The sequence below is a fragment of the Paenibacillus uliginis N3/975 genome, from assembly GCF_900177425.1.
Classification (GTDB): domain Bacteria; phylum Bacillota; class Bacilli; order Paenibacillales; family Paenibacillaceae; genus Paenibacillus_AQ; species Paenibacillus_AQ uliginis.
In genome coordinates, this window is the sequence record NZ_LT840184.1 from 2,046,238 (window position 1) to 2,103,908 (window position 57,671).

Sequence of the window (57,671 nt, forward strand, 5' to 3'; positions counted from 1 at the left end):
GCAACAGGGGCAACAGGGGCAACAGGGGCAACAGGGGCAACAGGGGCAACAGGGGCAACAGGGGCTACAGGTGAAACAGGAGAAACTGGAGCTACAGGAGCGACCGGAGTAACGGGATCAACCGGAGCCACAGGCGAAACAGGAGGAACTGGTGCAACAGGAGCAACAGGGGCGACAGGAGCAACAGGGGGAACTGGAGTAACAGGTGAAACAGGAGCAACCGGATCAACAGGAGCAACAGGAGCAACAGGAGCAACCGGATCAACAGGAGCGACGGGAACCACGGGAGCAACGGGAGCAACAGGAGCAACAGGAGTAACAGGAGCGACAGGAACCACGGGAGCAACCGGAGAGACTGGTGGAACAGGGGCAACGGGAACCACGGGAGCAACAGGAGCAACCGGAGCAACGGGAGAAACAGGGGCAACCGGAGTAACAGGAGCCACGGGAATTACCGGAGTAACAGGGACAACCGGAGTAACAGGAGCCACGGGAGTTACCGGAGTAACGGGAGCAACGGGAACAACAGGGGCAACCGGAGTAACAGGAATAACCGGAATAACGGGGACAACTGGAGTAACAGGAGCTACAGGAGTAACAGGATCAACCGGAGTGACTGGGGCAACGGGTGCTACAGGAGTGACTGGAGCTACCGGCAATGCCACAACGATTGGAGGAAGTGTTTTCTACAACAGTAATGGAGTTGTAGAGACGATCCCTTCTAATTCTCCTCTCACATTTAACCAAAGTAGTTTGCAAGGGGTAACCTTTAATGGAACTACTACTATGACCATAGTTACTGCGGGTTATTATTATTTTGATTGGCAGGTTTCTTTGGATGTTGGGCAAACAGCACCTAATACTTTTGGCATCGTCATAAATGGTATTACAACAAACACAGCCAATACGAATTCCAACTCGACAAATGCTGGGTTTTCTGGGTCAGCCGTTATCAATTTAGCAGTTGGAAATACTGTTCAGTTATACAACCTGTCTCCGACTTCTAAAACAATTACAGCTCCTTCCATTGGAGCGAGAGTATCGATGTTCCGTATCGGGTCTTAACGTGAATTGAATTACGATCATACACTTACGTATGAGATGGATGAGTTCCCAACGGTTTGTGTATGATCGCAAATTTGATGCCAATCGTGAACTAAAATGCTTTTTATCTGATTCATAGTGGATACCATTATGTTGTTACGCAATTGTTATGAAACTTTTCGTCTAATTTAGTTCTGGATTCAACATGAGGTGCATAGGATACAAGATTGGGTAATAATAATTTGTAGCGAATGGTTATTGAACTTTTAGGAGGATTATGATCATGGCAGAAAACAATTATGTAGAACAATTTAAAAGCGAAAATGAACAGGATGATGATGTGCAATTTCATACAGTAGATGATATTTTGGCATATTACAACGACCGACATACATCTCATACAGACAAAACGGAAGATACCGTAAATTAAAAAATAAGTTACTTAGGGTTTGAACGTTACTTGTCAGTTTTATGTAAGAATAATCAACCACTCTTAAGGATCTGTTTTCCTCCAAGAGTGGTTTTTTTATTGTTCCCCCATTGCGACGGATAAATGATCGTAGAGTACAAAATACTTGCTTCTGCCCATGATTTATGTTAATATTTCTTTTGTTGTGAATACGGTGGTCCGCTGCGGATAATGATGGGGAACAAGAGGTTTTCCGGAAGAGGCAAGAACGCCTGTGTGAGAGGAGGGAGTCCTAGATGAATATCGTACAAGCGATTACTCAAGAGCAACTTCGCAAGGATATTCCGAGCTTTCGTCCTGGCGACACTTTAAAAGTGCACGTTAAGGTTATCGAGGGATCTCGTGAACGTATCCAGTTGTTCGAAGGTGTTGTAATTAAACGTCGCGGTGGCGGAATCAGTGAGACTTTTACAGTTCGTAAAATTTCTTACGGTGTTGGTGTGGAAAGAACTTTCCCAATCAACTCGCCTAAAATCGAGAAAATCGAAGTGGCTCGCCGTGGTAAAGTGCGTCGTGCGAAGCTTTATTATCTTCGTGAACTGCGCGGTAAAGCAGCGAGAATTAAAGAAATTCGTCGTTAATCAACTGACGGTAAAAGGGGCTTGTACGAATATACAAGCCCCTTTTGTATATCCAAAAATGATTATATGCTGTAGCTCATCAATACAGAGAGGACGGTGAATTATGCAGCAGGATACAAATCAAGAGACATTTGAAACGAACGAGGCAGAGAAACCGGTTAAGAAGAAAAAGAATGAAGTGGTGGAATGGCTTAAAGCTCTTCTTATTGCATTAGTTCTTGTGGTTCTCATTCGCTGGCTTCTCTTTAAACCATTCATTGTGCAAGGACCGTCAATGCAGCCTAACTTTGTAACGGGACAGAAGCTCATTGTCAATGAGATCCTGTACGATATCCGTAAACCGGAGCGTGGAGAAGTTGTCGTATTCCATGTGCCTTCTGAAGGAAGAGATTTCATTAAGCGGGTAATTGCAGTAGCCGGAGATACAGTTCAGGTTGAAGGAGACAAAGTACTCGTTAACGGAAAGCCTGTTAATGAAACCTACATACAAGAGGCTATCGATCAGGCACATGCAGATGACAGGCTCTATAACAGTACGGACTTCCCGAATGCGCATTTCTCGGATGGAACGGTACCTGAAGGTCATGTGTTTGTAATGGGTGATAATCGTTCCAATAGTACAGACAGCCGGATGATCGGTTATATTCCATTGGAAGATATCGTAGGCCGGGCTGACCTGATTTTTTGGCCGATAAAAGATATTGGTTTGATTAAGAACTAGCAGGGAATATAAAGAATAATGGATTTGGAATTTTTGTGAGGTGACGACGTTGACGATACAATGGTTTCCAGGACATATGACAAAAGCACGCCGTCAAATACAGGATAAACTGAAGTTGATTGATGCTGTTATTGAGCTGATCGACGCCAGACTGCCGTTATCTAGCCGCAATCCGATGATCGACGATATTTTGCAGGGAAAGCCGCGACTGATCATTATGAACAAGGCGGATCTGGCAGATCCTGAGGTGACTCGTCAGTGGCTGACGCATTTTAAAGAACAGGGCCATACGGCATTCCCGGTAGACGCTTCGACAGGCACGGGTGTTAAAGATATACCAGATCAGGTGAAACTGCTGCTTAAAGAGAAAATCGACAAACAGATAGCCAAAGGTATGAACCCTCGGGCCATGCGTGTTCTGATTGTAGGTATTCCGAATGTAGGTAAGTCCACCTTGATCAACCGATTGGCAGGGCGCAGTATTGCTGCTACAGGAGACCGTCCGGGTGTGACTAAGGGCCAGCAGTGGATTAAGGTTGCGGGTGGTGAAATGGAACTGCTCGATACGCCGGGTATTTTGTGGCCGAAGTTTGAGGATCAAAATGTTGGATACCGTCTCGCAGTGACTGGGGCCATCAAGGAAGAAATATTGAACGTCGAGGATATTGCCTTTTTTGCGGTTAAATACTTGTCTAAATATTACTGGGAACCCATGAGCGAGCGATTTGATCTGAAGCAGCGTCCAGAGGATTTTGAGAATCCGGATGAGATTGTGACAGTGATGGAGGACATTGGCCGTAAGCGCGGTTGTATCATGAGCGGTGGGCGAGTGGATTTGGAAAAAGCTTCGAGCGCCTTTTTACGTGAACTGCGGGCAGGAAAAATGGGTCGCTTCTCAATGGAATCACCCTATTAATTGAACATTGGAAACCACCGGTAATGAAGTGACCCCATAAAGTTAGACAGGTTATGTCATTAGGCGACTTGTTGGGCATGAATTCGGTACTGTACCGGACTCATGCCTTTTAGTTTTGCCTTAATACGCTTGTTGTTGTAATAATCGATGTATTTTGATAGCTCTTTTTTAAAATGTGCGATACTTTCAAATTCCTTTAAATACAGAAATTCAGATTTCATGATGCCAAAGAAGTTCTCGATGACAGCGTTGTCGTAGCAGTTACCTTTTCGGGACATACTTTGCTTGATACCGCATTCTTTGAGGGCATGACGATACTGTTTCATCTGATAGTGCCAACCTTGGTCAGAATGAATAAGGGGCTTATCTTCATCTGTTAATCGGCTACATGCTTGATCTAACATCGTTGAAACAAGCGAGTAGACCGGTCTTGAACCGATCGTATACGTAATAATTTCACCATTGTATAGATCTAGCATTGGAGATAAATACAGCTTTTCTCCAAATAATTTAAACTCTGTAATATCTGTAACCCACTTCTCATTTGGCTTTTCAGCGTAAAAGTTACGTTCTAATATGTTCGGTGCAATCTTGCCAACCGTCCCTTTGTACGAACGATATTTTTTCATGCGTACCAAGCATTTTAATCCCAATACTTTCATCAAACGTTGTACCTTTTTATGATTCACACGGTATCCACGATTCACTAACTCGTCACGAATACGACGATAACCATAGCGCCCCTCATGCTCCTCATAAATGGCTTGGATAATGTCTTTTAACTCCGTATCTCTATCTGGCATCCCAAACGTTTTTACCGCGTAATAATACGTGCTACGAGGGATATCTGCTAGCTGTAGAAGTGCTTTCACCGAAAATTCGTTCCTTAGTTCATAGACTACTTGAGCTTTGTCTTGTTTGGTGATTTTTCCTTGTTTTGAACTAAGGCATTCAACTTTTTTAAATATGCATTCTCCATTCGTAAACGCTCTACCTCTGCATGTAAAGCCTCTACAGATCCTTCTACTAACGTTTGATTCTTTTGTTTATTAGATTCTTTTTTCATGGGTGAACGCCCCTTTTTCTTTGGTTGTAGAGCGTCCATTCCATGTAATTCTAAGCTCCTTTGCCAGCTTAAAATGGTACTATGACTCGCAATATTAAATACCGCAGCCGTTTCTCTAACAGACGTCCCAAATTCGTTCATATAATTAAGTACGTCTAGTTTAAACTGTACAGGATATGATGTATAGCCCTTTTTAAAAGCTTCATCACCATGATGCTCATATTGTCTAATCCAGTTTAAAAAGACAGTATGGTGAATACCTATGGATTTTGCGATAGCTTTTAAGCTGTCGGATCCCTTTTGGTAACGCATAACTGCTTGTATTTTTTCATCTGTACTGAATCTGGTCATATAAAAACTGCACCTCCAATAGTTAGATGGTGTCTAACAATTGGGGTGCAGTTCATAACGGTGGTTTTTTTGTGATGTTTTTCCGTTAAGTGACGGATATACAATTATTGAAGAGCTTAAGGATGGGTGGTTGTCCACGGCTGCATATGATATGATTTATCTAATAGAGTTGTAGATTCGAAGTAATAGGTAGCGAGACAGAAGATTGAATCAGAAGCCTTACTTGCAAGGCATCGAGGAGTTATTATGATGAGTGATTTGTTGTTATATGAACGTGAGTACTGGACCCAGTATGTACATATTGCAGGAATTGATGAGGTAGGGCGAGGTTGTCTGTTTGGGGATGTTGTTGCGGCTGCGGTTATTCTGCCAGAAGGATTAGTTATTGAAGGAATTAATGATTCAAAGAAGTTGAGCGCTAAGAAGCGTGATACTTTGTATGATCTTATTATGGAGCAAGCGCTTGCTGTCGGCGTTGGGCAGGTGGATGCTGAAACAATCGATCGGATTAATATAAAACAGGCTGCCAGGTTGGCAATGAAAATGGCTTTGGAGCAGTTGGTGGTAACTCCACAATTTTTGCTAGTCGATGCGGAAAAGGTAGACTGTGACATACCGCAGCTTGCCATCATTAAAGGAGACGCCAACAGTCAATCCATTGCAGCAGCCTCTATTGTAGCGAAGGTAACACGCGATCGACTGTGTGAAGGATCTTGGAATACCGCTTATCCAGAGTACGGAATCGCCATACATAAGGGATATGCGACTAAACTGCATCGTGAGCAGATTTCCATTCACGGTCCAACACCGCTACATCGGCGGAGTTTTTTGAAAAATATTGAAGTTGAACAGTTGTCTCTATTTTAAAAATCCTGTGCAGCCCGCCTTGTAAAAAGGCGGGCTGCTGCCGATATATAAGAAAAATGGATGTTTGGGGAGGAACAAATCGTGAACATCGGATCGTTGATTCGCGGTCTTCTTGGAGAGCAAAAGGCAGGCGAAACTAAAACGTTAGAAATGAAACCGGGTCAAGTTGTTCGCGGTATCGTCATGAATGTATCGGAAGACGGACAGGAAGCGGTTGTACAGATTCAGGGAGTACAGGTGAAAGCCAAGCTTGAAACGCCGCTTCGGGCAGGGGAAGCAGCGCTACTTCAAGTCCAACCACCAGGTGAAGAAGGAGTAACGGTATTGAAACCGTTGAGTCAATCTCCAAACCAGACGCTTACACCGTCCTCAATGGTTGAGATACTTGAATTCGCGAGTCTGCCGGATACGAAGGAAAACCGGGAAATGATTCGTGGTATGCAGATGGTAGGAATTCCGTTAACGAAGGAAAATATAGCCCAGTTTAAAGAAATGCTTGCCATGAAGCCAGTCCAAGTACCTTTAACGGAGTGGATCGAGGCATCTGCTATTGCGTTTCACCGTGGGCTGCCTATAACACCAGAGAGCGTTAGAGGGCTGCATCAAGCCGTGTTTGGTCCTCAACTACACGAGCTGTTAAAATCTCTGGAGAATCAGCTTGCTGAAGTGCTGCGGGGTAGTCAATCGAATGAGCAGCATATTGGCAAAAATATTGGAACATCAAATACGGCAGCGCTGGCTGCGGAAACAGCTGGTGAGGCTGCACCTTCCATGGGCGCTGGCGACAGACCGCCCATTGCCGGTGAAGCGGCACGCGGGGGGCAGCAGGCCTTGCTGACGAAGCTGCAGGACTTGCTGCAGCAGCTGCGCGCGGGAACCGCGCAGCAAGGGCCTTTGGCCGGCGCTTCGCTTCAGCCGGCCAAAAGCGCTGCCGGAACGGCCATGCCGCCGGCAGCAGGGCAAGCCGCCGCGCCCACGGGGCCGGCGGCAGAGAGCGCGCCGCCGCCTTCGGCGCAAGCGGCGCAGCCTGGCGAAGGGGCCGCAGGCCCTTCGCCGAAGCCGCCCACCCACGGTGCGGAGCCGTGGGTGGGGCGGCTGCTCAAGCTGCTCGGTGCAGAGCACGAGCAGCAGGTGTTGCGCGGGGCGCAGCCACCCGCGCAGCAAGGCGGCGGGGCTAGTGGGAGCCCCGCTCAAGGATCGGCGGCAAGCACTGCGGCCGCCGGCCATACCGGGCCCCCGAACCCGACTAGCGGAGGTTCGGGGCCTGGTCCCAACATAGCTGCAGAAGGATTCCAGGGAGCTTCTGCAGCGTCAGCAGCTCAAGGAACAGCTGCTACTGCGAATGAACGGACGGGAGTCCCACAAGCTGCCCAGACAGCTCAACGTGGAACGCAAACCCAAGAGATAGGCCTCACTCAGGGAGCTAACAACACTACAACGCAGACGACACAGACTACGCAGACGACGCAGGCAGGGCAAACAGCACAAACAGCGGCAGCACAGGGGAACTCCGCTAATAATTTGCAGGGGCCTGCTGCGAACATAGCAGCTGCAGGTAACTTTGCAATGGAACAGACAATGGCGAGCCTTGGTTCCCAGATTCCCAATACAGCGTCTGCTGTAAACGGCAACAGTCCAGCAGATGGTCATGACACGTTGAAAGGACTGTTGCTTCAGCTTGCAGCGAGCAATGATATGTCACCTGCCCTTAAAGAGGCAGCCCAACAATTGATACAACATCTGACAGGACAGCAGCTTTTGCTTAATACGGATAGAACAGCACCGTTCGCCCAGGTTACGATGTTTATTCCGTTACATGGGTCCGATGGACAGCAAACAGCATCCGTACATATTCAGTCACGGAGAGGCAGAAAGGGCGAGCTCGACGCAAGAAATTGCCGCTTGTGGTTTGACCTGGATATGAAACATCTGGGGCCAACCGTCATTGATGTTCATGTAGTAGACAAAATTGTAAGTCTTCATCTACGGAATGACCAGCCTTGGGTCTCGGAACTGTTTGAATCCAGAAAAAGCGAGCTTGCGGCAGGAGTAGAGTCGATCGGTTATCAGCTGTTCAGTATGAAGACAAGCCCCTTTCCTGAGATCACCGAGCTTGGGGCTGACAGCTCTGTAGGAGGTACGGCAGCAGAGTATACACCGCAGGCCTATAAAGGGGTGGATTATAGGATATGAAGGGGAAAGAACCCATATTGGCTTTGAAAAAAGCGGTAGCCTTAAAATATACCCCCGGTGAGAGCGATGCACCGATCGTAACGGCCAAAGGCCAAGGTAAACTGGCAGAGACGATCCTGGAACGGGCAAAGGAACATGGTGTCCCGGTTCAAGAGGATGCTGCCCTGGTAGAAGTACTCTCAAAGCTCGATTTGGATCAGCAGATTCCTACAGAGCTATATCAGTTGGTGGCCGAAGTTCTAACCTATGTCTATCAGGCGGATGGATTGGCTAAGGAAGGGGGTCAACCTTCATGAGACCTATGTCAGAAGGAAGGAAAGATTCCCGTAAACAAAAGGGAGCAGCCGCAGAAGAAGCTGCAGCCTCTTTCCTGGTAGAACGTGGTTTCAGCATATTGGACCGTAACTGGCGTAATCGAACGGGAGAAATAGATATTATCGCGAACGACAGAGGGACGCTTGTGTTCGTTGAGGTACGGAGTCGAAGCGGTACGTCTACATATGGCACGCCATCCGAATCGGTTAACCATCGGAAAATCGCCCAAGTCCGCAGTATCGCCCAGCAGTATATTCATTACAAAAAAAGCTATGATATTCCGATTCGATTTGATGTGGTAGCTGTAATACTTAAGCCGGATATGAGCGTGGACTCCATTGAACTTATAGAGGCTGCCTTTTGAGCAGCCCTTGTCAACGATGGCAAGATAGAGAGGTAGCGGGCTAAGTTCGTTTCTAATCAAAAGAATGTCTCTAAAAAGCCGACATTTCATGGGTCGATTGAAAACCCGTGAAATGTCGGCTTTTATTGTTTTGTTTAAGATATTCTGGTCCATGAGAACCTTAACTTTCTCCATGATGCAGTTCCCCTTAAGAGCGGCGTCCTTCAAATTTCAGAATATTGCACTCTAAGGCCCGAAGCTCTCTGGTTCTATTGAATATTTTGATGTTCAACAGCAAAATAATCTAATACATTGCTTCATCCATCGATACAGTTTGTTTGTCGAGTTGGCGGTATTGAATCGCCTCAGCAATATGACCGGAATTTATGTCTGAAGATCCCTCAAGGTCCGCAATGGTTCGGGCTAGCTTTAATATGCGGTCATATGCACGCATGCTAAGTCCCAGCATATCGAGTGTGGAATGGAGAAGATCGGCAGAAGCACGATCCAGCTTGGTAAACCGCCGAAGGGCGCTGCCGGACAGCTCACTGTTCCAGTTGAAGGGAGTATTTCGGTAACGTGCCAGTTGAACACTCTGGGCTAGATTCACCTGGACACACATCTCCTCCGAGGACAGCGGATTTGCTGTTCCCGGCCACTCTTTGGGCCTGGGCACGTCTACCTGGAGATCAATACGGTCAAGTAGTGGACCGGATATTTTGGCTCTATACTGTGCAATCCTCTGCAGACTGCATGTACAGCGGTGATGTGGATGATCACTCCCATAGAATCCGCACGGACACGGATTCATAGAACAAGCGAGCATGAATCGGGCAGGGAAGGTAAACACAGCTCGGGCACGGCTAATCGTTACTTCACGATCCTCCAGCGGTTGCCTTAATACTTCCAACACACTTCGGGAGAATTCAGGCAGCTCATCGAGAAACAATATGCCTCTATGTGCCAGACTGACCTCGCCGGGCTTCGGAATCGTGCCGCCGCCGATAAGTCCGCCCGAGGATATCGTATGATGAGGTGAGCGGAATGGACGCTGCCGCAGGAGGCCTTCGCTTTGTTTCAGCTTGCCGGCTGCGCTGAAAATTTTGGTCGTTTCCAATGACTCTTGTTCACTCAACGCAGGGAGGATGGAAGGGAGACGTTTGATGAGCATCGTCTTACCAGTGCCTGGTGGTCCAATGAGCAGGATATTATGCATTCCAGCGGCCGCGATGGTTAAGGCTCGCTTAACATGCTGTTGTCCAAGCACATCGCTGTAATCTTCGAATGAAATCCCATCTGTATCCTTAATAAAACTCTTAGCATGGGTTGATTCCGGCCGATAACGTAAGTGGGATATTGAGACTACTATAGGCTCATTATCTTTTTTACGTGACGACTTCGTATTTCTATCTCCGGATTCCAATTCCTTGACCTCAGTTAGATCTGCTAGATGACTAATCCCATATATGTTCATTCCAGCGATTAATGCTGCTTCAGGAGCATTTTCCCGTGGGAGGAGAACCCCTTCAAAACCCTCGCGTTTGGCGCGTTCCACCATAGAAAGCACCCCTGTAACCGGCCTGAGACAGCCGTCCAGAGCGAGTTCCCCGATCATTAGCAACCGATCTGAGGAGGTCAACGTAAGCTGTCCGCTTGTCATCAAAATACCTAAAGCTATAGCCAGATCAAAGGATGAGCCTTCCTTTCGTAAATCAGCAGGAGCTAAATTCACAGTGACTCTTTGCATGGGATAGGTGAATCCGCAATTTTTAATAGCGGCTCTAACCCGTTCAACCGATTCACGGATGGATGAGTCGGGAAGACCGATGATGGAGGTTTGCGGCAGCCCATTAGCAAGGTCCACCTCCACTTGGATGATAACACCGTCAATGCCGTACAGGCATGCGCTGTGAAGTTTGCCATACATACCAAAAAACACCTGCTTTCTGATAGATCCCTGCCGCAGAGGCGGGGATGGTATCCGAAAAAAGGTGCTTCCTTATTTTCGCGCTATTTGTACCTATTTTATATAAAAGTGAGAGGGGAAGTCAATGAAGAACATTATTGTATGAATGACAGACAAAACGATCAGGAAATATGTCGGCATTTTAACAAAGAGTGAGTTAAATGGTAAAACTTTTTGTAATCCGTTCATTCTATTGGTAAAATATTCTTGTGCGAGAGGAAACGATGACAATCCTTTGGGAAAATATTGTGATAACATTGATTGCAGGTATTTTAATCATCGCAATAGGGATTTTCATAATCAAGATCATTATTAAAAGTTTTAGGAAATGACACTAAGAAAGTACTGAAATATCGTTAAATCAACACTTTTTTAACAAAATTTCCCAAGCATTCTCTAGTTGGAATCATATCCATATCAAAAAGCTGTGGATAAGTTGTGAACTTTTTAAGGTAAGCGTTTTAAAAACATGTTACAATAGCTTGGGTTTGTATATAGGTTTATAAGGCCTTGTTCCAGTCATGTTGATAGGAGGATTCCAGAATGAATATCCATGAATATCAAGGAAAACAAGTACTGAAGCAATATGGAGTGGTCGTTCCTAACGGCAAGGTAGCTTTTACGGTAGAGGAAGCTGTTGAGGCGGCACAATCGCTTGGCAGTCCCGTAACCGTTGTCAAAGCGCAAATCCATGCAGGCGGACGCGGTAAAGCTGGCGGCGTTAAAGTAGCCAAGAATCTCGATGAGGTTCGTGCTTATGCCGAAGAAATTTTGGGCAAGGTACTGGTAACACATCAGACCGGACCTGAAGGTAAAGAAGTTAAGCGCTTGCTTATTGAAGAAGGCTGCGATATTCGCAAGGAGTATTATATCGGCGTTGTTGTAGACCGGGGTACCGGCCGTGTCGTTATGATGGCTTCGGAAGAAGGCGGCACAGAAATCGAAGAGGTTGCAGAAGCAACTCCTGAGAAAATTTTCAAGGAAGTCATTGATCCAGCTGTCGGGATGCAGATGTTCCAAGCCCGCAAGCTGGCATACGCTATCAATATTCCTAATGAACTGGTAGGCAAGGCAGCGCAATTCATGCTCGCATTGTATACTGCTTTTGTCGAAAAAGACTGCTCGATTGCCGAGATCAATCCGTTGGTTGTAACCGGTGACGGCAACGTTATGGCTCTGGATGCTAAGCTGAACTTCGATTCCAATGCGCTGTACCGTCATAAGGATATTCAAGAGTTGCGTGATTTGGAAGAAGAAGACGAGAAGGAAATTGAAGCTTCCAAGTATGACTTAAGTTACATAGCATTAGATGGGAATATCGGCTGCATGGTAAACGGCGCAGGCCTTGCCATGGCTACGATGGACATTATTAAATACTATGGCGGAGACCCTGCTAACTTCCTTGATGTAGGAGGCGGCGCCACAACGGAGAAAGTAACAGAAGCATTCAAGATTATTTTGTCCGATCCGCAGGTTAAAGGTATTTTCGTAAACATTTTCGGTGGAATTATGCGCTGTGATGTCATCGCATCCGGTGTTGTGGAAGCGGCGAAACAGCTCGGACTTACTCGTCCGCTGGTCGTTCGTCTGGAAGGTACAAACGTTGATTTGGGTAAACAAATCTTGGCTGAATCCGGACTGAATATCGTTCCTGCTGATTCCATGGCTGATGGAGCACAGAAAATCGTTTCACTCGTTCAGTAATATTCATTCCTGAAGGGGCATGGCACGTAGGACGGTAAGTCCAGCCGTGCGGTTGCTTTCATTTTCAAATAACAATAGGGATGTGAATCAATCGTGAGTATTTTGGTCGATAAAAATACAAAAGTCATTACACAGGGGATTACAGGTAAAACTGCCCTCTTTCATGCGAAAGGTGCACTCGATTACGGTACGCAAATGGTCGGAGGAACTTCTCCCGGCAAAGGCGGCACCCAAGTTGATATTACGCTGGAGAATGGTGAGACAGTCAGTCTTCCGGTATTTAATACGGTAGAAGAAGCGAAAGCAAAAACCGGTGCCACGGCTAGTGTTATCTACGTTCCTCCTGCTTTTGCAGCAGATTCCATTATGGAAGCGGTAGACGCAGAAATGGAACTTGTCATCTGTATTACAGAAGGTATTCCGGTGCTGGATATGGTCAAAGTTGCCCGTTATTTGGAAGGCAAAAAAACCCGTCTGATCGGACCTAACTGTCCGGGCGTTATTACACCGGGTGAATGCAAGATCGGCATCATGCCGGGTTACATTCATATGCCAGGACATGTGGGCGTTGTATCCCGAAGCGGAACCCTTACGTATGAAGCGGTTCATCAGCTGACAACACGTGGTATTGGACAATCCGCTGCAGTGGGTATCGGGGGCGACCCTGTTAAAGGTTCTGAGTTCATTGATATTCTTAAACTTTTCAATGAAGATCCTCAGACCCATGCTGTCATCATGATTGGTGAGATCGGTGGTACAGCGGAAGAGGAAGCGGCAGAATGGATAGCTGCGAACATGACTAAGCCGGTTGTCGGCTTTATCGGTGGTGCTACGGCTCCTCCAGGAAAACGTATGGGGCATGCGGGTGCTATCATTTCGGGCGGTAAAGGAACAGCTAAGGAAAAGATGGCTGTCCTTGAAGCTTGCGGAATTAAAGTAGCTCCAACGCCATCCGAGATGGGTTCAACACTTGTGAGTGTACTTGAGGAAAAAGGCATTCTTAGCCTGTGCACAACACACTAAGCAAGATGAAATAATATAACGCTGTAGGTAAGCAACCTTTTATTTCCTTAACGGAAATGAAGGGTTGCTTTTTGTGTTTTTCTTAATATTATGCTTGGAGGTCATATAATGAAGCAATTGATTGAACGTGCGTTATTAATCGCCCTTCACGAGACAGAGGGAATAGGCTGGAAGACGATTCAACGCTTCATGGCGAATGGTGTTTTCGGTAATCATATGACGGATTTTGAAGAAAAAGATTGGATAGCCTGTGGAGTGCCTGTCGAAACGGCCCGCAGATTATCGGACAATCTTGATCATTCTGTAGAAGAGAAATGCCGAAAATTGACTCAAAACTCATGCCAGATTATAACTAAACTTGATGAAGGATACCCTGACATGTTAAAGTCATCTCCGCAGGCACCTTGGGTTTTATATCTGCTCGGTAATGTTCATTTGTTGACTGAACCGGGAATTGCTATGGTAGGGACACGAGTACCAACAGCCTACGGACGGAAGATTGGATCGATTTTGACAGAAGAATTAACTAGGTCCGGACTGACCGTCGTAAGCGGTATGGCTAGAGGCATTGACAGTGTTATTCATGAGACAGCTTTAAAATGTGGAGGTAACACAATCGCTGTTCTTGGAGCGGGAATTGATGTCATTTATCCACCGGAGAACCGCTCTTTATATGAAGAGATTTCTGTAAAAGGTCTCGTCCTATCCGAGTATCCACCAGGGACAAAGGCTCATCCCGGCTTCTTTCCACAGCGAAATCGCATCATTGCCGGAATGACACTCGGAACGTTGGTCGTTGAAGCCGACGCTAGAAGTGGATCTTTGATTACCGCAGATGCAGCCTTGGAGGCCGGGCGGGATGTGTTCGCTGTTCCTGGTCCTGTGACTTCTCCCAAAAGCAGAGGAACACTGGATTTAATCAAACAGGGTGCCAAGTTGGTCACCTGCGCTCAAGATGTTCTGGAGGAGTATGGATCATGGTTGCCAAGGGCGGAACAAAGCGCATCTTTCAAGGAGCAGCGGGGACTTTCGTCCAGGGATTACGATACTAGTGGGTTGACAAATGACGAAATGGAAATATACCATATGTTGCAACAGGGGCCCGGAACGTTGGATGAACTATTGGAGCGGTCCCGATGGGATTTTGGACATTTGCATTCAGTTCTGTTATCTTTAATCATAAAAAAGCAGATAACCCAATTACCCGGTGCAATATATAAGCTGATTTAATTGTAAGTTGAATGTTGGAGAGGAGGATGAACCTGTGGCGGATTCACTCGTCATCGTAGAGTCGCCGGCCAAGGCGAAGACGATTGGCAAATATCTCGGCAGTAAATACATCGTAAAAGCTTCGATGGGTCACATACGCGATTTGCCGAAAAGCCAAATCGGGGTTGAGGTCGAAAACGATTTCAATCCAAAATACATTACGATCCGCGGAAAAGGTTCTGTCTTGAAGGAACTGAAAGATGCCAGCAAAAAGGTGAAAAAAGTGTATCTGGCAGCTGACCCCGATCGTGAGGGGGAGGCCATCGCATGGCATTTGGCCCATGCTTTGGAGCTGGATGAATCTCAAAGCCTTCGGGTTGTATTTAATGAAATTACGAAAACGGCGGTAAAAGACGCCTTCAAAACGCCCCGCAAAATTAACATGGACTTGGTAAACGCACAGCAGGCAAGACGTATTCTGGATCGTCTTGTGGGGTACAAAATCAGTCCTTTATTATGGAAGAAAGTTAAAAAGGGACTATCGGCCGGACGTGTTCAATCCGTTGCGGTCAAGATTATTCTGGACCGCGAAAATGAAATCAGTGCTTTCGTTCCTGAAGAATACTGGACGATTACAGCTAAGCTTGCTGTGAAAGGCTCTGCGTTCGAAGCCAAGTTTTTGAAGCTGAATGGAGCCAAGAAAGAACTGACCAATCAGCAGGAAGTTAACGAAATTCTTTCTCTTATTAAAGACGCTCCGTTTGAAGTCGGAGATGTTAAGGAAAGAGAGCGCCAGCGTCATCCATCTGCACCATTTACGACGAGTTCACTTCAGCAGGAGGCTGCACGTAAGTTAGGTTTCCGGGCTGCGAAGACGATGTCTGTCGCTCAGCAGCTGTACGAAGGTGTAGAGCTCGGAAAAGAAGGTACAGTTGGTTTGATTACGTATATGCGTACTGACTCTACCCGTATCTCGGGAACTGCGCAGGAAGAAGGTAAAGAGTTTATTATGGGTAAATACGGTGAGAATTTCGTACCGGAAAGCCCAAGACAATATTCAAAAAAGGCAGCCAATGCCCAGGATGCGCACGAAGCGATTCGTCCAACTTCTGTCCTTCGTGATCCGGAAAGTATGAAACCGTTCTTGAGCAGGGATCAGCTTCGTCTTTATAAATTGATTTGGGAACGTTTTGTCGCAAGTCAAATGGCTTCAGCTGTACTGGATACACTTTCCGTAGATATTGCTGCAGGACCAACTGTGTTCCGTGCAACGGGTTCGAAGGTTCGTTTCCCCGGCTTCATGAAGGTTTATGTAGAAGGAAACGACGATGGTACAACAGAAGAGGAAAAGTTTTTGCCTGAGCTGCACACAGGTGATGTTCTGACTAAAGAAGATATCGAGCCGAAGCAGCACTTCACACAGCCGTCGCCGCGATACACAGAGGCGCGTCTGGTTCGTACCTTGGAGGAACTCGGTATTGGACGTCCTAGTACGTATGCTCCAACACTTGAAACGATCCAAAAACGTGGTTATGTTGCGATCGAGGAGAAAAAGTTCGTACCTACCGAACTTGGCGAGCTTGTTATCGAACAGATGGAACAGTTCTTCCCTGAAATTCTGAATGTTGAATTTACAGCTAACATGGAAGAAGATCTTGACCATGTCGAAGAAGGTTCTGAAGACTGGGTCAAGGTTCTCGGCGTGTTCTATGAATCCTTCGAGAAAAGGCTGGAAGTTGCCGAAGAAGAGATGAAAGAAATTGAGATCGAGGATGAGGTCTCAGATGAAATTTGCGAAAAGTGCGGCAAGCACCTCGTATACAAGCTTGGCAGATTTGGTAAGTTTCTGGCTTGCTCGGGTTTCCCGGATTGTAGGAATACAAAGCCGATTGTGAAAGACATCGGTGTAACTTGTCCGAAATGTAAAGAGGGACATGTGGTTGAACGGCGTAGCAAGAAGGGACGCGTCTTTTATGGATGTGACCGTTATCCGGAATGTGATTTTGTATCATGGGATAAGCCGTCACTCAAGCCATGTCCGAGTTGCAGCAGTCTGATGGTCGAGAAGAAGAGCAAGCAGGGCATCAAGTTGCAGTGCACGGCATGTGACCATACGGAAATGGTGGAAGAGCCGGACGAGACCGAGGATTTGTAAGGCATACAGGGGGTTATTAACGTGACAGACGACATACAAAGGGTTACTGTCATCGGTGCAGGACTCGCAGGAAGCGAGGCTGCTTGGCAGATCGCAAGCCGAGGGGTACCCGTAACATTATATGAAATGCGGCCAGTCGTAAAAACACCGGCTCACCATACGAATAAATTTGCTGAACTCGTCTGCAGTAATTCACTACGTGCGAACGGAATGAGTAATGCAGTTGGTGTACTTAAGGAAGAAATGCGGATGCTGAACTCCCTGGTCATCGGTTCCGCTGACAGGAATGCTGTTCCGGCAGGGGGAGCCCTTGCCGTAGACCGGGACGGCTTTTCTGGAGAAATCACGGATACACTTCATAATCACCCATTAATTGAGGTTGTAAATGAAGAAATTCAGCATATACCAGAAGAGGGAATCGTTGTTATTGCAACGGGACCTTTAACTTCACCGGCATTATCGTCAGAGATCCGGGGTATGATGGGCGAGGACTATTTTTATTTTTACGATGCAGCGGCTCCGATCATTGAGAAGGACTCCATTGATATGAGCAAGGTATATCTAGCGTCCCGTTATGACAAGGGAGAGGCAGCGTATCTGAACTGTCCGATGACTGAGGAAGAATTCGATGCGTTTTATGACGCGCTGATCAACGCTGAGGTAGCACAGCTGAAAGAATTCGAAAAGGAAATATACTTTGAAGGTTGCATGCCGATAGAGATCATGATGAAGCGGGGTAAGCAGACGGCTCTGTTTGGACCGATGAAGCCTGTTGGTCTGGTAAATCCCCATACCGGAAAACTGCCATACGCTGTCGTCCAGCTTCGCCAGGATAATGCAGCAGGGACGTTGTACAATCTGGTTGGATTCCAGACCCATCTGAAATGGGGAGAGCAGAAACGTGTGTTGTCGATGATACCGGGTCTTGAGAATGCGGAGATCGTCCGTTACGGTGTGATGCACCGTAATACTTTCGTGAATTCACCAAAACTTCTGGAACCGACTTATCAGGTGAAAACCCGTCCTAATTTGTACTTGGCGGGTCAGATGACCGGAGTGGAAGGCTATGTGGAGTCAGCTGCCTCGGGACTCATTGCAGGTATTAACGCTGCAAGAGCAGCCAAGGGGCAAGAAGGACTGGTATTCCCGCAGGAATCCACGATTGGAAGTATGGCATACTACATCACGAATGCAGACCCTGAACATTTTCAACCGATGAATGCTAATTTTGGTCTTCTGCCTAGTCTTGAAACTCGCATTCGTAAGAAGAAAGAGAAGAATGAAGCGCTTGCTAACCGGGCGCTGGATCAGGTTCGCGGATTTATTAGTTCAAATGATCTAAACACCATCCAATAATCCGTATTAAGGAGGTCCGCCATCATGGAAATGACTTTTCACGCGACGACCATCTGTGCAGTCCGGCATAACGGCAAAGCCGCTATTGCAGGCGATGGACAGGTAACCTTTGGGGAAAGTGTCGTTATGAAGCAGACCGCCAAAAAAGTACGCCGACTATACCGGGGACAAGTTGTCGCCGGTTTTGCCGGTTCTGTGGCGGATGCGATTACACTATTTGAGAAATTTGAAGGAAAGCTGGAGGAGCATCACGGTAACCTGCAGCGTGCGGCCGTAGAATTGGCCAAAGATTGGCGTCAGGATCGAGTGCTTCGCAAGTTGGAGGCGCTTATGATCGTTATGGACAAGACAGGAATGCTGCTTATTTCCGGTGGAGGCGAAATCATCGAACCAGATGATGATGTTCTGGCAATCGGGTCAGGCGGCAATTTTGCGTTGTCTGCTGGGCGAGCATTAAAGAGGCATGCGAACCACATGGAAGCGAGTGAGATTGCTAGAGAAGCACTGCAAATTGCTTCTGAGGTATGTGTATATACTAACGGGAATATCATCGTGGAAGAGTTGTGATCCCAAGATTTTTGAACAGCCATTCAGGGTGGAGGAATGACGATGAATAACGAAACAATGACGCCAAGACAAATTGTAGCTGAACTCGATAAATATATCGTGGGACAGAAGCAGGCAAAGAAATCGGTAGCCGTTGCGCTTCGTAACCGTTATCGCAGGAGCCGTCTGTCTGAGGTGGAACGTGATGAAATCGTTCCGAAAAATATTTTGATGATCGGCCCTACAGGTGTAGGTAAGACAGAAATTGCAAGACGGCTCGCAAAGCTTGTAAATGCACCGTTTGTAAAGGTCGAAGCTACCAAATTTACGGAAGTGGGTTATGTTGGGCGCGACGTTGAATCTATGGTTCGCGATCTAGTGGAGACGGCTATTCGTATGATTAAGCTAGAGCGGACGGAGAAGGTTAAGGATAAGGCCGAAGAAATGGCCAATGAACGTATTGTTCAGATTCTAGTACCTTCTAATAACAAGACGAAGAGTCAGCGTAATCCGTTTGAAATGCTGTTCGGCGGTAACAATAGCTCTGAAGATGTCCAGGAAGAACCAGCCGAGAATGACAGTACGATCAAGGAGAAGCGCAGACAGGTGAGATTTAAGTTACTGTCGGGAAATCTTGAGGAAGATATGATTGAGATTGATGTGGAAGATACTGCACCTAACATGTTTGATATGTTTGCCGGTCAAGGCAATGATCAAATGGGAATGAATATGCAGGAGATGTTCGGAAATCTCATGCCAAAGCGGACAAAGAAGCGTAAGCTTGCGATCAAGGAAGCTCGTAAAGTGCTGATCCATGAAGAGGCTGCCAAATTAATCGATATGGATGATGTGATCCAGGAATCGGTACGACGAGCCGAACAGTCTGGGATTATTTTCATTGACGAAATAGATAAAGTGGCAAGCCAAGGGCGCGCATCAGGTCCTGACGTCTCTCGTGAGGGCGTGCAGCGTGATATTTTGCCTATCGTTGAAGGATCGACAATCATGACGAAGTACGGGCCTGTGAAGACCGACTACGTCTTATTTATTGCCGCAGGGGCATTTCACGTTGCCAAGCCGTCAGATCTCATTCCCGAGCTGCAGGGCCGATTCCCAATTAGGGTTGAGCTGAGCAGCCTATCACTTGACGATTTTGTGTCTATTTTGACAGAACCTGAGAACGCTTTGACCAAACAATATGTAAATCTACTTCGGACAGAAGACATTGAAGTGGAGTTTTCTCCTGAGGCCATTCGTGAAATTGCCCAAATCGCAGCTTCTGTTAACCAGAACACGGAAAATATCGGAGCGCGCAGATTGCATACCATTTTGGAGAAGCTTTTGGAGGACTTATCGTTTGAGGCTCCTGAATTAACACTGGAACGCATGGTCATCACGCCGCAGTATGTCAAAGAAAAGCTCTCTGATATCGCGCAAGACCGTGATTTGAGTCAATATATCTTATAATGTCGAAGACAGTGACTAGAAATTGTCGAAATGATTTCATAAGTCGGAAAGTAATCGGGACCGATAGAGCATATTCAACCTCGAGACATAGACCTAGTTAGTTAAGGCGATCCGAGGGTCGTTAGAAAAAATATCCAACTGTTTTTGCAGATTTTAGGAAAAAAGAGAATAAAAATGAACAAAAAGCCCTTCTTTTTGGTAAAAGATAGGGCTTTTTTCTTATTGAAAAAAGTCCCAATCTACACGAAACTTAGTTTATGTGACATCATGTTGTCGTTTTCTACTTAAGACCTAGGTTAGGGCATATGTATTATTTGTAGATGTCGAAAAAAAGAGGAATTAGACTGGTCATGTTGAATAAGTGTCTGCAATGTCTAAAGAGAAGGGGTATGGCTGGTGAACCTATTAAGCAACAGCAGCTTTCAAAGGCTGCAAAGCGGACTGGATGCGGCAAATCTTAGAAACCAAGTACTTGCCAACAATATCGCAAATGTGGACACCCCCTATTTTAAGAGGTCGGATGTAGCATTTGAGAGTCTTTTGCAGAAGGAAATGAATGGGGTGAAATCGACATTATCCGGAAAGAGAACAGATCCAAAACACTTTATTATCGGACCGTCGAGCCAAATCCCAGAAATATCAGTTAAAACGGATGATTCAAGCGCCATGAATAACAATGGGAATAATGTCGACGTTGAGCGGGAGATGTCTCTTCTTGCGGAAAACCAGCTTCGATATAACTCATATATTCAATCGGTAAATGAGCAAATTCGAATCATGCGGACTGTCATAGAGGGGAGATAGTGTTCTATGAATTTCAGTAACAGTTTTAGTGTCAGCGCCTCGGCTTTAACGGCACAACGGCTTAGAATGGACGTCATTTCTTCTAACATTGCGCATGCGGAAACGACACGAGCCAGCATCCAAAACGGAGAGTTTGCTCCATACCGCCGAAAAGTAGTTGTCATGGAGCCGCTGAAAAACTCCTTTGAAAGTATGCTGCAATCACAGATGGGTGGCGGGCGTGAAGTCGGGCAGGGTGTGAAGGTTGGAGCGATCAAGGAAGATCAATCACCTTTGAAACCAGTTTACAATCCGAATCATCCTGATGCGAATGCAGATGGTTATGTATACATGCCGAATGTGGATATTACGAAAGAAATGATTGATATGATTTCCGCCAGCAGATCTTATGAAGCGAATGTGACTGCATTGAACGCTTCGAAAGCGATGGTGATGAAGGCATTAGAAATTGGTAGGTAGTGAAAAAATATACATATAGAGGGATGAGGAGGGAATATTCATGATCCAGAATACAATGTTCAGTACCGGTTCTATACAGCCCTTGCAGGTACAAAGCACTCCTAAGGTTGAAGTTGAAGCAACTCCTTCAAAATCCATTGGCCAGTTCGGCTCCTATCTTGAAGATGCGCTTCAATCGGTAGCTGCTCTGGAAGAGAAATCGCATGTAATGACAGATAAGTTAATGCTAGGTCAAGTCAACGTGGATCAAGCGATGATATCAGCCCAACAGGCTTTGCTGAGCGTGCAGCTCACAACACAGGTCCGAAACAAAGTGGTAGAAGCCTATCAAGAGATCATGCGCACGCAAATCTAATGTTTCTAGCAAAGTTTCGGATGGGGTGACAATGTGAATGAACGAATAGCCCAGTATCGGGAGAAGCTCTCCCAGTATTGGAATCAATTCAGTAAAAAACAGAAAATTATGCTTATTTCCACAGTTTCATTTATAGTCATTGCGATTATTGTGCTGACGATGCAGTTTTCCAAAAAGGAATATGAAGTTGCATTCAGGGATTTGAATTCAAGCGATGCCGCCGGAATTATTAATCACCTGGAGTCACAAGGCATATCGTATAGACTGAGTCCAGATGGAACAAGTATTTCGGTACCGAGTACGGATTCTACACGAGTACAGATTGATGTCGGATCTCAAGGGATTATCCAGAATGGGACAATCGGACTTGAGACATTTGAACAAAATGCTTCGGCTATAGGTATGACCGACAATGAGTTCGAAGTTAAATATGTAAATGCTTTGAATGGTGAAGTAGAGCGTATGCTCGAAAAAATGAACGGTATTAAAGACGCAACCGTGCTGCTAAACCTCCCAAAAGAGAGTGTGTTTGCAACAACAGCAGACAGGGAGAAAGCATCGGCTTCTGTAGTCCTTCAGTTTAAACCGGGTTACCTTCCTAATCAGGAGGCTATTGACAGTTATTATAACCTTGTCAAAACTTCTGTGCCGAACTTGCCAATTGAGAACATCACGATCACCAATGATGAGGTTGAACTCCTGGCAACGGCAAAAGGTGGACAAGGCGGTCTGATCGGTAAAGTCGAAGAGAACTTTGCGCTTCAGAAAAAGTTTGATAAAGATGTACGTCAAAACGTTCAACAATTTCTATCCCAATACATGGGCCCGAACAAGGTGAACGTACTTGTCGTTTCCAAACTAAACTTTGATCAGATTCAGAGCAAGGAAAACATTGTGAAACCTGTCGACGAAGAAGAAATGAAGGGCATAGAAATCAGTGTCCAGGAAATTCAAAAGAATTATTCGGGCACAGGCAGTCCTACAGGCGGTGTTGCAGGTACGGGTGAAGAAGAGGTACCTGGATATCCAAGTGATTCAGCCAACGGCGAGACGAAATCGGAGGAAAGCTCCAGTACTATTAACTATGATGTGAATCGAATTACCCGTGACATAGTAGCAAGTCCATATACTGTCAAAGATTTAACCATTAATGTCTCTGTTGAACCACCTGCTGGACAAAGTAATTTGGACGAGGCTACCAGAGGTGCGATTGAGAACATTTTGGTCAACATTGTTCGAGCTTCGGTTGCTGATTCTGGTGTTACATATACAGACGATGAATTGGCCAAAAAAGTTTCGGTCGTTTCACAGGTAGTTAATGTCAAAACTGAAGAAAATACGAAAACACTCCTTTCTCAGCCACTCATGTGGGGAATCGGAATCGCTGCACTTGCCTTGCTGGCAGGGGGCGCATTCTTCTTTATACGTAGACGGAAACAGCAGCAGGATCTGCTGGAAGAGGATATCCCGCTTCCGCCAACAACAGAATTTCCGTCCATTAATTTGGAGAGCGTGACGAATGAGAGTCAAGTTCGCAAGCAGCTTGAGACACTTGCGAAAAAGAAACCAGACGAATTCGTTAATTTACTTCGGACTTGGCTAGCTGAGGAATAGGGGTGGAACCAATTGGCCAGAGGAAATAACCAAATGTTAAGCGGACGCCAGAAAGCGGCAATTTTATTAATAACGCTGGGACCTGAAGTGTCTGCTCAAATATTCAAGCATTTAAGAGAAGAAGAGATAGAACAACTGACGCTGGAAATAGCCAATGTTCGTAAGGTGGATAGCGGCGAAAAAGAACTTATTATGTCTGAATTCCATCAGATCTGTCTGGCCCAGGAGTATATAACCCAGGGTGGTATTAATTACGCGAAAGAAATATTGGAGAAAGCCCTAGGCCAGCAAAAGGCTATGGAGGTTATTAACCGATTGACGGCTACCCTGCAAGTACGGCCGTTCGATTTTGCGAGGAAGGCGGATCCAAGCCAGATATTAAACTTTATCCAAAATGAAAATGCTCAAACGATTGCGCTTGTGCTTTCTTACCTGCAATTCGAGCAAGCGGCAGCCATTCTCTCTTCGCTTCCACAAGAAAAGCAGGCTGAAGTTGCACGCCGTGTGGCTGTGATGGATAGTACCTCGCCTGAGGTCATCTCACAGGTGGAAAGAGTGCTGGAGCAGAAACTTTCAGCCACGGTTACACAAGATTACACCAGCGCCGGAGGCATCGAATCCATCGTTCAAATCCTTAACGGGGTTGACCGCGGTACGGAACGTACGATCTTGGATGCCCTGGAAATCCAGGATCCGGAGCTTGCTGAAGAAATTAAGAAACGGATGTTTGTCTTTGAAGACATCGTTAACGTGGACAACCGCTCCATTCAGCGGATTATCCGTGATATTGATAACGCAGATTTGCAGCTTGCGCTTAAAGTGGCAAGTGAGGAAGTTCGGGACGTTATTTTCCGCAATATGTCCAAAAGAATGGCCGAGACATTCAGAGAAGAGATGGAATACATGGGACCGGTACGGCTGCGTGACGTGGAGGAAGCTCAAACGCGTATCGTAAGCACGATCCGGAGACTTGAGGAGGCTGGCGAAGTGATTATCGCTCGCGGCGGAGGAGATGACATTATTGTCTAACTTGATCAAATCGTCCCAATACATGCCGATGGATGTCTTGAAAGAGTTGGATTTGGCCCGCCACTATGCACCAGCTGTCGAGGAAGAGGATGCCGCTGAAATAATGCAGCCCGCTGAACCAGGTGTTCATCAGACCATAATAGAAGCGGAAAAGATTAGGGGAGAAATGCTCAAGGATGCACAGGAATTTGCGGAACGGCAAATCCGGGAGGCTTCAGAGGAAGCCGAGAAGCTGATTGCTGATGCTCAGGCTCAAATCGCAGCTTGGTGGGAAGAGCGGAGAAGCCAGGATGAGGATCTTGCAGAAGCGCTGAAGGCTGAGGGCTTCAGACAAGGATACGATGAGGGTACGGCAAAATCCGAATTGGAAATGAAAGAAATAATGGAACAGACGACTGAAGAAGCAAGAACACTTCTTCAGCAAGCCTATGAGGCGAAGGAAGAGCTGATTCAGGAAGCAGAGCCGTTTCTGGTAGATCTAAGCTGTGCAATTGCTGAGAAAGTACTCGACCGGCAGCTAACTGTGGAAGCCGATTATATGCTGGAGCTTATCAGGAAGAACCTGACTCGGAAACGGGAGAAGGGGATTATATCACTGTGCGTTTCTCCGTCACATTTCGCATTTGTGCATGCTGCCCGAGAGGAATTGGCAATGGCTGTGGATTCACAGGCGGAACTGCAAATACTGCCGGATGCAACGGTTAATGACAGGGGATGTGTAATTCGTTCCTCATTCGGCAGCGTAGACGCGCGGATCGATACTCAGCTCGCAGAAATCAAGAAAGAGCTAATGCGGATATCACTCGATGATGAGGAACGGAGAAATCAAGATGAAGAAGCTTGACAGCGGCCGTTACAAAGATCACTTAAAACATATTGATCCCGTTCGGATCAACGGTAAGGTCACACAAGTTATCGGCCTCATGGTTGAATCGGAAGGGCCGGACGCCAGCGTCGGAGAGGTTTGTTATATATATCCAAGTAAACAGTCCAAGCCGCTTCAAGCAGAAGTTGTAGGGTTTCGGGACAATAAAGTGCTGCTCATGCCTCTTGGTGAACTGCACTCTATCGGACCGGGATGTGATGTCGTTGGAACAGGCAAGCCCCTTAGCGTTCAGGTAGGCTCGGAGCTACTTGGAAAAGTGCTGGATGGTTTAGGCCAGCCGCTGGACGGTTCACTCATACCGGCCAGAATGCCTTACAGCGCAACAAACAACATACCGCAAAACCCACTAAACAGACCGCGGGTGCTGGAACCAATAAGTATCGGTGTCCGGGCGATAGACGGACTTCTGACGATAGGTAAAGGCCAGCGTGTAGGAATCTTCGCTGGCTCAGGTGTAGGTAAAAGTACACTCATGGGCATGATCGCAAGAAACACTTCCGCTGATGTAAACGTGATTGCCTTGATCGGTGAGCGGGGCAGAGAGGTTCTCGATTTTATAGAACGGGATCTGGGACCGGAAGGACTTCAGCGTTCCGTAGTAATCGTCGCAACCTCCGACCAACCGGCACTCATACGGATTAAGGGAGCATTGATTGCGACGACGATTGCCGAGTATTTCCGGGATCGTGGTTTGAACGTGATGCTGATGATGGATTCAGTAACACGGTACGCCATGGCGCAGCGTGAAGTCGGGCTGGCTGTAGGAGAACCGCCTGCGATGCGCGGGTATACACCGTCTGTATTTGCTAATCTGCCGAAGCTGCTCGAAAGAGCGGGGACAGGTCCAACAGGATCTATTACTGCTTTTTACACCGTATTGGTAGATGGGGATGATATGAACGAGCCTATCGCGGATGCGGTGCGAGGGATATTGGATGGACATATCGTACTTAATCGAAGCATTGCCAACAAGGGACATTTTCCTGCAATCGATGTCCTGGCAAGTATTAGCCGGGTGATGAAGGACATCGCACCTGAGGACCAGATCGAAGCGGCAGAGAACATAAAAAGATTAATGGCCGTGTACAAAGATTCGGAGGATTTGATCAACATTGGTGCGTACCAGCAGGGTTCAAATCCAGATATCGATGAATCGATAGATTACATCCAGAGCATCTGGGAGTTTACGAAGCAGAAAGTGAACGAAAAAGTGACATTGAGCGAAGTGCAGGAACGCTTGATATCCGAATTTTCAAGGAGATGACGACTGAAAGATGAAATTTCACTACGCATTCCAGAAAATTGTGGATTTAAAAAGCAATGAGAAGACACAAGCGGAATGGATGCTATCGTCCGCGATCGGCAAGCTCCAAGCGGAAGAAAAAAGTCTGAGTGATCTTTTTGAAATGCGGGAGCAAATGTTTGAAGCTCAGCAGGAAGCTGCCTGCCGTTGTGCGCCGGTAGCCGAAATTCGGAATATTGGAATATATGTGGAATATTTGGAGTCATGCATCGTGAAGAAGCAGGATGATATCCAGTTAGCACATGTCAACGTAAACAAGAAGCAAGACCATTTGACTGAAAAAATGTTGGATGAAAAAGTATGGCTGAAAGCTAGAGATAAATCGAAAGAAAAGTTCCGGCAAGAAAGTCTCCTACGGGAACAAAACGAGCTGGATGAAATGGCGACGGTTCGTTTTGCCATCAACGCCCGCTAAGTTTGAACTACCGCTGGGTAAGCCCGCAAAGGAGGAGTAGAGAGTGGCACGCAAGGATATACCGATAGATAATGAGGAATCAAACGGAGGATTTGAACGGATACTGCTTTTTTTAATACCGATTATTTTTACGATTGTAATGGTCGGGGTTCTGTTGACCCTGTTCAATGTTAATGTCCGGAACGGAGTATTGGATGTTGCCAACAAAATACCGATTGTTAAGGATTGGATACCGGATCCGAAACTAACACCTGAAGAACAAAAGCTGAAGGATATCAAGGATCAAGAAGAAAGTGATGAGGCAACGATCCAGAAATTAAAGAAACAACTGGAAGAGAAAGAGCAGTCTTTAAAAGAAATGTCAGAGCAGAAGACAGCCGAGGAGACCAAAGCGAATCAGCTCGAGACACAGATCGAAGATATGCAAAATCAATCAGCAGCATCTGTCGAAGAACCAGCAGAAGATCCTTACATTGAGCAAATACGCGATTTGGCTAAGATGTATGCCAACATGAGTCCAAGCAAAGCGGCACCGATCATGCAAAATCTGACAACAGAAGAAATGGTGCTGATGCTTAGCGAAATGAAAAGTTCGAAACGAGTTGCCATACTGGAAAAAATGGATCCTAAAATAGCAGCTGACGCGACGATGATACTCAAAGAAGCGAAGTCGACGGAAGATCTGGCTATCGCTGCCCAGAAATCCCGGGATAAGAAAGACAAAGAAAAAGAAAAAGATACGTTAAAAACGACGGACAACCTGGATAAAGCCCAGTTGAGCAAAACATTTTCCCAAATGGCACCTGATAAAGCAGCCGATCTTCTGTTGCAAACTTACAAAATTAGTCAATCTAAAGCGATCACGATTCTGAATACGGTTGATGATGGAACACGAGCACAAATTTTGAATGCGATGTCCACCAAAAGCCCGGAACAAGCAGCAAAAATTCTGAATCGGCTGATGGGATCCAAATAATCACTTCTGTTATGTTTCTTCTATATGAAAGGAGGTGAGAAAACAATGACACTAATTTTTCAAAATATGGCTACATCGAAGAATGCCGCAGCAGCATCTGGAGGAAAGACGGCGGACAGCGGAAAAACGACAACAGGAACCATGACGGAAGGAAATACGTTTGGACAGACTTTGGTTCATCAAATGTCGAATGCAGGAACGCCTACTGTTCCAGTCAAGGATATGGCGGCTTTCATGTTAAACGCATCTGTTCAAATGCTGAAAGATTTGCCTGCTCCATCCGAGGGTGAAAATACAGCTTCTAAGGAATTGGTTGGCCCAGCAGCAAGTCTTAAACAGGAAAATTCTCTTGACCTAGGATTAATTCTTATGTTTCTTCTGAAAGATCTTGAGAAGCTGGAAGAGGCGTTAAAAAAAGATCCTTCGCTGCTAAAAGAAATTCAAGTCTGGTTGATGCAGGCGTTAGCAATGCTTAATGGGGTACAGGGTCAGGGGCCATCGGCAGATCAGCAACAGCTTACTGAAGGTGAAGTTCAGACACTATCACCACTTGCTTCGAATCCGGAAACGGTACGTTTTGCAGTACAGGATGCACTTACGCAGCTAAGTGATATGCTTAAAAGTATGCCTTCGAGTGAACAGTCCAAGCCTCAGCTTGTACAGCTGGTACAATCCTTTCAGGCTTTACTGAATGAGAATGGAAAAGGAGCAGCTAAGGAAGCTTCTGAAGGTCAGACCCGGGCTACATCCCCAGTGATAACCCAGGTGGATGGCGAAACGGAAGCAGCTGTGGATAAGAAGGAACTCCCGGCCAATTTAAAACAGGCATCAGAAACATCGAAAGTATCGGAGACCACTGTAAAAGTGACAAGTCAAGTGAAAGAAGGAACTTTAGCAGAGGAATCAGCTGAGGGTAAGAGTGCTTCTATCACGGAACCTGATAGTAATATGATCACAGCGGGGCAATTGGCACTTCGATCAGGCACTACAGCACCTGTTAAACCGATGGCACAGCCGGTACCTGTAGAACAGTTTGCTAAGGAAATGACCAACCTGGTCGTGAACAGGCTGGAGTTTGTCAAACTTCAAGGCTTTACCGAGGCCAGAATATCATTGAATCCTGAACATCTGGGTCAGGTAGATATTAAAATCACCATGCAAAACGGGCAATTAATCGCCCAGTTTATGACTCGAAATTCCGATGCTAGGGAACTGTTGGACCAGCAAATGTCACAATTACGCTCCGCACTTCAAGGGCAAGGTCTTCAGGTTGAGAAGCTGGAAGTAACACAAAGCAGCCAGTCATCATCATCCCAGCTCTATCAGGACGGGCGACAACCGGGATCTGGTCAACAGGATTCAAACCGACGCTCCAGAGAAAAGGATGTACCATCCGATGACACCATCGCAGCAGCAGCCATAACCGAAGAATGGAATGAATGGTTGGCTGAGCGGGAGGCAGACGAGGAGCAGGGCCACGGCGGCACATTTACTGCAAAAATTTAGGTGCAGGGAGGTGAAATAGAAATGGCTGTAGATTATGTTAATCGCAATGTCTGGCCCAACTATTCCAAAGGAAATGTGAGCAAGGCCGGCACGGACGATGGACAGACGCTGGGGAAAGATCAGTTTTTAAGTATTCTTATTACGCAGCTAAGGTATCAGGATCCAATGCAACCAATGGAAGATAAGGAATTCATAGCACAGATGGCACAGTTCACATCACTGGAGCAGTTGATGAACATTTCTTCCCAATTAACGGACATGAGACAATCACTCGGAGCGGTGTCGAGCTTGATCGGCAAGAAAGTAAGCTGGGTTGAATATGCGGAAGGCAATAGTGGGCAGACCGTGGTGAAAAGTGGAGTTGTCGATTCCGTTCTTATTCGTGACGGAATACAATTTGTCAGAATTGGCAAGGACGAAGTGGCATTGGAATACATTACGCAAATCGAAAATAATGTACCGGAACCTGAAAGTCCGGAGACCGAAAATCCGGAAACCGAAGAAACTCCTGAAATAGAGCCAGAAGTTCCTTCAACAGAACCAGAAGCTCCTTCAACGGAACCGGATGCTCCGGCTGAATCTTCAGAGCCTTCTCAGCAAAGCGGTGAAGAGAGCGAGGGGGCAACACCATGAGTGATCGAATGACCATTGGACAGCTTTATCCTGGAAATATACATCCTACGGCCCTTCAGCGGGATCGTAACAGTTCGATAACGCCTTCCAATGCGCAACCGGGTAAGTTTAAGGAGCTTTTGAAAGAAAATCTTCTTAAATTTAGTAACCATGCAGCCAAACGACTGGAACAGCGAGGAATTGAGATTAAGGGTGATCAGCTCACTCAAATTCACTCGGCTATTGAGAAAGCGGCAGCCAAAGGAAGTAAAGAATCACTGATATTAATGAAGGATATGGCTTTAATCGTAAATGTACCTAACCGGACTGTCGTAACCGCAATGGATGATCAGGCGATGAAAGATAATGTGTTTACTCAAATCGATAGCGCCGTCATTATTTCATAACAATTGGCTGGCCCGTAAAGGAAGCCAAGTGGCCGCCGATCGACTGACGCGGCTCAATCATAAGGAGGAAAATCAATGTTAAGATCCATGTATTCGGGCGTTTCCGGTATGAGAGGATTCCAGACTAAGCTGGACGTAATCGGTAACAACATCGCAAACGTTAATACGGTAGGTTTTAAGGCCGGTCGTGTCATGTTTAAAGACATTTTAAGTCAGACGGTTTCCGGTGCGACAGCTCCTTCGGATACACAAGGCGGAGTGAATGCCAAGCAAATTGGTTTGGGCACTACAGTGGGCTCTATTGACACGGTTCACACACCAGGCAGTGCGCAAACGACAAACAAACCGACAGATCTTCGAATCGACGGTGATGGATTTTTTATGGTTAAGATGTCTGAAGAACAAGAAGTTCCTTTCCTGACCAGAGCCGGTGATTTTCATGTTGACGGCAACCGCAATCTGGTCACTTCCGACGGCATGTTTGTTCTTGATGTTGAGGGCGAAATTATTAATATCGGTGAGGATGTAACGGGCTTCTCCATTGGACAGGACGGATCGATCATGACACAAGGTGGAGACGCTGATGATCCGATTCAGATCGGTCTTGCCAAAGTTGTGAATCCGGAAGGTCTTGAGAAGATTGGTGGAAACTTGTACCGTGTTACTCCAAATGCGCTTGGCGGTGATGCAGACGGCGAAATCGAAGGGTTCCCGGCTAACAACGTAGAGGCAGGTACAGGAGCGATTATTGCAGGACAACTTGAGATGTCAAACGTAGATCTGACAGGCGAGTTTACAGAGATGATTGTGGCACAACGCGGATTCCAATCAAACTCCCGAATTATTACAACCTCAGATGAAATACTTCAGGAAGTCGTCAATTTGAAACGGTAACGTTAAAGAATGACTAGGGGAGGCACAGCCCTCCCCAATGATTAAGGAGGCTGTCAATGATTTCGGTAACGAGGTTAAATGGTTCGCAAATATGGCTGAATGCGCTTTTGATTGAAATGATTGAAGAGACTCCTGACACCTACATTACTTTAACTACAGGTAAAAGGTTGATCGTTTTGGAGAAGGCGAAGGAAGTAATCGCATCTGTCAAAACGTATCATCGTGAAGTCGGAGTATACCAAGCTACTATTAAAGTGCAGCAGATGGAGGAACCTTCATGAAAAAGATGCTTCCCTGGTTAGTTACGATAATGCTCTCCATTACATTAATCGTATTAGCGGTATTTTTACTATCGGACAAAATGCTCGGCAAGGACGAATCGGGTGCGATTGCCGCGCCGGCCCCAACGCCAGTACTTTCTGCCGATGAGATTGTCGAAGTGACTGCAGAAATCATTGATGTGAAGACAAATCTGGCGGATCCTGATTATATTGCAGCTATGAGTTTTTCTTTTCAGCTTAGAAACAAAAAGGCCAAAGAGGATTTTGACAAAATCAAAGAAATTAAAGTTAAACCAATCATCATCAAGACACTGGCTGACACCAAGCCAGAGAATTTAAAGGATTCTAAAGCAACGGAACAATTTACAGAAAGACTGTTAGAACAGATTAACAAAACACTGCCTAACGGACAATTAATACATATTGAAATTACGAATAAGTTAGTTGCACCTTTATAGGCGGGAACTTGGATTACGTAGGGGGGTGAGATGATGGTTGATGTTTTATCGCAAAATGAGATTGATGCCTTGCTGGCCGCTCTCTCTTCCGGCGAAATGGACGCAGAAGAACTGAAAAAGGAAGAAACCCAGAAAAGAATCCGCTCCTATGACTTTAAGAGAGCGGTGCGTTTTTCCAAGGATCATATCCGCAGCTTGACTCGAATACATGAAAATTTTGCCCGTTATTTAACGACCTATTTTTCGGCTCAGCTACGCACTTTTGTACAGATTAGTGTCGTTCAGGTTGAGCAGCTGCCTTATGATGAGTTTATCCGCTCAATCCCCAAGATGACTGTTCTCAATATTTTTGAAGCAGAGCCGCTTGTTGGGCGTATGGTGCTTGAGGTTCATCCGAATATCGCTTATGCAATGCTGGATCGCCTTCTCGGCGGTACGGGGAATGCTCCGACAAAAATTAATGCACTAACCGAGATTGAAACGATTATTATAGAGCGCATCTTCAGCAGAGCTTTTGAAAGCCTGCAGGAAGCTTGGAAAACGGTGTTGGATATTTCGCCTCGTCTGGAGGCGCTTGAGACGAATCCACAGTTTATGCAAATCGTATCTCCGAACGAGACGATTGCTCTTATATCGCTAAGCACCAAGATCGGCGATACTACCGGAATGATTAATCTGTGTATTCCTCATGTTGTCCTTGAGCCAATCATGTCGAAGCTATCTGCCCATCAGTGGTTTATTTCCGAGAAGAAGACTCGGGTGCCTGAAGAGGTGGATGCATTAAAGCAGCGGGTAAGCAAAGCAAAACTGCCGATCATAGCGGAGCTTGGAGAGTCCAAGCTTACGGTCTCTGAATTTTTGGGGTTGAGCGTCGGCGATGTTATTTCCCTGAATAAACCCGTTCATGATGGCCTGGCCATTAAAGTGGGGGATAAGCTGAAATATATAGGCAGCCCAGGTACGATGAAGGACCGGGTCGCCGTACAGATCGACGAAATCATCAGCGAAGGAGCTGAAGAACTTGACGAGTAAAGATTATTTATCCCAGGAAGAAATCGATGCCCTCTTAAAGCAGACTGAAATGGCATCAACCTCCTCTCCTTCGGTGGTAAGCGTTGATGATGTTTTAACACCATTGGAGCAGGATGCATTAGGTGAAATCGGTAATATCACGTTTGGCAGTGCGGCTACGGCCCTTTCAACATTGCTCGGTAAGAAAGTGGATATTACAACACCAAGAGTGTCTATCATTTCCAGAAGTCAGTTTGAAGAAGAGTTTCCAAAGCCTCATGTGGCGGTTCACGTCACTTATGTTGATGGATTTGAGGGGATTAACTCACTTGTTATCAAGACCCGTGATGCCCAGGTTATTGCAGACTTGATGCTAGGTGGAGAGGGAAATCCTCAGGAAGAAGAGCTGAATGAGATTCATATCAGTGCGGTTCAAGAAGCGATGAATCAGATGATGGGTTCATCTGCAACGAGTATGTCTACGATTTTCAATAGGTTCGTAAACATATCCCCACCGGGGATCGATATTCTCAATATGTCTAGTGGTGATGGGATAAACAACTTGCCTGTCGATGAGACGCTGATTAAAATATCGTTCCGGCTCATCATTGGAGATCTGATTGATTCAACGATCATGCAGCTTCTTCCAATCGAGTTTGCCAAGGACATGGTTAATACGCTGATTAACGGAACGGAGGAGCCTGCTGTTGATGAACCTGCAGCTACTGTTGAAGTACCGGTAAAGGAGACAGCACCTCAGCAAATGCCTCCTCAAGAGCAGGCGCCGATGCAACAGCAAGTGCCAATGCAGCAAATGCCTCCGCAGCAAGGATATCCTCAAGACCAGGGGTATGGGTATAACCAAGGAATGCCGGGCGGAGCCGGATTGCCGCAAATGCCGTATGGGCAGCCGCAGATGCCTTATCCACAGGCACCGCAGCAGTATGGTGGAATACCAAATCGTAATGTAAATGTACAACCTGTGCAATTTAGTAACCTGCAAAATGCACCGTACACTCAGGTGGATGAAAACAATCTGAACTTACTGATGGACATTCCCCTTAAAGTCACCGTAGAATTAGGAAGGACCCAGAAGCAAATTAAGGATATCCTGGAATTATCTCAAGGATCGATCATTGAACTGGACAAGCTTGCTGGTGAGCCAGTAGACATCCTTGTGAACCACAAACTCGTCGCTAAAGGCGAAGTTGTCGTTATTGACGAAAACTTCGGCGTTCGGGTTACGGATATCGTAAGTCAATGGGACCGAATACAAAAATTACAATAGCACAAATTTAGGGAGGATTTTTAATCAATGGCTAACCGAATTCTGATTGTGGATGATGCTGCATTTATGAGAATGATGATCCGTGATATTTTGACCAAAAACGGATTTGAGGTTGTTGGAGAAGCTCAAGATGGAGCTCAAGCGATCGAGAAATTTAAAGAACTGCGTCCGGATCTGATTACAATGGATATTACGATGCCTGAAATGGACGGAATTGCCGCTCTGAAGGAAATCAAAAAGACTGATCCGAATGCAAAAGTTATTATGTGCTCCGCTATGGGACAGCAAGCTATGGTTATCGACGCTATTCAAGCTGGAGCGAAGGACTTTATCGTGAAGCCTTTCCAATCGGATCGTGTTATCGAAGCTATAAATAAAACGCTTGGCGTCTAAAGGAAGTCTTTTTATGATAGCAGCTTCAGAGGGAATAGGATCGGATACGTCGGGGTATTATCTTCAACTTTTTTATGTTTTTATCGTGCTTGCCATTATCATTACAGCCATTGTGTTTCTGATCCGGTTTTTGGGCCGGAAAAATCAGAGTTGGATGCAGGGCCGTTCCATCCGGACACTCGGTGCGGTTGGAGTTGGCCCTAACAAATCCATACAGTTAGTTGAGGTGGGAGGCAGTATTTACCTGATCGGTGTTGGTGAAGATGTCTCGCTTATTGACAAAATTTCCGATCCGGCTGAAGTTGCTCTGATTCAGGCTTCGTTCGAACAGGAGTACGGCTTGAAATCGGGAACGCTGCCACCGTTCATTGGTAAGCTTGCGGCCAGGTTTCGTAAGGAACAGACGTCTGAGGATATCGAGCTTGAGGATACATCATCTTTTCATGAGGTATTCGAATCCAAGCTTCGCAGCGTACCCAATCGGAAACAAAAGGTGGAAGAATTGCTGCGGGAGGATCATAAAGATTCATGAATAAAAAGATCGCAATTACTGTCACGGTGATTATGCTGATGGGACTGGTCCTGGCCACTTCGGCCTGGGCGGATCCGATACCGAACATCGATATTCAAATCGGCGGCAATGGGGACAAGCCAGGTACGAGCGCACTCTCTCTAATTCTATTAATCACGATACTCAGCTTGGCTCCCGCAATTCTTGTCCTGATGACGAGTTTTACCCGGATTGTTATCGTTTTAGGTTTCGTACGGACATCTCTGGGCACACAACAGACACCTCCGAATCAGGTGCTAATCGGTTTGTCGTTATTTTTAACGCTGTTTGTTATGGCACCGACCTTCTCTACCATGAACGATGTTGCGCTGCAACCGTATCTCAAGGGAGAGCTCACCCAAACGGAGGCGCTTGATAAAGCTCAAGAGCCCATGAAGGAATTTATGTTCTCGCACACCCGGGAAAAAGATCTGCTGCTGTTTATGAAATACACCGGAGCGGAAAAACCAGACAACTATCAGGATATTCCGCTAACGGTGTTAGTGCCGTCATTTGCTATAAGCGAACTTAAGACCGGTTTTCAAATGGGCTTTATGATCTTTATACCATTCTTAGTCATAGATATCGTTGTAGCGAGTGTCTTAATGGCTATGGGTATGATGATGCTGCCGCCCGTCATGATCTCACTGCCGTTCAAAATTTTGCTGTTCGTTCTAGTTGATGGATGGTATCTGGTTGTGAAGTCGATGTTAATGAGCTTCAATCCGTAACGGCAAGTATTTCAATACAGGAGGACTCGCCGTGAGTGCTGAGTTTATTATCGGTCTAGCGGGACAAGCGGTATATATCGTGTTGAAAGTAAGTTCGCCGATGCTTGTGCTCGCGCTGGTCGTGGGATTAGTCATCAGTATTTTTCAAGCAACGACGCAAATCCAAGAGCAAACGCTTGCCTTTGTACCTAAGATTATTATTGTCCTGCTCACACTGCTGCTGTTTGGCCCTTGGATATTAACTACACTTGTGGATTTTGCTAGTGGCATTTTGGGCAATCTCTACAAATATATCGGATAGGCTGAGTGTTCATGGAATGGTTGGAACAAAGTATTCCTGTCTTTATGCTTATTTTTTGTCGAATTACATCATTTTTTGTTGTAGCGCCGATCTATTCGGCTCGTGGTGTTCCAGCACCATATAAAATAGGGATTTCCTTCATGGTTTCTGTTCTTGTGTTTCTGACCTTTGGCCTTGGCCAGACGGTCGCACAAGATATGTCGTACGTACTACTGATCATTCAGGAGGTTCTGGTAGGATTGCTTCTTGGATTTACCGCTTTTTTGATGATGGCGGTCGTTCAAACAGCAGGAGCACTGATCGATATTCAGATCGGTTTCAGTATGGCGAATGTGATTGACCCTGTTACTGGTGTTTCTACACCGCTTATCGGCAATTTCAAGTACATGCTGGCAATCCTTGTATTTCTAAGCATGAACGGACATCATTTTCTGCTGGATGCCATTATGTACAGCTATGAGTGGATGCCGATTACAGGCAATGTATTCTCCAAAATACAGGACGGCAGTGTGACTGAGTTTCTAATTACCACATTTGCCCATTCGTTCGTAATGGCACTCCAAATGTCTGCGCCCATTGCGGCAGCACTGTTTCTTACCGACGTCGGTCTCGGATTTCTGGCGAGAACGGCGCCTCAGTTTAACGTGTTTGTCATCGGTATCATCTTGAAAATGATTGTAGGCTTAGTTTTGCTTTTTCTGCTTATGCCAGGACTAGTGGCTCTGTTTGAACATTTGTTCGCCGAAATGTTCGAGGCTCTGCAGAAACTGTTGGGCGTGATTGGCAGTAAGCCGGCGTAATGAAGTTAGGAGTGGTAGGGGTGACCTTGAAGTACCGAGTGGACCTGCAGCTGTTCTCTGGTGAAAAGACTGAAAAGGCTACGCCTAAAAAGAAGCAGGACACCCGTAAAAAAGGGCAGATTGCCAAGAGTACGGAACTGTCTGGCTCATCCGTTTTGATGGCCGCTTTTTTATGCTTCATGATGTTCGGCGGATATATCAGGGATCACATCGTTCGGCTGTTTACAGATGTATATCTGAATCGTCTTACCATGGATGTTACGAAGGAAAATACGATCATGCTGCTGGGGGAATACGGAATACAAATTTTGTTGCTGCTTGCCCCGCTGTTTATCGTTGTGTTTGTTATCGCACTCGCCATTAACTACGTACAGGTCGGTTTTCTTTTAACGGGAGACCCTTTGAAGATGAAATTCAGTAAAATTGATCCGATCAAAGGGTTTAAAAATATAGCGTCGATGCGATCGTTGGTTGAGTTTTTTAAATCGATCTTCAAGCTGACTATAATCAGTTATCTGGTCTATACCTCGCTCTGGGGTGCAAGACAAGGATTGTCTTCTTTGTCTTTAATGAGCCCGGAAGCCATCTTTCATTTTACGGCTGACGTGACATTGTCCCTTGGAATCAAAATCGCAGTCGGACTGATTATTCTGGGAGCACTTGATTACATTTATAAGATATATGAACATGCAAAAAACATTCGTATGTCCAAGCAAGATATAAAAGACGAGTATAAGAAAATAGAAGGCGATCCGCTTATTAAAGGGAAGATTCGTGAGCGTCAACGGCGCATGGCACTTCAGCGGATGATGCAGGAAGTTCCAAAGGCCGATGTAATCATCACGAACCCGACTCACTTTGCGGTAGCGCTAAAGTATGATGGATCCTCCATGGAGGCACCGCAGATTATTGCCAAAGGGCAGGATTATATGGCACTGCGAATTAAGGAAATCGCCAAGAAAAATGGCGTTATTACAATGGAAAATAAACCGCTGGCACGTGCACTTTACCAAAGAGCGGAAATCGGGGACACGATCCCTGGTGATCTGTTCCAGGCAGTAGCTGAAGTGCTAGCGTATGTATACAAATTAAAAGGTAAAGCGAAATAACTAGGGATCGGAGGCCGACAGCAGTGAAAATAAAAGAAATATCTGTTCTAGCGGGTGTCATTGGCATCGTACTTATGATGATTCTTCCGATCCCTGTATGGCTATTGGACGTATTGCTTATTATTAACATCTCATTGGCGCTTATGATATTACTCGTGGCAATGAATACGAAGGAAGCGCTCGAATTTTCCATTTTTCCTTCGTTGCTGTTAATAACAACACTGTTCCGACTGTCATTGAACATCTCTACAACAAAGCTTATTTTGTCAAAAGGAGAAGCGGGTGAAGTTGTCGCTACTTTCGGCAGCTGGATTGCCGGGGGAGAGATTGCAATAGGATTCATCGTTTTCCTCATCCTCGTTGTAGTTCAGTTCATCGTTATTACAAAGGGATCAGAGCGGGTTGCCGAAGTAGCGGCAAGATTCACACTCGATGCAATGCCGGGTAAGCAGATGAGTATTGATGCTGATTTGAACGCCGGGATGATTAATGAGACCCAGGCTCGTGAGCGCCGGCGGAAGGTAGAAAGAGAGGCCGACTTTTACGGCGCCATGGATGGTGCCAGTAAATTTGTTAAAGGTGATGCCATTGCTTCGATCATTATCCTTTTGATCAACCTGATTGGTGGATTTATTATCGGTATTTCCATTCACGGTATGTCTTTCACTGATGCAATGAGCACATACTCGATCTTGACAATCGGTGATGGTCTGGTAAGCCAGATTCCAGCTCTCTTAATTTCGACGGCTGCAGGTCTTATTGTCACACGTGCTTCGTCAGAAGGTAATTTGTCAGATGATTTGACAGGACAGCTATTGTCTTACCCAAAACTTTTGTACATCGTTGCAGTGACTGTGACGTTTCTTGGTCTGTTCACCCCGATTCATTTCATTACAACACTCCCGATCGCCGTTCTTCTATTCCTTGCTGCAAGAAATATGCAGAGCAAATTGGAACAGAAGCAGGTGGAGGTTGAACAATTGGAGGAGGAACAGCAGATCGAGGAAGTCCGCAGTCCGGAGAGTGTCATCAATCTGCTTCAAGTCGACCCTATCGAATTCGAGTTTGGATATGGGCTTATACCACTTGCAGATACACAGCAAGGCGGGGACCTACTCGATAGGATCATTATGATACGCAGACAGTGTGCACTTGAATTAGGACTTGTGGTACCTGTCATTCGTATTCGCGACAATATTCAACTAAAACCGAACGAATACGTCATAAAAATTAAAGGGAATGCTGTCGGCGGTGGTGAATTATTATTAAATCACTATCTTGCCATGAGTCCTGGGTACGAGGACGAATTAGTAACCGGTATTGAAACAACAGAGCCTGCATTTGGTCTTCCTGCACTTTGGATTGATGAGACCGCGAAGGAGCGGGCGGAATTGGCTGGGTATACGGTAGTGGATCCGCCTTCTGTAGTTGCTACGCATTTGACGGAATTGATTAAGAGACATGCTCACGAATTAATTGGACGCCAGGAAACAAAAACGCTGGTCGACAATATTCGGGAAAGCTACCCTGTCCTTGTCGATGAGCTTATTCCTTCTGTTCTCACCATCGGGGATGTACAGAAAGTGCTGGCCAAGTTGCTGAAGGAGAAAATTTCGATTCGGGATTTGGTAACTATTTTTGAAAGTCTTGCTGATTACGGGCATTATTCGAAGGATCCTGATGTGCTTACCGAATACGTTAGACAAGCTCTCTCACGCCAGATTACACAACAGTATGCTCCGGAAGGAGAGGCCATGCGGGTCATTACGGTGGGTCCGGCTTTGGAGAAAAAAATTGCAGAAAGTGTACAGCAGACCGATCAGGGAACCTATATTGCGATGGACCCCGTGTCGACTCAGAGTATTTTCCAAAAGCTGAGTGAACAGGTAAACCGGCTGATTCAGATGGGTCAGCAGCCTGTGCTGTTAACTTCTCCAGCTATCCGGATGTATCTGCGACAGGTTATTGAACGCAGTATGCAGGACATTCCGGTACTCTCTTACAGCGAGCTTGAGCCTAATGTCGAAATTCAGAGCGTCGGAGTGGTGAACTTATGAGAGTGAAACGATTTATCGTCGATACAATGCCAGAGGCTATGCAGCACATTCGGAACGAACTCGGTAGTGATGCGGTAATTCTCAGCTCGAAGGAGATTAAAGTTGGCGGCTTTATGGGGATATTCACCAAAAAAAAGATCGAAGTCATCGCTGCTCTAGATAAAGAAGACAAATCGAACCAAGACAAGCCTGCCACACCATCGGTTCAAGTTCCAAGAAATTCAGTTCCGCAGGCGTATAAGAAGACAGCCGTAAGCACCCAGCCTGCAGGACCGAACAGGCTGGGTGTACCAGGCGATTCGGAAAAAGCGTTTGATCATCCTGAGCAGATGTCCAATCGAGAGCGGGCTGCGGTAGATTTTGCCGCAGCTTTAGCGCAGGCTGCAGCTGGCGGACAACAGCCCGCTGAACTGAGTGAGCAGCCTCTCATCAGTGCATATGAGCGTGAATCAGCAGAATCCGCAATTCCGGTACCAGCTTCAGCTGATCCAGTGTCACAGTCTGAAGCGAGAAACAGCGCAGAACAGAAGATGCTTGATGAGCTCCGAGAGATGAAGGAGTGGATTGCCCGTCTTTCCCGTCAAAATCTGGTCAATCCGGAGCTTCCGGAGTCACTCGAAAGCATTCGGGAACAGTTGATAAGACAGGATCTAACTGATCAACTGTCGGAAGTCTGGCTGAATAACGCGATGGATGAATGGGTGGCAAGTAATAAGACATTATCTGATGAGCAGCTGCGCGCGTCTATCTATCGCCAGATGGAGTCATTTTTGGAGGGGCGGTTCGGTGGCGGTATACAGAGAGCTACCCGGATTGTTTATATTGCAGGGCCGACCGGCGTGGGCAAGACGACAACAATAGCCAAGCTGGCGGCAGAGCAATTGTTCAAGTACCAGCGAAAGGTTGGCTTTATAACATCCGACACCTATCGCATTTCAGCTGTAGACCAACTAAGAACATATGCATCCATATTAAATGTGCCGCTTGAGGTGGTACAGTCTCCTGGTGATATGCAGCGGGCGATGCATCGTCTGGAAGATTGCGATTTGATTTTGATGGACACAGCGGGGCGCAATTACCGCAACGAACTTCTGGTCTCCGAATTGCAGAGTCTAATGGCACCATCAGATCATAGTGAAACTTATCTTGTACTTAGTCTGACATCCAAAAGCAGTGATATGGTCGAAATTACAGATCACTTCAGCAAGTTCGGACTGGATAAGGTGATTTTCACCAAGCTGGATGAAACCGGAAGCTGTGGTCCACTGTTCAATCTGTTGAATGCACACCCGTTAAAGGTGTCTTACATGACGAATGGTCAAAATGTGCCTGACGATCTGCTAATGCCTGATACAACGATGCTTTCCCGGATGCTACTTGGAGAATTGCGGACATGACAGATCAGGCACAATCTCTCAGACAGCTGGTGTCTGCTAAAGTGCCGAATCGCTCTGCGGGTTCCTCGAAAAAAACAGCCCAAATCATAACGATTACGAGTGGTAAAGGTGGTGTTGGAAAGTCCAATTTCACACTAAACTTTGCTCTAACACTCAGATCTTTGGGGCGGAAGGTGCTTGTGTTTGATGCCGATATCGGCATGGCAAATATTGATGTTCTAATGGGGGTGTCCTCCCGATTTAGCCTTTATCACGTACTGCGAAAAGAAAAGAGTATTCACGATGTTATCCAATATGGACCAGAAGGGCTTCCTTACATAGCCGGCGGCTCGGGAATAGCCGATATGATCTCCTTATCAGAGGATGATCTGAATTATTTTGTATCTCAAATCGAACTTATCTCATCTGAAATGGATTACATCTTATTCGATACTGGCGCCGGATTGTCCAAAGAGAACATGAAATTTATAACATCTGCTGACCAATGCCTGGTTGTGACCACACCGGAACCGACTTCGATCACTGACGCTTACGCTTTGATCAAGGTCGTTCATGGAAGTGATCCTGAAGTACCGTTTACTCTGGTTGTGAACCGGGCTGGAGACGAAACAGAAGCCCGCCAAGCATCGGACAAGATCCTTTTAACAGCACACCGTTTTCTGGATTTGGACATTAAGATGCTGGGATATGTTACGGACGATCCATATGTTGTGAAATCCGTCAAACGTCAGGTTCCGTTTTCTCTTGCTTTTCCTAGGTGTGAAGCGTCCCGCGATATACAGCGGCTTGCACTGCGTTACCTGGCTGTTCCGGCAGCTCCGCCGGAATCCGGCCCCCTTACGGGAATCAAAGGATTTATGCAGAGATGGCTTAAACGAACATAATGATTCTTTTTTGACAATAAGGGAACTGAGGTGGACTCCAATGACGCCATTTCGTGTACTGGTGGTAGATGATTCTCCGTTTATGAGAAAAATCATTTCGGATCTGATCGAACGGGATCACAGGTTTCGAGTAACGGGCACAGCAAATAACGGCAGAGAAGCCGTAGCAAAAGCCATGGAACTAAACCCCGATATCATTACGATGGATGTAGAAATGCCCGAAATGAATGGTCTTGACGCGCTCAGAACAATTATGGAGGCCGGACCAAGGGCAGTCATTATGCTGTCAGGCGTTAATGAGCAAGGGATGCGGGAAACGATATTAGCTCTGGAATTTGGGGCCTTTGATTTTATACGCAAGCCTTCCATATCTAATGCTCAGGATATTGAGCAAGTTGGTCAGGAGCTGCTTATGCAACTGAATGCAGCGGTGCAGGCCAAAGCACGGAGGGCATTGTGGGAGGAAGAAGAGCAGAAGCGACAGGATATCCCAAAGGCTATTCTTCTTCCGCCAAGGCCTTCCGATCGACAGCCTCTGTTCGGTTCAGATGATCAGCGAACGTTCGCAACCTCAAAGTCATTTCATAAAGATATGAAAGGCTCTCATCGGGACAACCAGGTGGAGTTGCGTGCGAGACTTCCAAATTCGATGAAGCAGGTATCAGGCGCTGCGGATTCCGGACTAAATCAAAACAATAACAACTTACGCCACACTTCTGCAGGAAAGGCGGTTACTCCTTTAGTTGGGCGAAAAACGTTTGAAGCATGTAAAAGCCATCCTGTTCTCAGGAAATCAGAAGTGAAGAGTGTTCCCCACCAGGACCGCTCAATGGATCAAAGCTTCACTCAATTAGTTGCGGTCGGGTGCTCGACCGGGGGGCCAAGGGCGCTGAAAACCTTCCTGGAGAAAATTCCAGGTGATTTCCCGGCGCCGATCGTCATCGTGCAGCACATGCCTCCGAATTTTACGAAATCTCTGGCGCAGCGCCTCGATTCGTTTAGTGCGATCGAGGTCGTTGAGGCTTGTGATGAGATGGAATTAAAGCCGGGAGCAGCTTATATCGCTCCAGGCGGGATCCATATGAGGATATCCCAATCGGATGGGAAGTACCGCATTACAACTCATAAGGATGAACCATGCAACGGACATCGCCCTTCGGTAGACGTGTTGTTCGAGTCTCTACTGCCTCTTACTTCCCTGAAACGGCATGCTGTGATTATGACGGGAATGGGAAGTGACGGAGCGAGAATGATGAAACAACTTTACGATTCTGGAGTTACTTCAACATTCGCTGAAAGCGAGGAGACCTGTGTTGTGTATGGAATGCCTCGATCTGCCGTGGAGTTGGGCTGTGTAAGTTATATTCTGCCGCTGCAAGAAATTGCAGGGAAATTGGTTCAAGCAGTAAATATCGGTAAGTGAACTCATAGAGGAGGTGTCTCGCAATGGACATGAATCAGTATCTATCCATGTTTATTGATGAGTCGAATGATCATCTGCAATCATTAAATGAAAACATGCTTCAACTAGAAAGCAACCCGAGTGACTTGGGTATTGTACAGGTGATCTTCCGGTCAGCCCATACCCTGAAGGGGATGGCGGCCACCATGGGTTTTGAAGATCTCGCTTCCCTTACACACCAGATGGAGAATGTACTGGATCTGGTTCGGAACGAAAAGCTGAAAATGCAGGATTTTATTTTTGACACCCTTTTTAAAAGCTTGGATGCGCTCGAATCGATGGTACAGGATATCGTACAGGGTGGTGAAGGGAAGGCTGATGTCTCCTCTATAGTAGCTTCACTTCAAGCGATTGTTCGCGGTGAAGGAGCTGGAGTCTCTTCGGCCGCTGCCGTTTCAGCAGAATCCGCAAACAGCACACCTGCTTATCCGGGCATTGAATTGGACGAATTCCAATTTTCTGTTTTGGATCAATCCATTACAGAAGGTCATAAGGTGCTCTACATTCAGGTTCAACTGCGTGAAGACTGTCAGCTCAAGGCTGTCAGAGCGTATATGGTGTTTGAACTGCTGGAAAGAGCCGGTGAAATCGTTAAGACTTATCCGGATGTTGAGGATATCGAGCAGGGTGAGTTTGACCGTGTCTTCTCAATGTACTTTATCACTCAAAAAAATGCAGCGGATCTTGAAAGCCAAATTATGAATATTTCAGAGGTTGACTCGGTGACGGTTGCGGATCTTGATCATGAATCCCTGCAGCAGATGGTTTTACAAAGTGCGGCAGCAGTTGAAGCAGTCGAGAAAGAAAACTCTGCGAGCACTCCATCACCTGCAGCAGCAGGTGCGTCAAAAGTCGAGTCAGCGGAATCAGTTTCACCTAAGACCGCTGCCAAAAATAACGGCGCCAGTGTCCCATCAAGAACGATCCGTGTTGATATCGAGCGCTTGGATGTTTTGATGAACCTCTTTAGTGAGCTGTTGATCGACCGTGCGCGCTTGGAGCAGCTGGCAAATGAAGCGAAGAACCAGGATTTGACCGATACGGTCGAGCATATGAGCCGTGTCAGTAGCGACCTTCAAAATATCGTTCTGAAACTGCGGATGGTTCCCGTAGATACTGTGTTTAACCGTTTTCCGCGGATGGTCCGCGATCTTGCCAAATCTCTCGATAAAAAAATTGACTTGATTATTACCGGTGCGGAAACGGAACTTGACCGTACGGTTATTGATGAAATCGGGGATCCGTTAGTTCACTTGATACGGAATTCTGTTGACCATGGTGTAGAACCGATTGCTGATCGGTTAGCTGCCGGTAAATCGGAAACCGGAACCGTTCATCTCCGGGCATTTCACAGCGGAAATCATGTATTTATTGAGATCGAAGATGATGGTCGTGGAATCATCCGGGATAATATCATCAAAAGCGCCATTAACAAAGGCGTTGTAACCGAAGAACAAGCTGCAGCAATGTCAGACGAAGAAGCTCACCAGCTTCTGTTCGCACCGGGTTTCAGTACAGCTGAGAAAATTTCGGATGTGTCCGGACGGGGAGTTGGCCTTGATGTTGTAAAATCAAAAATTAATTCCCTTGGCGGCAACGTTACGATTTACTCAACACCAGGAAAAGGAACGAACTTCTCGGTACAGCTTCCACTTACGCTTTCTATTATTGCTGCCATGCTTATTAAGATGGGATCCGAAAAATTCGCGATTCCACTGACTTCAATTGTGGAAACAGGAATTATTAAAAAAGGACAAATCCGTACCGTTCACGGCAGCCGTATGATTCAATTCAGAGAGTCTCACATACCGCTTATTTCACTGAGCCGTGTATTTAATGTTCCGAATTTTGATGAACAGTCTGAAGAAGAAACGGAAATTGTCGTTATTCGCAAGGGTGACCGTTTGGCAGCTTTGGCGATCGACGATTTTATTGGTCAGAGTGAGATTGTTATTAAAAATCTGGGTAAATACCTGCCTTCGATACAAGGCATTTCTGGCGCAACCATCCTTGGCGATGGACAAGTAGCACTCATCATAGATCCGAATGCTTTTATCAAGTAATTATGGGCTGATTAAGGACACCTGGATTTGAGGTGTGAACATATAGGGAGGGTTTAACATGGGAGAAGAATTGAAAGTGATCGTCTTCAAGCTTGGAAGCGAAGAGTACGGGATAGAGGTGGAAAAGGTACAGACCATTGAGCGTCTGATGCCGATTACACGCGTGCCGAAAACATATGCTTTCGTAAAGGGAGTCGTAAACCTGCGTGGCGTTGTCATTCCTGTTATTGATCTTCGCGGACGATTTGGTCTGCAAGAGGCTGAGCACACAGATCAGACTCGGATCATTATTGTAGCGGTGAATGAAATGCAGGTCGGCTTTATCGTTGACTCGGCAAGCGATGTCATCGATCTGAACAGCGACAGCATTGATACACCTCCTGAAGTGGTCGGCGGCGTTAAAGCGAAATACTTGCGCGGCGTTGCAAAAATCGGTGAGGAGCGTCTGCTCGTTATGCTTAACTTGTCTGAAGTTCTGAACAAAAGTGAAATTATACAGCTTGAAGGCTTAGAGGATTAGGCAGTGGAACTTTTCAAGTATGATAAGGACCTCAAAATGGACGTCCTTAAAGAGGTTGGGAATATCGGGGCAGGCAATGCCGCAACCGCCCTTTCTCAGCTCTTGAACAAGCCGGTTGATATGGCCGTACCGATGGTTCAACTACTTTCTTTTGAAGAAATCGCTGAAAGTGTAGGTGGAGCCGAAAGGATCGTACTCGCTGTTTTCTTGCGGGTAGAGGGAGAAGCACCCGGAAATCTGTTCTTTATTATGAGTCCTGAGGCAGGTAAAAAACTTCTTCAGCGTCTGGCTGGTCTAGAAGTGTCGGTAGACAATGATTTTTCTGAAATGGAACTATCAGCGATAAATGAGATTGGTAACATCTTGGCGGGATCATACTTGTCCTCTCTGGCAGACTTTACAAAATTGGTTATGACACCGACCGTACCTGGATTGGCGATAGACATGGCGGGAGCGATATTAAGCTACGGTCTCCTGCAGTTTGGTGAAATGGGGGATGATGCCCTGTTGATCAACACGACGTTCTTGGAAGGACATCATGAAGTTGAGGGGCAGTTTTTCCTAATACCTGACCCTCAGTCATTTGCTCAAATATTCGAAGCTTTGGGAGTGCCTCTAGAGAATGATTGACGAACAAAGTGTAGTGAAAGTGGCGATGGCGGATTTAAACGTCGCGGGTTCCAGCGGAATTTTACGTACAACTGGTCTAGGCTCATGTGTGGGGCTGACTCTTTACGATCCGCTGTTGAAGATCGGAGGTATGGCTCATGTCATGCTCCCCTCTTCTTCCATCGCTAGAGAAGGCCAACTGAACTTGGCCAAGTATGCAGATACGGCGCTTCCAGTCCTTCTGAACAAGCTGAAAGAAATGGGAGCTTCCCATAGCAGGCTGGTAGCGAAGATGGCCGGCGGAGCTCAGATGTTTGCATTTGCGGGTGCTGGTGACAGTATGAGGATCGGGCCCCGAAATGTGGAATCTTGTAAAGCAGGGTTAGAACAGATGGGTATTCCGCTAATTGGTGAAGATACCGGAGGAAATTACGGACGAACTGTGGAATTGAACTGCACAACGGGTAAATTTACCATACGTAGTGTACAAAAGGGCATAAAGGAATTGTAGCTATGATAGGAAAACTTCGTTTTTATCTATGGGCCGGTTTTACCGGGTTTATACTCACGTTTCTTTTTACTGTACGCAATAATTTATGGTTAACAAGTTTTAACCGGGCTTTGATTGCATTTGCGGTATGGTTTGTATTGGCGTACCTGCTTAAATGGGTCTTCAATTTGGCCTCCGCACCTGCTAAAGGCTCTGACGGGGAAAGTGAGCGCTCTGGCAGCATCCCTGAAGAGCAGCTGGGCAACAGACTGGATTTGACAACGCCAGATGAAGACAAGGAATTGATGAATCTCATTAAACCTGAACCAGAGCAAGATCAAGAAGGAAACGGATTTGTTCCGTTAGATCCTCCTAAGCTGGTTTCAACTAAGGATCCCGAAGAACTGGCCAAGGCCGTTCGTCACCTGACAGAAAAATAAGGATGGTGAAGGCAATTGGACGAGCGCAAAGCTTCTCCCCTCAACCATGTTGATTTATGGGTTGCATGGAAGGAAGATGGAGACCAAGAAGCGAAAAAGAAACTAATCGAAAATCATTTACACATCGTTGACTATGTTTCAAGCCGTTTGGCAATTGGACTTCCCCGAAATGTGTCAAAAGGAGACCTGGCGAGCAATGGTGTTATGGGTCTGATTGATGCCATTGAGAAGTTTGATTATAAACGTGGATTGCAGTTTGAAACTTACGCATCATGGCGAGTTCGAGGTGCCATTCTGGATTCGCTCCGGCAGGGGGATTGGGTCCCGCGTTCCGTTCGAGAGAAAGCAAAAAAAATCGAATCGGCATACCAGCAGCTTGAGCAAAAATATTTACGAACGGTCAGTGATTCCGAGATGAGTGACTACCTCGAAGTTTCTGAAAAAGAATTTAGACATATGCTGCAAGAAGTTGCGGTGATGACACTAAGCTCTCTGGAGGATCCGATCCGTGAAGAAGAATCGGAAACTCGAATGTCGCTTTTGGTGGATGAAAAGGCAAAAAATCCTGACCATAAAGTACATGAATTTTATTTGCAGGAAGCTCTAGTTAAAGGAATTGGCAAGTTGACGGAAAAAGAAAGAACAGTCGTCTCCTTGCTGTATTATGAAGATTTGTCGCTCAGTGAAATTGCCGAAGTCATGTCGCTGTCTCCCTCGAGAATATCGCAGCTACATTCCAAAGCGATTCTAAGGCTCAGAGCCACGCTTGATAAAGATCGGGATTTATTGATGCAGAACGATTGACGCTTGCCAATTTGGAAGGGGGTTCCTGAAATGTCTGTAGATTATGCATTGGACAAGTATTTTAATATCACCTTCTCGGATGATAAAACGGTTGCCTATTTGCAGATGTCAGATTGGGATAAGGATTTCACCTGTAAGATTGAAGCTCTTGAACAGTTTCTTCGAAGTCACAAGATCCGTTATGGGCTCCAGCATGACACTTTAAGCCGTATCGTCAGTCATTCGGAAGAGTATCAGTATAGCAGAGCCCCGGTTGCGATCGGGACTGAGCCAGTTCACGGTCAAAACGGACGGATTGAATTGAAGATTGAAATGGGAGATCAGCAGAGCCTGCGACCACTTGAAAAGGATGACGGCAAGGTAGATTATAAGGAAGTTATTCGTCTGAACAATGTCAAGAAGGGACAATTGATCGCAACTCGGATTCCTCCAACGCCAGGAGTACCGGGAACGATGGTTACGGGTGAAGAGATCCCATGCAAACCGGGTAAAGAGGCGCGTTTCAAGATCGGAAAGAACGTTGTGGTAAATCCTGAACAGACGGCTATGTATGCTGCCATTGACGGACTTTTGACGAAGACGGAAAAGGGGAAGATTAATGTATTCCCTGTATACGAGATTAATGGAGATGTCGATTACAGTATTGGCAACATAGATTTTGTGGGAACCGTTGTCATTCGTGGAAATGTACTGTCGGGTTTCCGTATTAAATGTGCCGGAGACATTCGGGTGACAGGCTTTGTCGAAGGAGCAGAGCTTGATGCGGAAGGCTCTATCGATATATCCGGAGGCATTATCGGTTACAACAAAGGATACGTAAAAGCCGGGCAAAATGTGAAAAGCGCTTTCGTACAAGATGGAAATGTGATTGTTGGAGCAGATGTAACGGTATCCCAGAGCATTATGCATTCCAATATCCGAGCAGGCCAAAATGTTATTTGCAACGGTACTAAGGGTCTGATTGTCGGAGGTGTAATTCAGGCCGGTGAAAAGGTCATTGCGCGCACAATCGGTAATACGATGTCTACAGCAACGGTCATTGAGGTTGGCGTTCTGCCTGAACTCCGTAATGAACTATCTGAGCTGAGGGCTCAGCTAAAACGGCAAGTGGAGAGCATGGATAAAACAGATAAAGCACTCTATTTACTGAATCAGCTGGCAGCGTCTGGTCAGCTTACCCCTGACAAACTTGCGCTTCGAATCAAGCTGAATGCCACCAAGAAGTCCAATACAGCGGAACAGAATGAAATCAAGGACAGAATGCTTGAAATTGAACGCATGCTTGAGGATACAGGCAAAGCCAAAGTAGAAATTATAAAAACGATATACGGCGGGTCCAAGATCGTCATTGGTCGGTATACCCGGTTTATTAAGGATCCGACACAGCGGGTTTCTTTTTATTATCATGAAGGTGAAATTGCCATGGTTCCACTGCTGTAAGACAGCCAAGGTGTCTGAATACACGGTGTTCTGTTCAAGTTAATCATGATAGGACGAGGTGATTTCACTTGAGTTTGAAATCGGTGGAGATGCAAATCGCGGTGCCGCGGACAACGGAGGCAAGCAAAATTCAGCAAGAGCATCATCAGCGTCCTTCTCAGGATCAGACATTGTTGGCCGGAGAACATATGAAGCAAAGCCGTCAAGCTGCTCAGCGAAGCACAGAAGTCAGCGAAACGGCTGAATCTGCCATCCGTGATGATGGCAGCCGTCAAGCACCGGAGGATGGGGGACATTCCTCTGAACAGAAGGAGCATTCGGCAGAGCGGCCTGCGGAACATCCGTATAAAGGTCGTTCTCTGGATATTTCCCTTTAGAGCAAATCATTGGCACAAAGGAGTTAATTGTTTTGGACTCATGGATATATATCGTACTCCTGGGCATTGGAGCAGTGCTATATGCTTTAATGCTGCCTAAGCGTCGTGAAGAGACGGTTAAAAGTGAGCAAGTCGTCAAAGAAATGGAGTCTACCTTGGAGCAATACATGGGAGAAGTGCAGCTCGAGAATGAGCAGCTGCTCGACCTGGTTGGACAGATGAAGCAAGAGCAGACTGCCAAGCAGACAGCTCAGCAGGAGCAGTTAAATGAAATGCGCCATAGATTGCTTGCTGTGGAACAGCAGCTTGCATCCACTGAAGGACGTCTGAGATCGGCGGAAACGCTTTTAGCGTCTGTGCCAGTTAATATCTCAGCCACCGAGGCTGCGGAAGCGGTAGAAGCGGCTGATAAAGCGAGTCAACCGCATATCAATTCAATCAAAAGCCGTTACACCGAGCTGTTTGATATGTATGAAGCGGGCAGATCTATTGATATGATAGCCAAATCTGCTGGAATGCAGCGGGGTGAGGTGCAGTTGATCATACAATTGGCTAAACAGGAGGAATCACCGTGATCAAGAACCGTGTCTTTATGTTGGGTCTTGGTATCGGTCTCGTCGTTGGTGCCGTACTTCTGCAGCTCATGCTAATGGGAGAACGAGCCATGTCTTCTTCACAGCCGCAGGACAAGCAATGGACCCAAGAGCAGATTGAGGAAGCAGCAAAAGCAATGGATATGAAAGTGGTAAATAGCTCCGAAGAGTTGATGACGGAGGAGCAGTGGAAAGAAAAGATGAAGAATGAGAGCGGGAAGATGACGGGGACAGCCGTAAAACCGCCCGCTAAAGCTACAGAGACCAAACAACCGGATTCACCTCAAACGCCTGAGAAGCCAGGCAATGTGAAGAAGGACCCTGCAGCACCTGCCGTTAAGGATCCCACTTCGCCCAAAGAGCCCGATTCAACTAAAATCCGATATGTCATTTCCGGTGGAAGCAATTTGAGCGATGTGGCGAACGGTTTACAAAAAGCAGGGGTTATAGAGGATAAACAAGCTTTTATAGATGAAGCTACTGCTCAAAAAATTAATAAATTCATACAAAGAGGAACCTATACCTTTACAGCTGGTGAAGAGCTGGATTCAATCATTCAAAAAATTACTGAAAAACCGTCCACCAGCCGCTAGGTTGCAGACGGTTTTTCTTAAATCATAAGAAAGTATAAGATTGAATTATTTACTTGGCTTATATTTCTCGTAGAAACGCTGTCGCCCTTTAAAAAGGACGACCAAGTTGTTTTTACTTGTCATAATAGCATTGCATCTGCCTTCCAATTATGGTATAGTAATTGACGGTGTTAAAACACACGCTAAGAGATTTCGTTAAGGGTGCTTCCGGACTGGAAGTCTTAACGGAAAATGACCTTGGCGGAGGGCACACAAAAACCAAACTTAGGAGGTGTGTGAAGATGGCAGTTATCTCCATGAAGCAGCTTTTGGAAGCTGGGGTTCACTTCGGTCACCAGACTCGTCGTTGGAATCCAAAAATGGACAAATATATCTTCACTGAAAGAAACGGTATTTACATTATTGACCTGCAAAAAACGGTCAAGAAAGTAGAAGAAGCTTTTAACTTTGTGAAAAACGTAGCTGGCGAGAACGGAACAATTCTGTTCGTCGGAACAAAGAAACAAGCTCAAGATTCCGTGAAAGAAGAAGCAGAACGTTGCGGTATGTACTACATTAACCAACGTTGGCTCGGCGGAACTCTGACCAACTTCGAAACGATCCAAAAACGTATCAACCGTTTGAAAGAACTTGAGAAGTGGGAAGAAGACGGCACTTTCGAAGTATTGCCTAAGAAAGAAGTTATCCTTCTCCGCAAAGAGAAAGATCGTCTTGAGAAATTCCTGGGCGGTATTAAGAACATGAAGGGTCTTCCAAGCGCTCTGTTCATCATCGATCCTCGTAAAGAGCGTATCGCTGTTGCAGAAGCACGTAAATTGGGTATCCCAATCGTTGGTATCGTTGACACCAACTGTGATCCGGACGAAATCGACTATGTTATCCCAGGTAACGACGACGCGATCCGCGCTGTTAAATTGCTGACAGGTAAAATGGCCGATGCAGTTGTAGAAGCTCATCAGGGCGAAGAAACAACAGCCTAATTACGGTTGCACGTATAAAGAATGAATTAAATGAAAAGGGTGGTTGGTAGGTGGATAACCTCTCACTACCCTTTTTTTAAGGTCAGAATGTGAAAAAATGCTGGAAACGCAGCATGATAAAGTTAATTATAATTGGAGGGAATTTCAATGGCAGTATCAGCTAGTGCGGTAAAAGAGCTTCGTGAAAGAACAGGCGCAGGTATGCTTGATTGCAAAAAAGCGCTCGACGAAACAAATGGTGATATCGACAAAGCGATCGCGCTTCTTCGCGAAAAAGGTTTGTCTGCAGCTGCTAATAAAGCAGGACGTATCGCTACTGAAGGTGTTGTAGAATCTTACATCCACGGCGGCGGACGCATCGGCGTTCTCGTTGAAATCAACTGCGAAACCGACTTTGTTGGTAAAACAGATCAATTCAAAGAGTTTGCACGTGATATCGCTATGCACATCGCAGCGGCAAGCCCGAAATATGTTCGTCGTGAAGAAGTTCCTGCTGATGAGTTGGAAAAAGAAAAAGAAATCTTGAAAGCTCAAGCACTTAACGAAGGCAAGCCTGAGAAAATCGTTGAAAAAATGGTTGAAGGCCGCATCAACAAGTACTATGAAGAGTACTGCCTGCTTGATCAGTCTTTCGTTAAAGATCCAGACAAAACAATCAGCACACTGTTGAACGAAAAAATCAGCACGATCGGTGAAAACATCTCCATTCGTCGTTTTGTCCGCTACGAGCTGGGTGAAGGTCTTGAGAAGAAGCAAGAAAACTTCGCAGAAGAAGTTATGGCCCAAGTGAATAAATAAGCCGATCAGGCTAAACATAGCTTTAAAAAAGAGTGGAACACTTCGTGTTCCTTCTTTTTTAAAAATATAAGGAAGTATAACATTTCAGTTATACTTGGCTTATATTTCTCGCAGAAACGATCATCGTTCTTTGATAAGGACGACGAAGTCGTTTCTACTTGGATATAGGAAGGTAGAAACACCATAGGAGACGGCTTCCCTATATCGCAAGAAAAACTTCCGCTTAAAGCGGTCTGTCTCCTTTGGGATACATCGATATATGTTTTTCTTTAGAGATAAGAAAGTGTGAAAATCCGGAGTAAAGACTACCCTTATCTCGTAGGAACAACTTCATCTAAAAGGCGGTCTGCTTCCTAGAAGGTGTGTCGATAGACGTTTCCTTTGCGAAACGGATGTTTTTACCCGATTTTTATAAGCCGTCAAGCAGTGTTTTGCGTCTGTCTGTCGTTTTTCAAACGGGCGTCTTTCGAAAGGCGCCGTCTTAAAGTGGAGGGTAATCATTTGGAACAGCCTGTATTTAAACGAGTTATTTTGAAGGTCAGCGGGGAATCCCTGTCAGGCCAGAACGGTTATGGAATCGACGCCGAGACCATTACTTCCATCGCTGAACAAGTTCAAGAAGTTGTTGCGCTTGGCGTAGAAGTAGCGATTGTGTGCGGTGGGGGCAACATTTGGCGCGGCATCGCCGGCAGTGCGAACGGTATCGACCGTGCAACGGCTGATTACATGGGGATGCTTGCAACGGTGATGAACTCATTGGCTCTTCAGGATGCACTGGAACAGATCGGTGTGCCTACCCGGGTTCAAACATCAATCTCCATGCAACAAATCGCTGAGCCTTACATTCGCCGCAGAGCGATCCGTCACCTGGAAAAAGGACGCGTCGTTATTTTTGCGGCAGGAACAGGTAACCCGTATTTCTCAACAGATACAACGGCTGCTCTAAGAGCTGCTGAAATCGAAGCCGAAGTTATTCTTATGGCGAAAAACAAAGTGGATGGCGTTTATTCAGCTGATCCATTCAAGGATGAAACGGCTGAGAAGTATGAACAACTTACTTACCTTGATGTGTTGAATAAAAACCTGGGTGTTATGGATTCAACAGCATCCTCATTATGCATGGACAATAACATTCCGCTTATTGTATTTGCAATTACTGAGCAAGGTAATATTAAACGAGTCGTTCTTGGCGAGAAGATCGGGACGATCGTTAAAGGGAGTGTAGACTAATGCCACAAACGGTGAAGAAAAATGCAGAAGAACGCATGGAAAAAGCGATTCTGTCATTAAAACGCGATCTCGCTACTCTGCGAGCCGGCCGGGCTAGTTCATCTCTGCTCGACCGAATTCAAGTAGAATATTACGGGGCTCCAACCCCGATTAACCAGCTCGCTAATATCACGACACCGGATTCCCGCACGCTGATGATTCAGCCTTGGGATAAATCTTCGCTCGGTGATATTGAGAAGGCCATTATGAAATCTGATCTGGGATTGACACCGGCAAATGATGGTAATCAAATTCGTTTGTCGATTCCTGCTCTAACAGAAGAGCGCAGAACAGATCTAGTCAAAATGACGAAGAAATTCGGCGAGGAAGCGAAAGTGGCCATCCGCAACATTCGCCGGGATGCCAACGACGACATTAAAAAACTGGAGAAAACCGATATTTCCGAGGATGAGTCACGGAGACATCAGGAAGATATCCAGAAGGCTACGGATAAATATATCGCAGAAGTCGACAAAGTGCTCGTTGCTAAAGAAAAAGAAATCATGGAAGTATAAGAGACTTCGGCCCCTCCGGTAAAGGTGGGGTTTGTCTCTTTTTTGCAGAAAGATGCCTGGAGGAAATTTGGAATGATCAAACGGGTTCGATCGTGGTTGAATCAGGAGAACAGTCAGCAGGCGCCCCGGCTCTCTCCGGACAACATCCCTCATCATGTGGCCATTATTATGGACGGCAACGGCCGCTGGGCTAAGAAACGCGGGTTACCGCGTATTTTTGGACACCAGAGCGGTATGAAGGCTGTCAAAAAAGCTACTATTGCGGCGGATAATTTGGGGATCAAAATTTTGACGATGTATGCTTTTTCAACGGAAAACTGGAAGCGTCCCAAGGATGAGGTCGATTTCCTGATGAAGCTTCCGCAGGAGTTTCTGGCGATTGAGTTGGAAGAATTGATAGAGAAAAACGTCCGGGTAACGATGATGGGCCATCCGGAAGATCTTCCCTCGCATACGCTGGAGGCCATGCAAGAAGCGGTTGCAAGGACGGCGAATAATGATGGGCTTGTTTTGAATTTTGCGTTGAATTACGGCAGCCGCAAGGAGATCACCGAATGTGTCAAAGCGTTGGGGCGGGACATTGGCGAGGGGACCCTTCGGCCTGAGGATATTACCGAAGAACTGATAGGCAAAAGGCTTCTTTCGGGCGATCTACCAGATCCGGACTTGTTAATCCGAACGAGCGGTGAACTACGGCTCAGCAATTTTATGCTGTGGCAGCTCGCATACAGCGAATTATGGTTTACCGATGTTTTATGGCCTGAGTTTACCAGTGAACATTTGGTTGAAGCTGTTGCTGAATATCAACACAGAACAAGACGCTACGGCGGTCTAAAGTAGTTATGGAGGATGGGACGTAATGAAACAGCGAATAATTACCGGAATTGTAGCGGGAGCTGTCTTTTTAGGGTTATGTTTCATGGGCGGCCTTTGGTATCATTTTCTTGTCCTTGCTATGTCTTTGATCGGTTATTATGAATTTGTTAAGATGACGAAGGCTGCACCGTTCGGTGGAACGGCGGTCATTGGCTATCTTGGCGTACTGATGTTTGTGTTCCCATGGAATCTGCTGGATATTGCATTCCCGCTTCCATGGGGGAGTGGGACATGGCTTCTGATGCTGCTGTTTCTGCTCGTTACCGTATTCAGCAAGAACAGAGTTGGAATTCAACAGGTTTCGCTACTGTTTCTGGCCTCAGTCTATATCGGAATAGGCTTTTTGTATATTGCAGAATCACGGAATACACCGGATGGACACGGTCTGTTTTGGACATTCCTGCTTCTTGCATCCATTTGGGCAAGTGACGCCGGCGCTTATTTTGTTGGCCGTAAACTGGGGCGCAACAAACTCTGGCCGGCTATCAGTCCGAACAAAACCATTGAAGGTGCGGTCGGCGGCGTAATTATTGCTGTCATCACTGCGGTGATTTTTGCTCTTTTATCCGATGGCCTTCTACCTTTAGGTAATGCGTTGATGATCGGGCTTGCCAGCGCGGTAATCGGTCAACTAGGGGATCTTGTGCAATCAGCCTATAAGCGGGTATACGGCATTAAAGACTCTGGCAGTCTTTTACCTGGTCATGGCGGGATTTTAGACCGCTGTGACAGCTGGATTGTTGTATTTCCGTTCGTACATATTTTGAGTCTTCTCCCTTACTGATGAAAGGAAAGATGCAGGTATGAAAAAAATTAGTGTGCTTGGTTCCACAGGTTCCATCGGAACGCAGACATTAGATGTCGTCTCGAAATATCGTGATCAGTTTCAGATTGAAGGTTTAGCGGCAGGAAGCAATGTGGATCTGCTGATTCAGCAGTGCAAGGAATTTAAGCCGAAAAAGATTTCGGTAGCTACCAAAGAACTGGCGGAGCGTATTCGTCCGTTTCTTCCTGAAGGTACGCAGCTGTT

The 57,671-nt window shown here is 46.1% G+C and carries 62 protein-coding genes (1 of these 62 running past the window's edge); 60 read left to right on the forward strand and 2 right to left on the reverse strand.

The window, feature by feature from the left end; all coding sequences use genetic code 11:
- The 5 genes from B9N86_RS09665 to ylqF form a co-directional block, all read left to right on the forward strand.
- Positions 1–1,065 (forward strand): hypothetical protein (locus tag B9N86_RS09665; RefSeq protein WP_425298579.1); only part of this gene is annotated, 1,065 nt, incomplete at its 5' end.
- Between the two features lie 262 nt (positions 1,066–1,327).
- The gene (locus tag B9N86_RS09670) at positions 1,328–1,474 is read left to right on the forward strand and encodes a hypothetical protein (RefSeq protein ID WP_208918833.1); all 147 of its coding nucleotides are present in this window, start codon (positions 1,328–1,330) and stop codon (positions 1,472–1,474) included.
- 275 nt (positions 1,475–1,749) lie between these two features.
- A complete protein-coding gene (rplS, locus tag B9N86_RS09675) occupies positions 1,750–2,094 on the forward strand; it encodes a 50S ribosomal protein L19 (RefSeq protein WP_007132095.1) in 345 nt (114 codons plus the stop codon).
- 103 nt (positions 2,095–2,197) lie between these two features.
- On the forward strand, positions 2,198–2,815 hold the full coding sequence (lepB, locus tag B9N86_RS09680; RefSeq protein ID WP_208918834.1) for a signal peptidase I: 618 nt from the start codon (positions 2,198–2,200) through the stop codon (positions 2,813–2,815).
- Positions 2,816–2,864: 49 nt separating this feature from the next.
- Positions 2,865–3,731, forward strand: a complete 867-nt coding sequence (gene ylqF / locus B9N86_RS09685) for a ribosome biogenesis GTPase YlqF (protein ID WP_208918835.1) — start codon at positions 2,865–2,867, stop codon at positions 3,729–3,731.
- Between the two features lie 59 nt (positions 3,732–3,790).
- Here the strand turns inward: ylqF and B9N86_RS09690 are convergent.
- Positions 3,791–5,148 (reverse strand): IS3 family transposase gene (locus tag B9N86_RS09690; protein ID WP_208914705.1). Its coding sequence is split into 2 segments (ribosomal slippage): positions 3,791–4,695 and positions 4,695–5,148, totalling 1,359 coding nucleotides; the frame shifts between segments, so codons are not numbered across the junction.
- 249 nt (positions 5,149–5,397) lie between these two features.
- Between B9N86_RS09690 and B9N86_RS09695 the strand changes: the two genes are divergently transcribed.
- From B9N86_RS09695 to B9N86_RS09710, 4 genes are all read left to right on the forward strand, one after another.
- Positions 5,398–6,015 (forward strand): ribonuclease HII, encoded by a 618-nt coding sequence (locus B9N86_RS09695; protein WP_208920190.1) that lies wholly within the window; start codon positions 5,398–5,400, stop codon positions 6,013–6,015.
- A gap of 81 nt (positions 6,016–6,096) precedes the next feature.
- Positions 6,097–8,208, forward strand: a complete 2,112-nt coding sequence (locus tag B9N86_RS09700) for a hypothetical protein (protein ID WP_208918836.1) — start codon at positions 6,097–6,099, stop codon at positions 8,206–8,208.
- On the forward strand, positions 8,205–8,504 hold the full coding sequence (locus B9N86_RS09705) for an EscU/YscU/HrcU family type III secretion system export apparatus switch protein (protein WP_208918837.1): 300 nt from the start codon (positions 8,205–8,207) through the stop codon (positions 8,502–8,504). Before B9N86_RS09700 ends, B9N86_RS09705 begins: the two co-directional genes overlap by 4 nt.
- Positions 8,501–8,887: a YraN family protein gene (locus tag B9N86_RS09710; protein WP_244563021.1), complete on the forward strand. Its 387-nt coding sequence runs from the start codon at positions 8,501–8,503 to the stop codon at positions 8,885–8,887. The genes B9N86_RS09705 and B9N86_RS09710 overlap by 4 nt, the downstream gene beginning before the upstream one ends.
- 283 nt (positions 8,888–9,170) lie before the next feature.
- On the opposite strand, the gene B9N86_RS09715 is transcribed toward B9N86_RS09710, so the two are convergent.
- Positions 9,171–10,793 (reverse strand): YifB family Mg chelatase-like AAA ATPase, encoded by a 1,623-nt coding sequence (locus B9N86_RS09715; protein WP_208918838.1) that lies wholly within the window; start codon positions 10,791–10,793, stop codon positions 9,171–9,173.
- Positions 10,794–11,375: 582 nt separating this feature from the next.
- Here B9N86_RS09715 and sucC point away from each other — a divergent pair.
- The 51 genes from sucC to B9N86_RS09970 all read left to right on the forward strand — a co-directional run.
- A complete protein-coding gene (sucC, locus tag B9N86_RS09720) occupies positions 11,376–12,536 on the forward strand; it encodes an ADP-forming succinate--CoA ligase subunit beta (protein WP_208918839.1) in 1,161 nt (386 codons plus the stop codon).
- Positions 12,537–12,629: 93 nt separating this feature from the next.
- On the forward strand, positions 12,630–13,559 hold the full coding sequence (gene sucD / locus B9N86_RS09725; protein WP_208918840.1) for a succinate--CoA ligase subunit alpha: 930 nt from the start codon (positions 12,630–12,632) through the stop codon (positions 13,557–13,559).
- 108 nt (positions 13,560–13,667) lie between these two features.
- On the forward strand, positions 13,668–14,789 hold the full coding sequence (gene dprA, locus B9N86_RS09730) for a DNA-processing protein DprA (RefSeq protein ID WP_208918841.1): 1,122 nt from the start codon (positions 13,668–13,670) through the stop codon (positions 14,787–14,789).
- Between the two features lie 34 nt (positions 14,790–14,823).
- Complete coding sequence (gene topA, locus B9N86_RS09735; protein ID WP_208918842.1) at positions 14,824–16,923, forward strand: type I DNA topoisomerase; 2,100 nt, start codon at positions 14,824–14,826, stop codon at positions 16,921–16,923.
- A 21-nt stretch (positions 16,924–16,944) separates the two neighbouring features.
- A complete protein-coding gene (trmFO, locus tag B9N86_RS09740) occupies positions 16,945–18,279 on the forward strand; it encodes an FADH(2)-oxidizing methylenetetrahydrofolate--tRNA-(uracil(54)-C(5))-methyltransferase TrmFO (RefSeq protein ID WP_425298580.1) in 1,335 nt (444 codons plus the stop codon).
- A 24-nt stretch (positions 18,280–18,303) separates the two neighbouring features.
- On the forward strand, positions 18,304–18,846 hold the full coding sequence (hslV, locus tag B9N86_RS09745) for an ATP-dependent protease subunit HslV (RefSeq protein ID WP_208918843.1): 543 nt from the start codon (positions 18,304–18,306) through the stop codon (positions 18,844–18,846).
- Positions 18,847–18,888: 42 nt separating this feature from the next.
- Positions 18,889–20,292, forward strand: coding sequence for an ATP-dependent protease ATPase subunit HslU (gene hslU, locus B9N86_RS09750; RefSeq protein ID WP_208918844.1), 1,404 nt, complete (start codon positions 18,889–18,891; stop codon positions 20,290–20,292).
- A gap of 396 nt (positions 20,293–20,688) precedes the next feature.
- Positions 20,689–21,096: a flagellar basal body rod protein FlgB gene (gene flgB / locus B9N86_RS09755; RefSeq protein WP_208918845.1), complete on the forward strand. Its 408-nt coding sequence runs from the start codon at positions 20,689–20,691 to the stop codon at positions 21,094–21,096.
- A gap of 6 nt (positions 21,097–21,102) precedes the next feature.
- Positions 21,103–21,555 carry a flagellar basal body rod protein FlgC gene (gene flgC, locus B9N86_RS09760; protein ID WP_208918846.1) on the forward strand — a complete coding sequence of 151 codons (453 nt, stop codon included), beginning with the start codon at positions 21,103–21,105 and terminating at the stop codon, positions 21,553–21,555.
- 40 nt (positions 21,556–21,595) lie between these two features.
- Positions 21,596–21,910 (forward strand): flagellar hook-basal body complex protein FliE, encoded by a 315-nt coding sequence (fliE, locus tag B9N86_RS09765; RefSeq protein ID WP_208918847.1) that lies wholly within the window; start codon positions 21,596–21,598, stop codon positions 21,908–21,910.
- 33 nt (positions 21,911–21,943) lie between these two features.
- Entirely contained in the window at positions 21,944–23,524 is a 1,581-nt protein-coding gene (fliF, locus tag B9N86_RS09770; RefSeq protein WP_208918848.1) for a flagellar basal-body MS-ring/collar protein FliF, read from the forward strand.
- Positions 23,525–23,536: 12 nt separating this feature from the next.
- Positions 23,537–24,553 carry a flagellar motor switch protein FliG gene (gene fliG / locus B9N86_RS09775; protein WP_208918849.1) on the forward strand — a complete coding sequence of 339 codons (1,017 nt, stop codon included), beginning with the start codon at positions 23,537–23,539 and terminating at the stop codon, positions 24,551–24,553.
- Positions 24,546–25,397: a FliH/SctL family protein gene (locus B9N86_RS09780; protein WP_208918850.1), complete on the forward strand. Its 852-nt coding sequence runs from the start codon at positions 24,546–24,548 to the stop codon at positions 25,395–25,397. Before fliG ends, B9N86_RS09780 begins: the two co-directional genes overlap by 8 nt.
- Positions 25,384–26,703, forward strand: coding sequence for a flagellar protein export ATPase FliI (gene fliI, locus B9N86_RS09785; protein ID WP_208918851.1), 1,320 nt, complete (start codon positions 25,384–25,386; stop codon positions 26,701–26,703). The genes B9N86_RS09780 and fliI overlap by 14 nt, the downstream gene beginning before the upstream one ends.
- A gap of 10 nt (positions 26,704–26,713) precedes the next feature.
- Entirely contained in the window at positions 26,714–27,157 is a 444-nt protein-coding gene (gene fliJ / locus B9N86_RS09790; RefSeq protein WP_208918852.1) for a flagellar export protein FliJ, read from the forward strand.
- 43 nt (positions 27,158–27,200) lie between these two features.
- On the forward strand, positions 27,201–28,133 hold the full coding sequence (locus B9N86_RS09795; protein WP_208918853.1) for a MotE family protein: 933 nt from the start codon (positions 27,201–27,203) through the stop codon (positions 28,131–28,133).
- Between the two features lie 45 nt (positions 28,134–28,178).
- On the forward strand, positions 28,179–29,639 hold the full coding sequence (locus B9N86_RS09800) for a flagellar hook-length control protein FliK (protein WP_208918854.1): 1,461 nt from the start codon (positions 28,179–28,181) through the stop codon (positions 29,637–29,639).
- A gap of 21 nt (positions 29,640–29,660) precedes the next feature.
- A complete protein-coding gene (locus B9N86_RS09805; protein WP_208918855.1) occupies positions 29,661–30,272 on the forward strand; it encodes a flagellar hook capping FlgD N-terminal domain-containing protein in 612 nt (203 codons plus the stop codon).
- Positions 30,269–30,658 carry a TIGR02530 family flagellar biosynthesis protein gene (locus tag B9N86_RS09810; RefSeq protein ID WP_208918856.1) on the forward strand — a complete coding sequence of 130 codons (390 nt, stop codon included), beginning with the start codon at positions 30,269–30,271 and terminating at the stop codon, positions 30,656–30,658. The genes B9N86_RS09805 and B9N86_RS09810 overlap by 4 nt, the downstream gene beginning before the upstream one ends.
- Before the next feature lie 75 nt (positions 30,659–30,733).
- A complete protein-coding gene (flgG, locus tag B9N86_RS09815) occupies positions 30,734–31,552 on the forward strand; it encodes a flagellar basal body rod protein FlgG (protein WP_208918857.1) in 819 nt (272 codons plus the stop codon).
- Positions 31,553–31,608: 56 nt separating this feature from the next.
- A complete protein-coding gene (locus tag B9N86_RS09820; RefSeq protein ID WP_208918858.1) occupies positions 31,609–31,833 on the forward strand; it encodes a flagellar FlbD family protein in 225 nt (74 codons plus the stop codon).
- On the forward strand, positions 31,830–32,291 hold the full coding sequence (locus tag B9N86_RS09825) for a flagellar basal body-associated FliL family protein (protein WP_208918859.1): 462 nt from the start codon (positions 31,830–31,832) through the stop codon (positions 32,289–32,291). Before B9N86_RS09820 ends, B9N86_RS09825 begins: the two co-directional genes overlap by 4 nt.
- Before the next feature lie 33 nt (positions 32,292–32,324).
- On the forward strand, positions 32,325–33,323 hold the full coding sequence (gene fliM / locus B9N86_RS09830) for a flagellar motor switch protein FliM (RefSeq protein WP_208920193.1): 999 nt from the start codon (positions 32,325–32,327) through the stop codon (positions 33,321–33,323).
- Positions 33,313–34,590 carry a flagellar motor switch phosphatase FliY gene (gene fliY, locus B9N86_RS09835; protein WP_208918860.1) on the forward strand — a complete coding sequence of 426 codons (1,278 nt, stop codon included), beginning with the start codon at positions 33,313–33,315 and terminating at the stop codon, positions 34,588–34,590. Before fliM ends, fliY begins: the two co-directional genes overlap by 11 nt.
- A 27-nt stretch (positions 34,591–34,617) precedes the next feature.
- Entirely contained in the window at positions 34,618–34,983 is a 366-nt protein-coding gene (locus B9N86_RS09840; protein ID WP_046679006.1) for a response regulator, read from the forward strand.
- A 13-nt stretch (positions 34,984–34,996) separates the two neighbouring features.
- Positions 34,997–35,515 (forward strand): FliO/MopB family protein, encoded by a 519-nt coding sequence (locus B9N86_RS09845; protein WP_208918861.1) that lies wholly within the window; start codon positions 34,997–34,999, stop codon positions 35,513–35,515.
- Positions 35,512–36,264, forward strand: a complete 753-nt coding sequence (fliP, locus tag B9N86_RS09850) for a flagellar type III secretion system pore protein FliP (protein WP_208918862.1) — start codon at positions 35,512–35,514, stop codon at positions 36,262–36,264. The genes B9N86_RS09845 and fliP overlap by 4 nt, the downstream gene beginning before the upstream one ends.
- Before the next feature lie 31 nt (positions 36,265–36,295).
- A complete protein-coding gene (fliQ, locus tag B9N86_RS09855) occupies positions 36,296–36,565 on the forward strand; it encodes a flagellar biosynthesis protein FliQ (RefSeq protein WP_208918863.1) in 270 nt (89 codons plus the stop codon).
- An 11-nt stretch (positions 36,566–36,576) separates the two neighbouring features.
- A complete protein-coding gene (gene fliR / locus B9N86_RS09860; RefSeq protein WP_208918864.1) occupies positions 36,577–37,365 on the forward strand; it encodes a flagellar biosynthetic protein FliR in 789 nt (262 codons plus the stop codon).
- Positions 37,365–38,474 carry a flagellar biosynthesis protein FlhB gene (flhB, locus tag B9N86_RS09865; RefSeq protein ID WP_208918865.1) on the forward strand — a complete coding sequence of 370 codons (1,110 nt, stop codon included), beginning with the start codon at positions 37,365–37,367 and terminating at the stop codon, positions 38,472–38,474. The genes fliR and flhB overlap by 1 nt, the downstream gene beginning before the upstream one ends.
- A gap of 23 nt (positions 38,475–38,497) precedes the next feature.
- On the forward strand, positions 38,498–40,531 hold the full coding sequence (gene flhA, locus B9N86_RS09870) for a flagellar biosynthesis protein FlhA (protein ID WP_208918866.1): 2,034 nt from the start codon (positions 38,498–38,500) through the stop codon (positions 40,529–40,531).
- Positions 40,528–41,928: a flagellar biosynthesis GTPase FlhF gene (gene flhF, locus B9N86_RS09875; protein WP_208918867.1), complete on the forward strand. Its 1,401-nt coding sequence runs from the start codon at positions 40,528–40,530 to the stop codon at positions 41,926–41,928. Before flhA ends, flhF begins: the two co-directional genes overlap by 4 nt.
- A complete protein-coding gene (locus B9N86_RS09880; protein ID WP_208918868.1) occupies positions 41,925–42,812 on the forward strand; it encodes a MinD/ParA family protein in 888 nt (295 codons plus the stop codon). The genes flhF and B9N86_RS09880 overlap by 4 nt, the downstream gene beginning before the upstream one ends.
- Positions 42,813–42,852: 40 nt before the next feature.
- Positions 42,853–44,235, forward strand: a complete 1,383-nt coding sequence (locus tag B9N86_RS09885) for a protein-glutamate methylesterase/protein-glutamine glutaminase (RefSeq protein WP_208918869.1) — start codon at positions 42,853–42,855, stop codon at positions 44,233–44,235.
- A 23-nt stretch (positions 44,236–44,258) separates the two neighbouring features.
- Complete coding sequence (locus B9N86_RS09890; RefSeq protein WP_208918870.1) at positions 44,259–46,337, forward strand: chemotaxis protein CheA; 2,079 nt, start codon at positions 44,259–44,261, stop codon at positions 46,335–46,337.
- Between the two features lie 58 nt (positions 46,338–46,395).
- A complete protein-coding gene (locus B9N86_RS09895) occupies positions 46,396–46,857 on the forward strand; it encodes a chemotaxis protein CheW (RefSeq protein WP_208918871.1) in 462 nt (153 codons plus the stop codon).
- Positions 46,858–46,860: 3 nt separating this feature from the next.
- On the forward strand, positions 46,861–47,487 hold the full coding sequence (locus B9N86_RS09900) for a chemotaxis protein CheC (RefSeq protein WP_208918872.1): 627 nt from the start codon (positions 46,861–46,863) through the stop codon (positions 47,485–47,487).
- A complete protein-coding gene (locus B9N86_RS09905) occupies positions 47,480–47,977 on the forward strand; it encodes a chemotaxis protein CheD (protein WP_208918873.1) in 498 nt (165 codons plus the stop codon). The genes B9N86_RS09900 and B9N86_RS09905 overlap by 8 nt, the downstream gene beginning before the upstream one ends.
- Before the next feature lie 2 nt (positions 47,978–47,979).
- A complete protein-coding gene (locus tag B9N86_RS09910) occupies positions 47,980–48,396 on the forward strand; it encodes a hypothetical protein (RefSeq protein WP_208918874.1) in 417 nt (138 codons plus the stop codon).
- Between the two features lie 15 nt (positions 48,397–48,411).
- Positions 48,412–49,200: a FliA/WhiG family RNA polymerase sigma factor gene (locus tag B9N86_RS09915; RefSeq protein ID WP_208918875.1), complete on the forward strand. Its 789-nt coding sequence runs from the start codon at positions 48,412–48,414 to the stop codon at positions 49,198–49,200.
- 30 nt (positions 49,201–49,230) lie between these two features.
- A complete protein-coding gene (locus B9N86_RS09920; RefSeq protein WP_208918876.1) occupies positions 49,231–50,640 on the forward strand; it encodes a flagellar assembly protein A in 1,410 nt (469 codons plus the stop codon).
- 68 nt (positions 50,641–50,708) lie between these two features.
- Positions 50,709–51,017 carry a hypothetical protein gene (locus tag B9N86_RS09925; RefSeq protein WP_208918877.1) on the forward strand — a complete coding sequence of 103 codons (309 nt, stop codon included), beginning with the start codon at positions 50,709–50,711 and terminating at the stop codon, positions 51,015–51,017.
- Positions 51,018–51,049: 32 nt separating this feature from the next.
- Positions 51,050–51,592, forward strand: a complete 543-nt coding sequence (locus tag B9N86_RS09930; RefSeq protein ID WP_208918878.1) for a hypothetical protein — start codon at positions 51,050–51,052, stop codon at positions 51,590–51,592.
- Entirely contained in the window at positions 51,589–52,203 is a 615-nt protein-coding gene (locus B9N86_RS09935) for an endolytic transglycosylase MltG (RefSeq protein ID WP_208918879.1), read from the forward strand. The genes B9N86_RS09930 and B9N86_RS09935 overlap by 4 nt, the downstream gene beginning before the upstream one ends.
- A 281-nt stretch (positions 52,204–52,484) precedes the next feature.
- On the forward strand, positions 52,485–53,183 hold the full coding sequence (gene rpsB / locus B9N86_RS09940; protein ID WP_208918880.1) for a 30S ribosomal protein S2: 699 nt from the start codon (positions 52,485–52,487) through the stop codon (positions 53,181–53,183).
- 147 nt (positions 53,184–53,330) lie between these two features.
- Complete coding sequence (gene tsf, locus B9N86_RS09945) at positions 53,331–53,981, forward strand: translation elongation factor Ts (protein ID WP_208918881.1); 651 nt, start codon at positions 53,331–53,333, stop codon at positions 53,979–53,981.
- Positions 53,982–54,482: 501 nt separating this feature from the next.
- Complete coding sequence (pyrH, locus tag B9N86_RS09950) at positions 54,483–55,211, forward strand: UMP kinase (RefSeq protein WP_208918882.1); 729 nt, start codon at positions 54,483–54,485, stop codon at positions 55,209–55,211.
- Positions 55,211–55,765, forward strand: a complete 555-nt coding sequence (gene frr, locus B9N86_RS09955; protein ID WP_208918883.1) for a ribosome recycling factor — start codon at positions 55,211–55,213, stop codon at positions 55,763–55,765. Before pyrH ends, frr begins: the two co-directional genes overlap by 1 nt.
- A gap of 72 nt (positions 55,766–55,837) precedes the next feature.
- Positions 55,838–56,605 (forward strand): undecaprenyl pyrophosphate synthase, encoded by a 768-nt coding sequence (locus B9N86_RS09960; protein WP_208918884.1) that lies wholly within the window; start codon positions 55,838–55,840, stop codon positions 56,603–56,605.
- Between the two features lie 19 nt (positions 56,606–56,624).
- Entirely contained in the window at positions 56,625–57,425 is an 801-nt protein-coding gene (locus B9N86_RS09965) for a phosphatidate cytidylyltransferase (RefSeq protein WP_208918885.1), read from the forward strand.
- 19 nt (positions 57,426–57,444) lie between these two features.
- Positions 57,445–57,671, forward strand: the 5' end (the start) of a protein-coding gene (locus tag B9N86_RS09970; protein WP_208918886.1) for a 1-deoxy-D-xylulose-5-phosphate reductoisomerase. It continues 913 nt past the right edge of the window; the window shows 227 of its 1,140 coding nt (coding positions 1–227); the start codon lies at positions 57,445–57,447; its stop codon lies beyond the right edge, outside the window.

Coding starts and splice junctions, on each gene's coding strand:
- B9N86_RS09670 (WP_208918833.1), top strand. CDS start 1,328: ATGGCAGAAAACAATTATGTAGAACAATTTAAAAGCGAAAATGAACAG.
- rplS (WP_007132095.1), top strand. CDS start 1,750: ATGAATATCGTACAAGCGATTACTCAAGAGCAACTTCGCAAGGATATT.
- lepB (WP_208918834.1), top strand. CDS start 2,198: ATGCAGCAGGATACAAATCAAGAGACATTTGAAACGAACGAGGCAGAG.
- B9N86_RS09695 (WP_208920190.1), top strand. CDS start 5,398: ATGAGTGATTTGTTGTTATATGAACGTGAGTACTGGACCCAGTATGTA.
- B9N86_RS09705 (WP_208918837.1), top strand. CDS start 8,205: ATGAAGGGGAAAGAACCCATATTGGCTTTGAAAAAAGCGGTAGCCTTA.
- B9N86_RS09710 (WP_244563021.1), top strand. CDS start 8,501: ATGAGACCTATGTCAGAAGGAAGGAAAGATTCCCGTAAACAAAAGGGA.
- B9N86_RS09715 (WP_208918838.1), bottom strand. CDS start 10,793: ATGTATGGCAAACTTCACAGCGCATGCCTGTACGGCATTGACGGTGTT.
- sucC (WP_208918839.1), top strand. CDS start 11,376: ATGAATATCCATGAATATCAAGGAAAACAAGTACTGAAGCAATATGGA.
- dprA (WP_208918841.1), top strand. CDS start 13,668: ATGAAGCAATTGATTGAACGTGCGTTATTAATCGCCCTTCACGAGACA.
- hslV (WP_208918843.1), top strand. CDS start 18,304: ATGGAAATGACTTTTCACGCGACGACCATCTGTGCAGTCCGGCATAAC.
- hslU (WP_208918844.1), top strand. CDS start 18,889: ATGAATAACGAAACAATGACGCCAAGACAAATTGTAGCTGAACTCGAT.
- flgC (WP_208918846.1), top strand. CDS start 21,103: ATGAATTTCAGTAACAGTTTTAGTGTCAGCGCCTCGGCTTTAACGGCA.
- fliE (WP_208918847.1), top strand. CDS start 21,596: ATGATCCAGAATACAATGTTCAGTACCGGTTCTATACAGCCCTTGCAG.
- fliI (WP_208918851.1), top strand. CDS start 25,384: ATGAAGAAGCTTGACAGCGGCCGTTACAAAGATCACTTAAAACATATT.
- fliJ (WP_208918852.1), top strand. CDS start 26,714: ATGAAATTTCACTACGCATTCCAGAAAATTGTGGATTTAAAAAGCAAT.
- B9N86_RS09800 (WP_208918854.1), top strand. CDS start 28,179: ATGACACTAATTTTTCAAAATATGGCTACATCGAAGAATGCCGCAGCA.
- B9N86_RS09805 (WP_208918855.1), top strand. CDS start 29,661: ATGGCTGTAGATTATGTTAATCGCAATGTCTGGCCCAACTATTCCAAA.
- B9N86_RS09810 (WP_208918856.1), top strand. CDS start 30,269: ATGAGTGATCGAATGACCATTGGACAGCTTTATCCTGGAAATATACAT.
- flgG (WP_208918857.1), top strand. CDS start 30,734: ATGTTAAGATCCATGTATTCGGGCGTTTCCGGTATGAGAGGATTCCAG.
- B9N86_RS09820 (WP_208918858.1), top strand. CDS start 31,609: ATGATTTCGGTAACGAGGTTAAATGGTTCGCAAATATGGCTGAATGCG.
- B9N86_RS09825 (WP_208918859.1), top strand. CDS start 31,830: ATGAAAAAGATGCTTCCCTGGTTAGTTACGATAATGCTCTCCATTACA.
- fliM (WP_208920193.1), top strand. CDS start 32,325: ATGGTTGATGTTTTATCGCAAAATGAGATTGATGCCTTGCTGGCCGCT.
- B9N86_RS09840 (WP_046679006.1), top strand. CDS start 34,618: ATGGCTAACCGAATTCTGATTGTGGATGATGCTGCATTTATGAGAATG.
- B9N86_RS09845 (WP_208918861.1), top strand. CDS start 34,997: ATGATAGCAGCTTCAGAGGGAATAGGATCGGATACGTCGGGGTATTAT.
- fliP (WP_208918862.1), top strand. CDS start 35,512: ATGAATAAAAAGATCGCAATTACTGTCACGGTGATTATGCTGATGGGA.
- fliR (WP_208918864.1), top strand. CDS start 36,577: ATGGAATGGTTGGAACAAAGTATTCCTGTCTTTATGCTTATTTTTTGT.
- flhB (WP_208918865.1), top strand. CDS start 37,365: ATGAAGTTAGGAGTGGTAGGGGTGACCTTGAAGTACCGAGTGGACCTG.
- flhF (WP_208918867.1), top strand. CDS start 40,528: ATGAGAGTGAAACGATTTATCGTCGATACAATGCCAGAGGCTATGCAG.
- B9N86_RS09880 (WP_208918868.1), top strand. CDS start 41,925: ATGACAGATCAGGCACAATCTCTCAGACAGCTGGTGTCTGCTAAAGTG.
- B9N86_RS09885 (WP_208918869.1), top strand. CDS start 42,853: ATGACGCCATTTCGTGTACTGGTGGTAGATGATTCTCCGTTTATGAGA.
- B9N86_RS09890 (WP_208918870.1), top strand. CDS start 44,259: ATGGACATGAATCAGTATCTATCCATGTTTATTGATGAGTCGAATGAT.
- B9N86_RS09895 (WP_208918871.1), top strand. CDS start 46,396: ATGGGAGAAGAATTGAAAGTGATCGTCTTCAAGCTTGGAAGCGAAGAG.
- B9N86_RS09905 (WP_208918873.1), top strand. CDS start 47,480: ATGATTGACGAACAAAGTGTAGTGAAAGTGGCGATGGCGGATTTAAAC.
- B9N86_RS09910 (WP_208918874.1), top strand. CDS start 47,980: ATGATAGGAAAACTTCGTTTTTATCTATGGGCCGGTTTTACCGGGTTT.
- B9N86_RS09920 (WP_208918876.1), top strand. CDS start 49,231: ATGTCTGTAGATTATGCATTGGACAAGTATTTTAATATCACCTTCTCG.
- rpsB (WP_208918880.1), top strand. CDS start 52,485: ATGGCAGTTATCTCCATGAAGCAGCTTTTGGAAGCTGGGGTTCACTTC.
- tsf (WP_208918881.1), top strand. CDS start 53,331: ATGGCAGTATCAGCTAGTGCGGTAAAAGAGCTTCGTGAAAGAACAGGC.
- frr (WP_208918883.1), top strand. CDS start 55,211: ATGCCACAAACGGTGAAGAAAAATGCAGAAGAACGCATGGAAAAAGCG.
- B9N86_RS09960 (WP_208918884.1), top strand. CDS start 55,838: ATGATCAAACGGGTTCGATCGTGGTTGAATCAGGAGAACAGTCAGCAG.
- B9N86_RS09965 (WP_208918885.1), top strand. CDS start 56,625: ATGAAACAGCGAATAATTACCGGAATTGTAGCGGGAGCTGTCTTTTTA.